Source organism: Natrinema altunense (assembly GCF_000731985.1).
Taxonomy (GTDB): Archaea; Halobacteriota; Halobacteria; order Halobacteriales; family Natrialbaceae; genus Natrinema; species Natrinema altunense.
The window spans coordinates 338,611-395,997 of record NZ_JNCS01000002.1; the positions used below are offsets into that span (position 1 = coordinate 338,611).

The 57,387-nt window shown below is 66.6% G+C and carries 49 protein-coding genes and 1 tRNA gene (1 of these 50 only partly in view); 34 read left to right on the top strand and 16 right to left on the bottom strand.

Annotation, left to right across the window (positions count from 1 at the left end; genetic code table 11):
- The 3 genes from ALTAJ2_RS05880 to ALTAJ2_RS05890 all read right to left on the bottom strand — a co-directional run.
- Positions 1–2,436 carry the 5' portion of a heavy metal translocating P-type ATPase gene (locus tag ALTAJ2_RS05880; RefSeq protein ID WP_007108310.1) on the bottom strand. 21 nt of this gene lie to the left of the window's left edge, so only the first 2,436 of its 2,457 coding nucleotides appear in the window; it begins with the start codon at positions 2,434–2,436; its stop codon lies beyond the left edge, outside the window.
- A gap of 66 nt (positions 2,437–2,502) precedes the next feature.
- Complete coding sequence (locus ALTAJ2_RS05885; protein ID WP_007108311.1) at positions 2,503–3,252, bottom strand: helix-turn-helix domain-containing protein; 750 nt, start codon at positions 3,250–3,252, stop codon at positions 2,503–2,505.
- A gap of 366 nt (positions 3,253–3,618) precedes the next feature.
- Entirely contained in the window at positions 3,619–4,764 is a 1,146-nt protein-coding gene (locus tag ALTAJ2_RS05890) for an acyl-CoA dehydrogenase family protein (protein WP_007108312.1), read from the bottom strand.
- Between the two features lie 115 nt (positions 4,765–4,879).
- Here ALTAJ2_RS05890 and ALTAJ2_RS05895 point away from each other — a divergent pair, with 115 nt between their 5' ends.
- Together ALTAJ2_RS05895 and ALTAJ2_RS05900 are read left to right on the top strand one after the other, a co-directional pair.
- Positions 4,880–6,853: a 3-hydroxyacyl-CoA dehydrogenase/enoyl-CoA hydratase family protein gene (locus tag ALTAJ2_RS05895; protein ID WP_007108313.1), complete on the top strand. Its 1,974-nt coding sequence runs from the start codon at positions 4,880–4,882 to the stop codon at positions 6,851–6,853.
- A gap of 284 nt (positions 6,854–7,137) precedes the next feature.
- Positions 7,138–7,710 carry a HalX domain-containing protein gene (locus tag ALTAJ2_RS05900; protein WP_007108314.1) on the top strand — a complete coding sequence of 191 codons (573 nt, stop codon included), beginning with the start codon at positions 7,138–7,140 and terminating at the stop codon, positions 7,708–7,710.
- On the opposite strand, the gene ALTAJ2_RS05905 is transcribed toward ALTAJ2_RS05900, so the two are convergent.
- The 4 genes from ALTAJ2_RS05905 to ALTAJ2_RS05920 form a co-directional block, all read right to left on the bottom strand.
- A complete protein-coding gene (locus tag ALTAJ2_RS05905; protein WP_007108315.1) occupies positions 7,695–9,668 on the bottom strand; it encodes a PAS domain S-box protein in 1,974 nt (657 codons plus the stop codon). The two genes, ALTAJ2_RS05900 and ALTAJ2_RS05905, sit on opposite strands and share 16 nt — an antisense overlap.
- A 191-nt stretch (positions 9,669–9,859) precedes the next feature.
- On the bottom strand, positions 9,860–11,011 hold the full coding sequence (locus tag ALTAJ2_RS05910; protein WP_007108316.1) for an acyl-CoA dehydrogenase family protein: 1,152 nt from the start codon (positions 11,009–11,011) through the stop codon (positions 9,860–9,862).
- A gap of 162 nt (positions 11,012–11,173) precedes the next feature.
- On the bottom strand, positions 11,174–11,599 hold the full coding sequence (locus tag ALTAJ2_RS05915; RefSeq protein WP_007108317.1) for a hypothetical protein: 426 nt from the start codon (positions 11,597–11,599) through the stop codon (positions 11,174–11,176).
- A gap of 139 nt (positions 11,600–11,738) precedes the next feature.
- A complete protein-coding gene (locus tag ALTAJ2_RS05920) occupies positions 11,739–12,113 on the bottom strand; it encodes a cupin domain-containing protein (protein ID WP_006186601.1) in 375 nt (124 codons plus the stop codon).
- Positions 12,114–12,665: 552 nt separating this feature from the next.
- Here ALTAJ2_RS05920 and ALTAJ2_RS05930 point away from each other — a divergent pair.
- The 6 genes from ALTAJ2_RS05930 (at position 12,666) to ALTAJ2_RS05955 (ending at position 19,365) form a co-directional block, all read left to right on the top strand.
- Complete coding sequence (locus ALTAJ2_RS05930; protein WP_007108320.1) at positions 12,666–13,697, top strand: metal ABC transporter substrate-binding protein; 1,032 nt, start codon at positions 12,666–12,668, stop codon at positions 13,695–13,697.
- On the top strand, positions 13,694–14,431 hold the full coding sequence (locus tag ALTAJ2_RS05935) for a metal ABC transporter ATP-binding protein (protein WP_007108321.1): 738 nt from the start codon (positions 13,694–13,696) through the stop codon (positions 14,429–14,431). Before ALTAJ2_RS05930 ends, ALTAJ2_RS05935 begins: the two co-directional genes overlap by 4 nt.
- The gene (locus ALTAJ2_RS05940; protein ID WP_007108322.1) at positions 14,431–15,450 is read left to right on the top strand and encodes a metal ABC transporter permease; all 1,020 of its coding nucleotides are present in this window, start codon (positions 14,431–14,433) and stop codon (positions 15,448–15,450) included. The genes ALTAJ2_RS05935 and ALTAJ2_RS05940 overlap by 1 nt, the downstream gene beginning before the upstream one ends.
- A gap of 238 nt (positions 15,451–15,688) precedes the next feature.
- On the top strand, positions 15,689–17,800 hold the full coding sequence (locus ALTAJ2_RS05945) for an acetate--CoA ligase family protein (protein WP_007108323.1): 2,112 nt from the start codon (positions 15,689–15,691) through the stop codon (positions 17,798–17,800).
- Positions 17,797–18,942 carry a phosphotransacetylase family protein gene (locus ALTAJ2_RS05950; RefSeq protein ID WP_007108324.1) on the top strand — a complete coding sequence of 382 codons (1,146 nt, stop codon included), beginning with the start codon at positions 17,797–17,799 and terminating at the stop codon, positions 18,940–18,942. The genes ALTAJ2_RS05945 and ALTAJ2_RS05950 overlap by 4 nt, the downstream gene beginning before the upstream one ends.
- 129 nt (positions 18,943–19,071) lie before the next feature.
- A complete protein-coding gene (locus ALTAJ2_RS05955; RefSeq protein ID WP_006186607.1) occupies positions 19,072–19,365 on the top strand; it encodes a PRC-barrel domain-containing protein in 294 nt (97 codons plus the stop codon).
- A 21-nt stretch (positions 19,366–19,386) separates the two neighbouring features.
- Here ALTAJ2_RS05955 and ALTAJ2_RS05960 read toward each other — a convergent pair whose 3' ends face one another.
- Entirely contained in the window at positions 19,387–20,847 is a 1,461-nt protein-coding gene (locus ALTAJ2_RS05960; RefSeq protein ID WP_007108325.1) for a DHH family phosphoesterase, read from the bottom strand.
- A 164-nt stretch (positions 20,848–21,011) separates the two neighbouring features.
- On the opposite strand from ALTAJ2_RS05960, the gene ALTAJ2_RS05965 reads away from it, so the two are divergent.
- Positions 21,012–21,085, top strand: a tRNA-Lys gene (locus ALTAJ2_RS05965).
- A 200-nt stretch (positions 21,086–21,285) separates the two neighbouring features.
- Here the strand turns inward: ALTAJ2_RS05965 and ALTAJ2_RS05970 are convergent.
- Positions 21,286–21,720, bottom strand: coding sequence for a hypothetical protein (locus ALTAJ2_RS05970; RefSeq protein ID WP_007108326.1), 435 nt, complete (start codon positions 21,718–21,720; stop codon positions 21,286–21,288).
- A gap of 251 nt (positions 21,721–21,971) precedes the next feature.
- Here ALTAJ2_RS05970 and ALTAJ2_RS05975 point away from each other — a divergent pair, with 251 nt between their 5' ends.
- From ALTAJ2_RS05975 to ALTAJ2_RS06060, 18 genes are all read left to right on the top strand, one after another.
- Positions 21,972–23,807 carry a cytochrome D1 domain-containing protein gene (locus tag ALTAJ2_RS05975; protein ID WP_007108327.1) on the top strand — a complete coding sequence of 612 codons (1,836 nt, stop codon included), beginning with the start codon at positions 21,972–21,974 and terminating at the stop codon, positions 23,805–23,807.
- 26 nt (positions 23,808–23,833) lie between these two features.
- Positions 23,834–24,976 (top strand): beta-propeller fold lactonase family protein, encoded by a 1,143-nt coding sequence (locus tag ALTAJ2_RS05980; protein ID WP_007108328.1) that lies wholly within the window; start codon positions 23,834–23,836, stop codon positions 24,974–24,976.
- Positions 24,973–26,112, top strand: a complete 1,140-nt coding sequence (locus ALTAJ2_RS05985; RefSeq protein ID WP_007108329.1) for a YncE family protein — start codon at positions 24,973–24,975, stop codon at positions 26,110–26,112. The genes ALTAJ2_RS05980 and ALTAJ2_RS05985 overlap by 4 nt, the downstream gene beginning before the upstream one ends.
- Positions 26,109–27,329, top strand: a complete 1,221-nt coding sequence (locus tag ALTAJ2_RS05990; protein WP_007108330.1) for a radical SAM/SPASM domain-containing protein — start codon at positions 26,109–26,111, stop codon at positions 27,327–27,329. The genes ALTAJ2_RS05985 and ALTAJ2_RS05990 overlap by 4 nt, the downstream gene beginning before the upstream one ends.
- A 4-nt stretch (positions 27,330–27,333) precedes the next feature.
- Positions 27,334–28,635, top strand: coding sequence for a glutamyl-tRNA reductase (hemA, locus tag ALTAJ2_RS05995; protein WP_007108331.1), 1,302 nt, complete (start codon positions 27,334–27,336; stop codon positions 28,633–28,635).
- 294 nt (positions 28,636–28,929) lie between these two features.
- The gene (locus ALTAJ2_RS06000; protein ID WP_007108332.1) at positions 28,930–32,091 is read left to right on the top strand and encodes a molybdopterin-containing oxidoreductase family protein; all 3,162 of its coding nucleotides are present in this window, start codon (positions 28,930–28,932) and stop codon (positions 32,089–32,091) included.
- Positions 32,091–33,272: a 4Fe-4S dicluster domain-containing protein gene (locus ALTAJ2_RS06005; RefSeq protein ID WP_007108333.1), complete on the top strand. Its 1,182-nt coding sequence runs from the start codon at positions 32,091–32,093 to the stop codon at positions 33,270–33,272. Before ALTAJ2_RS06000 ends, ALTAJ2_RS06005 begins: the two co-directional genes overlap by 1 nt.
- Positions 33,273–33,279: 7 nt before the next feature.
- Positions 33,280–33,981, top strand: coding sequence for a TorD/DmsD family molecular chaperone (locus ALTAJ2_RS06010; protein ID WP_007108334.1), 702 nt, complete (start codon positions 33,280–33,282; stop codon positions 33,979–33,981).
- A complete protein-coding gene (locus tag ALTAJ2_RS06015; protein WP_007108335.1) occupies positions 33,978–35,015 on the top strand; it encodes an ethylbenzene dehydrogenase-related protein in 1,038 nt (345 codons plus the stop codon). Before ALTAJ2_RS06010 ends, ALTAJ2_RS06015 begins: the two co-directional genes overlap by 4 nt.
- On the top strand, positions 35,012–35,902 hold the full coding sequence (locus tag ALTAJ2_RS06020; RefSeq protein WP_007108336.1) for a HEAT repeat domain-containing protein: 891 nt from the start codon (positions 35,012–35,014) through the stop codon (positions 35,900–35,902). Before ALTAJ2_RS06015 ends, ALTAJ2_RS06020 begins: the two co-directional genes overlap by 4 nt.
- A complete protein-coding gene (locus ALTAJ2_RS06025; RefSeq protein ID WP_007108337.1) occupies positions 35,899–36,564 on the top strand; it encodes a hypothetical protein in 666 nt (221 codons plus the stop codon). The genes ALTAJ2_RS06020 and ALTAJ2_RS06025 overlap by 4 nt, the downstream gene beginning before the upstream one ends.
- A gap of 1 nt (position 36,565) precedes the next feature.
- The gene (locus tag ALTAJ2_RS06030) at positions 36,566–37,843 is read left to right on the top strand and encodes a P-loop NTPase (RefSeq protein ID WP_007108338.1); all 1,278 of its coding nucleotides are present in this window, start codon (positions 36,566–36,568) and stop codon (positions 37,841–37,843) included.
- Between the two features lie 104 nt (positions 37,844–37,947).
- The gene (gene mobB / locus ALTAJ2_RS06035) at positions 37,948–38,496 is read left to right on the top strand and encodes a molybdopterin-guanine dinucleotide biosynthesis protein B (RefSeq protein ID WP_007108339.1); all 549 of its coding nucleotides are present in this window, start codon (positions 37,948–37,950) and stop codon (positions 38,494–38,496) included.
- A 142-nt stretch (positions 38,497–38,638) separates the two neighbouring features.
- Positions 38,639–39,592 (top strand): extracellular solute-binding protein, encoded by a 954-nt coding sequence (locus ALTAJ2_RS06040; protein WP_007108340.1) that lies wholly within the window; start codon positions 38,639–38,641, stop codon positions 39,590–39,592.
- Positions 39,589–40,461, top strand: coding sequence for an ABC transporter permease (locus tag ALTAJ2_RS06045; protein ID WP_007108341.1), 873 nt, complete (start codon positions 39,589–39,591; stop codon positions 40,459–40,461). The genes ALTAJ2_RS06040 and ALTAJ2_RS06045 overlap by 4 nt, the downstream gene beginning before the upstream one ends.
- A gap of 132 nt (positions 40,462–40,593) precedes the next feature.
- The gene (locus tag ALTAJ2_RS06050; protein ID WP_007108342.1) at positions 40,594–41,262 is read left to right on the top strand and encodes a helix-turn-helix domain-containing protein; all 669 of its coding nucleotides are present in this window, start codon (positions 40,594–40,596) and stop codon (positions 41,260–41,262) included.
- A gap of 191 nt (positions 41,263–41,453) precedes the next feature.
- On the top strand, positions 41,454–42,218 hold the full coding sequence (locus ALTAJ2_RS06055) for an enoyl-CoA hydratase/isomerase family protein (RefSeq protein WP_007108343.1): 765 nt from the start codon (positions 41,454–41,456) through the stop codon (positions 42,216–42,218).
- A gap of 95 nt (positions 42,219–42,313) precedes the next feature.
- On the top strand, positions 42,314–42,754 hold the full coding sequence (locus ALTAJ2_RS06060) for a hypothetical protein (protein WP_007108344.1): 441 nt from the start codon (positions 42,314–42,316) through the stop codon (positions 42,752–42,754).
- A gap of 153 nt (positions 42,755–42,907) precedes the next feature.
- Here ALTAJ2_RS06060 and ALTAJ2_RS06065 read toward each other — a convergent pair whose 3' ends face one another.
- The 4 genes from ALTAJ2_RS06065 to pyrB all read right to left on the bottom strand — a co-directional run bounded on the left by ALTAJ2_RS06065 (position 42,908) and on the right by pyrB (position 46,887).
- Positions 42,908–44,107: a hypothetical protein gene (locus tag ALTAJ2_RS06065; protein WP_007108345.1), complete on the bottom strand. Its 1,200-nt coding sequence runs from the start codon at positions 44,105–44,107 to the stop codon at positions 42,908–42,910.
- Positions 44,108–44,366: 259 nt separating this feature from the next.
- Complete coding sequence (locus tag ALTAJ2_RS06070; protein ID WP_007108346.1) at positions 44,367–45,212, bottom strand: glycoside hydrolase family 10 protein; 846 nt, start codon at positions 45,210–45,212, stop codon at positions 44,367–44,369.
- Positions 45,213–45,461: 249 nt separating this feature from the next.
- Positions 45,462–45,950 carry an aspartate carbamoyltransferase regulatory subunit gene (gene pyrI / locus ALTAJ2_RS06075; protein ID WP_007108347.1) on the bottom strand — a complete coding sequence of 163 codons (489 nt, stop codon included), beginning with the start codon at positions 45,948–45,950 and terminating at the stop codon, positions 45,462–45,464.
- Positions 45,943–46,887 carry an aspartate carbamoyltransferase gene (gene pyrB, locus ALTAJ2_RS06080; RefSeq protein ID WP_007108348.1) on the bottom strand — a complete coding sequence of 315 codons (945 nt, stop codon included), beginning with the start codon at positions 46,885–46,887 and terminating at the stop codon, positions 45,943–45,945. Before pyrB ends, pyrI begins: the two co-directional genes overlap by 8 nt.
- Positions 46,888–47,035: 148 nt before the next feature.
- Between pyrB and ALTAJ2_RS06085 the strand changes: the two genes are divergently transcribed.
- Positions 47,036–47,662, top strand: a complete 627-nt coding sequence (locus ALTAJ2_RS06085) for an RAD55 family ATPase (RefSeq protein WP_007108349.1) — start codon at positions 47,036–47,038, stop codon at positions 47,660–47,662.
- A 263-nt stretch (positions 47,663–47,925) separates the two neighbouring features.
- On the opposite strand, the gene ALTAJ2_RS06090 is transcribed toward ALTAJ2_RS06085, so the two are convergent.
- The gene (locus ALTAJ2_RS06090) at positions 47,926–48,885 is read right to left on the bottom strand and encodes an FKBP-type peptidyl-prolyl cis-trans isomerase (protein ID WP_007108350.1); all 960 of its coding nucleotides are present in this window, start codon (positions 48,883–48,885) and stop codon (positions 47,926–47,928) included.
- An 88-nt stretch (positions 48,886–48,973) separates the two neighbouring features.
- On the opposite strand from ALTAJ2_RS06090, the gene cyaB reads away from it, so the two are divergent.
- The 6 genes from cyaB to ALTAJ2_RS06120 all read left to right on the top strand — a co-directional run bounded on the left by cyaB (position 48,974) and on the right by ALTAJ2_RS06120 (position 55,484).
- Positions 48,974–49,519, top strand: a complete 546-nt coding sequence (gene cyaB / locus ALTAJ2_RS06095) for a class IV adenylate cyclase (protein ID WP_007108351.1) — start codon at positions 48,974–48,976, stop codon at positions 49,517–49,519.
- 92 nt (positions 49,520–49,611) lie between these two features.
- Entirely contained in the window at positions 49,612–50,817 is a 1,206-nt protein-coding gene (locus tag ALTAJ2_RS06100; protein ID WP_007108352.1) for a methionine adenosyltransferase, read from the top strand.
- A gap of 136 nt (positions 50,818–50,953) precedes the next feature.
- Positions 50,954–52,213 carry an MFS transporter gene (locus ALTAJ2_RS06105; protein ID WP_007108353.1) on the top strand — a complete coding sequence of 420 codons (1,260 nt, stop codon included), beginning with the start codon at positions 50,954–50,956 and terminating at the stop codon, positions 52,211–52,213.
- A 71-nt stretch (positions 52,214–52,284) separates the two neighbouring features.
- Positions 52,285–53,463, top strand: coding sequence for a tRNA sulfurtransferase (locus ALTAJ2_RS06110; protein ID WP_007108354.1), 1,179 nt, complete (start codon positions 52,285–52,287; stop codon positions 53,461–53,463).
- 126 nt (positions 53,464–53,589) lie between these two features.
- Positions 53,590–54,612 (top strand): C45 family autoproteolytic acyltransferase/hydolase, encoded by a 1,023-nt coding sequence (locus ALTAJ2_RS06115; RefSeq protein WP_239647703.1) that lies wholly within the window; start codon positions 53,590–53,592, stop codon positions 54,610–54,612.
- A 245-nt stretch (positions 54,613–54,857) separates the two neighbouring features.
- Positions 54,858–55,484: a DUF5804 family protein gene (locus ALTAJ2_RS06120; RefSeq protein ID WP_049899892.1), complete on the top strand. Its 627-nt coding sequence runs from the start codon at positions 54,858–54,860 to the stop codon at positions 55,482–55,484.
- Positions 55,485–55,544: 60 nt separating this feature from the next.
- On the opposite strand, the gene ALTAJ2_RS06125 is transcribed toward ALTAJ2_RS06120, so the two are convergent.
- Positions 55,545–56,222, bottom strand: a complete 678-nt coding sequence (locus ALTAJ2_RS06125) for a hypothetical protein (RefSeq protein WP_007108356.1) — start codon at positions 56,220–56,222, stop codon at positions 55,545–55,547.
- A 125-nt stretch (positions 56,223–56,347) separates the two neighbouring features.
- Positions 56,348–57,331, bottom strand: coding sequence for a PLP-dependent cysteine synthase family protein (locus tag ALTAJ2_RS06130; protein ID WP_007108357.1), 984 nt, complete (start codon positions 57,329–57,331; stop codon positions 56,348–56,350).
- Between the last annotated feature and the right edge of the window lie 56 nt (positions 57,332–57,387).

Consider the following 57,387-nt stretch of genomic DNA (forward strand, 5'->3'; position numbering starts at 1 on the left):
GTCCGCGGGCCGCTCGGGGTCGACGCTCGCGAGGCGCATCGCGTTGCCGGTGACGCCGAGGCTCATCCCCATGTCGCCGACCACGACGGCCAGCGCGACGCTCACCAGTCCCAGCGGCACGCCGATCGCGAGCAGGGCCTTCACGCCGAGGCTCGCCCAGACGTTCTGCCGGATGACGCCGTTGGCCGTGTGAGACAGGTCGTACAGGTACGGCAGCTTCCCGATATCGTCGCCCATCAGCGCGATATCGGCCGTCTCGAGGGCGGTGTCGGTGCCGGCCGCGCCCATCGCGATGCCGACCTCCGCGGTCGCGAGCGCGGGCGCGTCGTTGATGCCGTCGCCGACCATCGCCACCTCGCCGGACGCCGCCTGCAGCTCCTCGACGGCCGTGACCTTCTCGTCGGGCAGGAGTTCGGCGCGGTACTCGTCGACGCCGACCTGTTCGGCGATCGCCCGCGCCGTCCCCTCGTTGTCCCCGGTCAGCATCACGACGCGCTCGACGCCGAGGTCGTGGAGTCGCTCGACCGCCCATCTCGAGGCGGGTCGGACCTCGTCGGCGATCGCGATCGCGCCCAGTAACGACGTCTCCGTCCCGACGAGGACGACCGTTTTGCCCTCTCGCTCGAGCGCGGCGAGCGTCCCCTCGTCGAACGTCGCCTCGCCGGCCTCGACCGCACCCTCGGGGGCGACGCCACCGTCAGTCCGCGGGTCCGACGAGCCGTCGGCGGCTGCGCGAGCCCGCGAGAGATCGAAGCCCAACTCTTCGAACAGCGCGGGCTTGCCCGCGTAGTAGGTCTCGCCACCGTCGGACGAGTCCGACGAGCCGCCGGCTTCGCTGGAGACGTCGATCTCCCCGCGGATGCCCCTGCCGGTCAGGCTCTCGAACCCCGTCGGCTCGGGGAGGTCGCCGACGCCCGCCTCGTCGGCGCGGGCGAGGACCGCGTCGGCGATGGGGTGCTCGCTGCGTCGCTCCAGCCCGGCGGCGTAGCGCAGCAGCGTCGCCTCGTCGGTGTCGCCGACCGGGACGACGTCGGTGACGGCCAGCTCGCCTTTCGTGAGCGTCCCGGTCTTGTCGACGGCGATGACGTCGACCTCGCCCATCGCCTCGAGGTAGTTGCCGCCTTTGATCAGGACGCCGTTCTTCGCGGCGCTCGTGACACCCGAGACCACCGACACGGGCGTCGAGATGACGAACGCACAGGGACAGGCGATCACCAGCAACGTGAGCCCGCGAACGAACCACGTCCCCCAGTCGCCAGCGAACGCGATCTCGTAGCCGGCGACGCCTGCGGTGACCGGCTCGCCGATCACCAGCGGCGGCACGGCGGCGGTCAGGATCGCCAGCACGACCACGACGGGCGTGTAGTACCCCGCGAACCGGTCGACGAACTGCTCGGTCTCGGTCTGCTTCGCTTGTGCGCCCTGTACCATCTCGATGATCCGCGAGAGCGTCGAGTCGCCCGCCGTCGAGGTGACCTCGACCTCGAGATAGCCGTCCGCGGTGATCGAACCGGCGTACACCTCGTCGCCCTCGGACTTGTCCACGGGGACGCTCTCGCCGGTAATCGGCGATTCGTCGACCGCGCTTCCGCCCTCGCGAACCGTGCCGTCGAGCGGGATCTTGTCGCCGGGTCGGACGACCACGGTCTCACCCACGTCCACCTCGTCGGCGGGTACCGTCACTTCCTCGCCGTCGCGCTTGACGGTGGCTTCGTCGGGCGAGAGTTCCATCAGTTCGCGCAGGGAGTCCCGTGCCCGGTCCATCGCGTAGTCCTCGAGCAGTTCGGCGATGCTGAAGAGGACGGCCAGCGTCGCGGCCTCGACGAAGTAGCCGATGCCGGTCGCGGCGATGATCGCCGTTCCCATCAAGAGGTCGATGTCGAGGCTCCGGTTCGTCGCGGAGTAGTAGCCGCCCCGGACGACGGGGACGCCGCTGACGGCGACCGCCCCGAGGAAGCACAGGTCCGCGACGTGAAGCGGGTACTCGAGAACGCTCGCCACCGCGACGTTCCCGCCCGTCAGGAGGAACTCGAAGCCCAGTCCGAGGGCGACGAACACCGCACCGAGCCACGTCTTCTTCGCGCGTGGACTCGTCCAGACCTCCGAGGGCGGCGCGACGTCGACGCCGTCGGCGCTCGACGCCGACTCGATCGCTCCGTCACCGCCGTCCGTTCCCCCGGTGACCTCGTAGCCGGCACCCTCGATCGCGTCGACCACGTCGGCCTCGGCGGTTCGATCGGGGTCGTACGTGACCGTGGCCGTCCCGGTTGTCGGATTGAGGTCGGCGTCGACGACTCCGTCGACGCGCCCGAGGCTCTTGTCGACCTTCCCCGCACAGGACGGACAGTCCATCTCGGGGACCGCAAGCCGGACGGTCAGCTCCCGTCGTTCGCCGTCGCCGACCGGGCCCCTCGTCGCGTCCGATTCATGACTCATTACGTCGAGGTAAGGGCGTCAGTTCGATAAGCCTTGGTTGGAATATTCCAAGACACTACGGAACCGCTAGAGCGGCGTCGGCGCCCCGTCGGCAAATCCGTCGTCCGCGACGTACCGTTTGGCCAACCGTTCCTCGGCCCGGCGGAGCCGGTAGGTGAGCGTCGACCGGGGGACATCCAGATGGGCGGCGAGGTCGCCGACATCGATCTCTCGAGGCGATTCGTAGTACCCGTGTTCGACCGCGGCCCGAAGCGCGGCCTCCTGTTCGGGGGCGAGGCCGGTCGCCCCGTCGTTCGGTTCGCCCGTCGACGCGGCGGCGTCGGCCGTTCGGAGCATCTCCATCCGGGCGCTGTCGCCGATCGCCGCCTCGAGGGCGTCGAAGAACCCCGCCGCGTCGCCCTCGCCGGAGTGGACGACCCGCCACGTGTAGTGTCGGCCCTCGTGCCGCGTCTCGAACAGCACGCCGTCGCCGAGGTGATCGCGGGCGATGTGCGGGACGGACGCACAGGTCGGGGTGCGCTCCCAGTCGGAGTAGAGGACGAGCGTGTCGTCGGTGCGGTCGAGGACCTGCGTGGCCTGGGTCGCGCCGCAGTCGTCGGTCGCCAGGCAGTCGGCGTAGTAGTCGCTGTTGAGAAAGGCCTCCTCGATGGCCGCGAGGGCCGCCGCCGTACCGGTAACGTGGTCGACCCGCCAGAGGCGCTCGTCGGTGGCGTGCAGCGATAGCGACCGGATTCTGGCGTCGGGGTGGTCGGCGAGCGCGTCCGCCACCCTGTTACAGCCGGGTTCGTACTCCAGGGCGAAGACCAACTCTCGCATACCGACGGTAGGGACCGCTGCGACAAAGGGGTTCCCGCTCGCTTCCATCGTCAGACTCCGGGGCCGCGATGATCGGACACGGCTTCGCGCACGTGGTCTTCGTCGCGCTATCGGTGGCGATCGTGATCGCCTGACGAGACGAACGAGTAGCGGCCAGTGGCCGTGAGCGCGGCTCGAGCGACTGCGAGAGCCGCGCGACCCGGGGGAGGGCAGGCGGGTACCCAATGACGACCGCGAGCGAACGAAGTGAGCGAGCGGGCCGACGACTGACTCGGAGCGAGAGAAACGAGCGGAGAGGAAGGAGGAGTGCTTTTGATCGAAATTTCACCGAGGGCCGCCGAAGGCGGCCCGCAGCGTAAAATTTCGTTAGTCGTCGAGGAGTTCCCGCGCGATGACGTTCTTCTGGATCTCGGTGGTGCCCTCGTAGATCTGGGTGATCTTCGAGTCGCGGTAGAAGCGCTCGACGGGGAAGTCGTTGACGTAGCCGGCGCCGCCGTGGATCTGGACGGCCTCGTTGGACACCTCGACGGCGACCCGGGAGGCGTACTCCTTGGCCATCGATGCCAGCTTGGTGATGTCGTTGCCCTGGTCGACGTTCCAGGCGGCCTTGTAGGTCAGGTTCCGCGCGGCTTCCGTCTCGGTGGCCATCTCCGAGAGCTTGTGCTGGATGGCCTGGAACTCGGAGATGGACTGCCCGAACTGTTCGCGGTCCTCGGCGTAGTCGAGGGCGGCCTCGAGCGCCCCCTTGGCGATCCCGAGCCCCTGTGCGGCGACGCCGGTTCGGGTGGCGTCGAAGAAATGCATCTGCTGGAGGAACGCGGCGTCCCGGTCGCCGACGAGGTTCTCTTCGGGCACGCGGACGTTGTCGAAGATGAGTTCGGCGGTGTCGGAGGCGCGGATACCGAGTTTGCCCGTGATCTTGTCCGAACTGACGCCGTCACGGTCGGACTCGACGATGATCTGGCTGAAGCCGTCGTAGCGGCCGTCCGCGTCGGGGTCGGTCTTACAGAAGACGACGAAGAAGTCGCCGACGGTGCCGTTGGTGATCCACATCTTGTTGCCGTTGATCACCCACTCGTCGCCGTCCTTCTCGGCGCGGGTCGAGACCGACGAGACGTCCGAGCCGGTATCGGGCTCCGAGATCGCAGCGCCGGAGATCTTCTCGCCCGTCGCGACCGGCTCGAGGAACCGCTCTTTCTGGTCTTCGGTGCCGAACTCGCGGATGGCTTCGGTCCCGAACGAACAGGCCATGATCGAGAGCGCGATCCCGGGATCGTGAGAGAACAGTTCCTCGGCAATGATGGCCGACTCGAGGGTGGAGTAGCCGGCACCGCCGTACTCGATCGGGATCGATGAGCCGACCAGCCCCATCTCGGCGGCCTTGTCGACGATCTCGTGGGGGAACTTCTCTTCGGTGTCGTACTTCTCGGCGTTCGGAACGATCTCGTTTTCGGCGAACCGGCGGACCTCGTCGCGGATCTGTTCCTGTTCTTCGCTGAGTCCGAATTCCATGGACAATCGTTACGATGCAAACGATAAAGAGCTTTGTAACCGGTAGTAAACAGAACTATCGTTTCTACTCTGTGAGAGGGAAACGTTGAAACGGGTTCGAATAGGATTTCTGACCATGGACATCGACGACATCAACACCATCACAGTTCTGGGTGCGGGCAACATGGGTCACGGTATCGCCGAGGTCGCCGCGATGGCGGGTTACGACGTGAACATGCGGGATATCAAAGAGGAGTTCGTTCAGAACGGCTACGAGCAGATCGAGTGGTCGCTGAACAAGCTCGCCGAGAACGACCAGCTCACCGAGGAGGAGGCCGACGCCGCCAAAGAGCGGGTGACGCCGCTGGTCGACATGGAAGCGGCCGTCGCCGACACCGATTTCGTCATCGAAGCGGTCCCCGAGCAGATGGAGATCAAACGGGACGTGTACACCGAACTCGAGGAGGCCGCGCCGGAGCACGCGATCTTCGCGACGAACACCTCGAGCCTCTCGATCACCGATCTCGCCGAGTTCACCGACCGTCCCGAGCAGTTCTGCGGGATGCACTTCTTCAACCCGCCGGTCCGAATGCCGCTCGTGGAAGTGATTGCGGGTGCCGAGAGCGCCGAAGAAACGCTCGATCTGACGGCGGAGCTCGCCGAGGACCTCGGCAAGACGCCGGTGCGGGTCCACAAGGACTCGCCCGGGTTCATCGTCAACCGCATTCTCGTTCCCCTCATGAACGAGGCTGCGTGGCTCGTCAGCGAGGACGAGGCGACCATCGCCGAGGTCGACTCGACGACGAAGTACGACATGGGCCTGCCGATGGGGAGCTTCGAACTCGGCGACCAGGTCGGCAACGACGTCAGCTATCACGTCCTCGAGTACATGCACGAGGTGCTGGGTGCGGCCTACGAGCCGGCACCGCTGCTCGCGGAGAAGGTCGAAAACGAGGAGTTCGGCAAGAAGACGGGCAAGGGCTTCTACGATTACGAGGACGGCGACGGCGTCGATATCCCGACCGACCAACAGTCGGACTTCGTCACGGAACGGCTCCTCGCGACGATGGCGAACGAGGCCGCGAAGCTGATCGGTGGCGACGTCGCCCCGCCGGAGTCGATCGACGAGGCCGTCAAGCTCGGGGCCGGCTTCCCCGATGGCCCCGTCAAACTGGTCGACGACTACGGCCTCGAGGCGCTCCACGAAACGCTCACGGCGGCCTACGAGGAGACCGGCCACGAGCGATACGCGCCCGCCGAATACCTCGCGGAACGGGCCGAAGCGGGCGGGTTCTACGACGACGAGGCGGACGCGGACGCGATGGACTTCGAGACGATCCGCGTCGAGTACCCCGGTGACATGGTCGGTCACGTCGTCCTCGACCGCCCCCACCGAATGAACACCATCAGCGACGACCTCCTCGAGGAACTGTCGACGGCGATCGAGCACCTCGAGGCCGACGACGACGTTCGAGCGCTCCTTGTCACCGGCGAGGGCGAGAAGGCATTTTCCGCGGGGGCGGACGTCCAGAGCATGGCCGGCGACGGTGCCGATCCGATCGAGGGACAGGAACTCTCGCGGCTGGGGCAGTCGACGTTCGGCGAACTCGAGGCCTGCGACATGCCCGTCGTCGCCGGCATCGACGGTTTCTGTCTCGGCGGCGGGATGGAACTCGCGACGTGTGCCGACCTGCGCGTGGCGAGTGACCGGTCCGAGTTCGGCCAGCCCGAACTCGATCTCGGGCTCATTCCCGGCTGGGGCGGGACCCAGCGGCTCAAGCACATCGTCGGCGAGGGGCGAGCCAAGGAGATTATCTTCACCGCGGAGCGCTACGACGCCGAAACGATGGCCGACTACGGCTTCGTCAACGAACGCGTCGCCAACGACGAACTCGAGGACCGCGCGCTCGAGTTGGCGACCGAACTCGCCGGCGGCCCGCCGATCGCTCAGCGGTTCGCCAAGCGCGCGATGCTCGCCGGCCGCGACGACACGGACGCCGGCCTCGAGTACGAGGCGTCCGCCTTTGGACACCTAATGGCGACCGACGACCTGATGGAGGGTATTACGGCCTTCATGGGCGACGAGGAGCCGGAGTTCGAAGGCAAATAAGCGACGGCGACCGACCGCGGCTGAACGGCGGGATCGGTTCGGGCCATTGCGCCGAGTTCATCGCGTTGGTGGCCCTATCCGGCCGTCGGCAACCGACCGCCGCTCCGACGATCTATCAGATTTCGAAGCGAACGCGACGCCGCTCGACGAACGATCTCGCGTCCGTGTCGGTTATGTGTCAACTATGCCACCCAGATCTGATAGTTGGTCGCGAGATTTATCACCCAGAGGTACCATTGGTGACGCGTGGCTGTAATCGATGAAGAGAACGGAGGGGAAACCCCATGAATGACGGGCCCGAGGTGCTCGTCGTCGACGACGAAGCCCGACTTGCGGACCTGTTCGCCGCGTGGCTGCAGGGCGAGTGGGCCATCGAGACGGCGTACGACGGCGAGGAGGCACTCGAGAAGATGGGCGATTCCGTCGAGGTCGTCCTGCTAGACCGGCGGATGCCGGGGCTCTCCGGTGACGAAGTTCTCGAGCGAATCCGCGGGCAGGGATACGATTCGCGGGTCGTCATGGTGACGGCGGTCGACCCCGACTTCGATATCATCGAGATGGGCTTCGACGACTATCTCGTCAAACCGGTCTCGAAGGACGAACTCGTCGAGATGGTCGCGGACGTCGCCGATCGCTCGGACTACGAAGCCGACATTCAGGAGTACTACGCCCTCGTCTCGAAGAAGGCGTTACTGGAGTCCGAGAAGGCCGACCGCGAACTCGCGGACAACACGGAGTATCAGGAACTCTGTGATCAGGTCGAGGCGCTCGAGCAGCGAGTCGACGAGACGGTCTCGGACATGTCCACCCACGACGACTTCGTCGGCGCGTTTCAGGATCTTCAGTCCGGGAACTGAGCGTCCAGTTCGAACTCGAAGCGTGCCCCTCCGCTCTCGCTCTCCGTCGCGACGACCGACCACCCGTGCCCGGTAGCGACTTCTCTGACGATCCAGAGGCCGATTCCTAACCCTTCCGTCGACGTGGACGCCGACGGATCGAAGAGTTCGTCCCGGAGTTTCGCGGGGAGCCCCTCGCCGTCGTCTTCGATAAAGAACCCGCGCGTCGCGTCCGCCCGCTCGTCGTCCTCGAGGGGCCCGATGCGAACGGTTTCGGTCGTCCCGCCGTGTTCGATACTGTTCCGGAAACAGTTCTCGAGGAGTCGCAGGAGTCGCGACCGGTCGGCCGAAAGCGTCACCGTCTCCGTGACCGCCAGCGTCGCCTCCGCAGTCGAGACGTGAGCCCACGCCTCGCGAGCGGCCGACTCGAGGTCGACGGGTTCGGTGTCGGCGGCCCACTCCCCCTCGCGGGCGATGGCCAGGACGTCATCGATGATCGACTCCATCCGGTCGAGTCCGTTGCGAGTCTTCGCGGCGTATCTGGAGTCGCCGGTCTCCTCGAACAGGTCCAGATAGCCCTGCGCGACGCCGAGCGGGTTCCGGAGGTCGTGGCTGACGATCCGGGCAAAGGCATCGAGTCGCTCGTTGCGTTCGCGGAGTTTCCGTTCTTGCCGTTTCCGCTCGGTGACATCGCGAAGCACGCCGACCGAGCCGCGGAACTCGCCGTCGGGAACCAGCACGGCAATCTGGACCTCACAGGGGATCGTTGCTCCGGCTTTCGTCTCCACGCTCAACTCGAGCGTGTCGGTGTCCTCCCCGTTTGCGAGGAGCGAACGAATGATCGTCTCACCGGCCTCGATGTCCGCCGAATCGAACAGAATCGAGACGTGTTCGCCGAGCAGTCCCTCGCGACTGAATCCGGTCATCTCGACGAGCGCGTCGTTGACGGTCATGAGGTGTCCCTCGTCGTCGAGCACGTACATGCCGTCACCGGCCGTCTCGACGAGTCGCTCGTACCGGTTGAGCGTTCGCTCCCGTTGCTCGAGTCGACCCCGGACGGCGATCGTCTCGAGGACGTGGGATGCGGCCCCGGCGATCGCCCGAATCGCATCCCGTTCGTGTTCGGAGAGCCGTTCCGTCGCGTAGATGACGGCGACGCCGTACAGGTCGCCGTTTGCGGCGAGCGGGACGGCGGTGACCGACCGAACGCCCCGCTCGAACGCGCGATCGTCGAAGGGGACCGTACCGCCGCTGCCCGCGTCGTACTGGTGGGCCCGAAGGGTCCGGGTCCGGATCACGCGCTCGAGCAGCGGGTGGTCGCCGGTGCCGATATCGAACGTTTGCTGGAGCGGCCACTCCGTGACGTCGGGATCGGACAGCCACGGAATGATCGCGCGTTCGCGGCGATCGTACTCCCCGAGCCAGGCGAACGCGAACCGATCGCCGTCCGTCAGTTCCTCGCGGAGCACGCGTTCGACGGTCAGCAGCGAGGTGGCGTCGACCAACCGACTCCGGACGCGACTCACGAGCCGCTCGAGGTCGTCGGGGAGGTCCCGGTCCCCGGCGACGGTCCCGTCGGCCGTGGCGCTCCCGCCGGCGTCGCCCTCGAGTTCGGTCGGCAGTTCGGCATCCGTCCCCGCCGCGATGTGTTCGGTGATCGTGTTCGAGAGGTGCGTCGCCGACTCGCCGTCGGCTGTCGGAGTGGTGACTCGTGCCAGCACGGCACCGGTATCACCATCCGTCTCCTGGTAGACGAACGTCGGCGTCCCCGACTCGACGGTATCGACGAGCGCGGCGGTGTTTGCGATCGTTCCCGCATCGATGACGACCGCGTCGATCGACTCGTGATTGAGCCGGTCGATTGCGTCGACGAATCGCTGTGCGATGATGACATCGACGGGTGCGTCCGTCAGCGACAGCGTAAGCGACGCCCGCGTCGAACGATCGGCACTGACACAGAGTACGCGTGACCGACTCATATCGGTGGAAAGCTGGCGTGAAACATCTCTGGCGCGACGATAGCGTGTTTGACGAGGGACATGACCCCGAACGGGATCGTTCTTTCGGCTGATCGGTCTATCGCCGGACGGCTCGGGGATCAGGTCCGGGGCGGCTCACGGGGCGGGCGTCCGATAGGACGAACGGACGACCGGCCGACGATCACGCTCGTTCAGGGGGCTTGGCCGTAGATCAGGTTGCGCTGGATCTCGTTTGCGCCCTCGTAGATGACGGGGATTCGCGCGTCGCGGTAAACGCGCGCGATCCGGCGTTCGTCGAGCACCGAGCGGCCGCCGTGGAACTGCATCCCCTGCTCCGCGACGTCGACGGCCGTCTCCGTCGCCTTCGTCTTCGCCATCGCAGCCCAGTAGCCCGCGTTGTCCTCGTTGGCGACCTTCTCGCGGGCGCGCCAGACGAGAGTCCGGGCGCTTTCGAACTCGACCAGCATGTCCGCGAGGCCGTGCTGGACGGACTGGAAGTCGCTGATCGTCCGACCGAACTCCTCGCGGTCGTGGGTGAACTCCCAGGCTTCCTCGATGGCGGCCGCCGCGATACCGATGCCGTGGCCGGCGACGGCGACGCGGCCGTGGTTGAAGAAGTCCGCGAGCAGCATGAAGCCGTCACCCTCCGACCCGATCAGGTTCGCCGCGGGAATCCGGCAGTCGTCGAACTCGATGTGTGCCTGTTTCGAGGCACGCATCGCCATCTTCTCGGGGATGTGTTCGGCCTCGTAGCCGTCCGTATCCGTCGGGACGATGAACATCGAGTGGTTGCCGTAGCGGTTGTCCTCGTCGTCGCCGGTGCGCGCGTAGAGCGTTATCCAGTCCGCTTCGACGCCGTTGCCGATCCAGTACTTCTCGCCGTTGATGACGTACTCGTCGCCGTCCCTCTCGGCCGTGGTCTGCATCCCCGCGAGGTCGCTGCCCGTCTCCGGCTCCGAGACCGCCAGTCCGGACCGTTGCTCGCCCTCCGCGACGGGGCGAACGTATCGTTCGCACTGCTCCTCGGAGCCGTGCTCGTAGGTGATCTCGCAGCCGAAACTCGCCAACTGCAGCGTCAGCGCGATCCCCGCGTCGGCCCGGTAGAACTCCTCCGTCATCGCGAGCAGCTGGGCCAGATCGAGCCCCCGACCGCCCCACTCCTCGGGGATGTCCTGTGCGACGAGGTTCGCTTCTCGACCCGCCTCGAGGATCTCCTCGGGATAGTCCCCCGACTGAAAGTACTCCTGTGCGTTGGGTTTGATGTGCTCCTGTGCGAACTCGCGAGCCTCTGCCTTGATGTCGCGTGCGTGTTCCGGGACGATGCTGTCGTCGAGCAGTTCCATACTCGCAAGACGGTCCGGCGGTGGAAATAGTCGGGGGCAACTATAGTAGCCCCTGAACGTCAATGCACACCTGACCGCATGATGGCGTTGCGGTCAGTGTGTGAATCGTTTCAGTGGCTACGATAGTGCAACCCGAACCCGCGCTTTCGCGGCGCGCTCCCATTACCGGAGCATCCGGACGAGGTCGTCCGTCGAAACCGCCGCGTCCGCGTGCGCCTCGAGCAGGTGGATGTCCCAGACGAGATCGGCCAGCAGGTGGGCGTAGAGGACGACGCCGGTTACGATCGCGAGGGGGATGCTGACGGCGGCGGTCGCCGGAACGACGACGCCGCCGATCACCACGTGGCTCAACAGTCGCGAGAGGACGCCCACGTCGCCGGGCTCGAAAATCGCCGACTGATCGGTGACCGCTGCACGCGGGTTCGAGAGACAGAACCGCACGGCATCCCAGTGCCCGGTCTTGAACCGGGCGATGAGGACGTGATCGAAATCGATGCAGACGCCGACGGCGGTGCCGTAGGCGACGACCGCCGCAGACGGGATCGATCGGCCAAGTACGGAAACCGGCGGGAGCAGGACCGTCAGCACGCCGGCGACGACCAGCGAGATCGCTGCGTGGTGTTTCGAGTAAATCGGGACTCACCCACGCTGACGACACCGTGTGGCTACTAAGTCGTCACGCAGCCGTTCGTGCCTGTCGGTCGAAATCGGTCCGACGGCGACTCGACTAGCCGGCGAAGCCGGACAGCGACCACTCCTCGTCGCCGTCCTCGTCCGCGATACTCGGCGCGCTCACGAGCACGAACGCGCTTTCGCGGTCGCCGTTGCGGATCTGGCGCGTCGATTCGGGCGGTATCCACAGCGCGTCGCCGGTCTCCATCGCGACCGGCTCGTCGTCGACGACGACCGTCGCCGTCCCCTCGATGAGAACGTAGACCTCCTCGTGATCGTTGTCCGTGTGGTCGTGGGGCTTGCTGTTCCAGCCGGGGTCACAGCGGGCGACCGTTACCCCCACCTGCTCGGTCTCGAGGGGATCGCTGAGAACGTGCATCGCGCTCGAGACCTGCTCGACCTCCTCGTAGTTGACCTTCCGGTATGTCATATCTCCTCATTCACGAGGGCGACAGTAAAACCATACTATCGACGGCAATCGGATGTCGGGTCGGCAAGCCGGTCGGCGAGTCGGTCACGCGACCGGTAGCAGACGAGAGAGACGCTCTCCGCGGGACGGTGGCGTCTCGTCCTCGCCGACGGGAGTCCCCGTTGCACGTGGTGGCGTCCGTCGGAGGTGGGCCGAACACGCGTCGATCATCGGCGGGATCGACGCCTGTGCCGACGTGATCGAACTCGCGGTCGCCCTCGAGTGACCGAGACGCCGCTCGGCGAACGCGTCGCTGTGCCGTGGACGGCCGTTTCGATGCGGGTACCGACCGAACTGCGAAAACGACCGACCGATCGGCGACGCTCCGCCGTTCCCGTCCGACCCGAAGGTCCAGCGGCCCCGACCGATCGCCCCCGTTCTCTCGAGTGCGGTAATAACTCGGCTCGCTATAGCACTACGTGTTGTTAACAGAGAAGCCATCCAGCGCCCAGTGTTAATAATATCGACTTGTGAAATAATAACCCTTATACTTCGCTGGGACGACTCTCACGTATGAAGCTGACACGGCGTGCGCTGGTGACGGGGGGAACCGGCGCAGTCGCGACCGGAGCACTCGCCGGCTGCCTCGACGACGTCGGCAGCGCGAACGCGGCGTTCGACAGCGGGTACGCCGCCTTCTTCACCCTGTGGGACTGGGCCGACCGAGTGAGCGGCGACGCGGTCGACTTCCGGAATCCGATCGGAACCGGCCAGGCCGGACACGGCTGGTCACCGAGCGGCGATCTCACTCGAGACATCGCGGACGCCGGTGTGTTCGTCTACTTCGATACGCCCGAGTTCTCGTGGGCGCAGGACATCGCGGCGACGCTCGAGGCCGACTACGACACGGTCACCGTGATCGACGGACTCGACGGGCTGGACGACCGCCTCCTCGGCTGGGATCACGAGGTCGATGCCGGCAATCAGCACGACGATACCGACGGGCATCATCACGGAGCCGATGACCACGATGGACACGACCACGATCGGTCGTCGATCGATCCGCACGCCTGGCTCGATCCAGTCCTCGCACAGGACATCGTCGACACCATCGCTGATGGACTCGCAGCGGCGGACTCGGACAACGCCGAGACCTACGAGACCAACGCCGACGAGTACACCTCGGGCCTCGAGTCCCTCGACCGGACGTTGCGCGAACTGTTCGAGACGGCGGAGCGACGGCTCGCCGTCCTCGCCGGCCACGACTCCTTTACGTACCTTCAGGAGCGATACGGGTTCGAGCTTCACACGCCCGTCGGGGTCTCACCTCAGGAGAATCCGTCCGCCGAGGAAATCTCCGAAACGATCGATCTGGTCGATTCGAACGGGATCGAGACGATCCTGTACGATCCCTTCGAGGCACCCACCAGCCAGTATCCGCCGCTCGTCGATACCATCCTCGAGGGGAGCAACGCCACCGACGCGATGCCGCTGACCCACCTCTCGGGTACCCTCGCGAAGTGGCACGAGCAGGGGTGGGGCTACCGGACCCAGATGGAAGAAATAAACGTCCCCGCGTTCAGAGAGGCACTAGGCGCACAGTGACCGTCGTCAGCCTCGAGAACGTGACGTTTGCCTACGCCGAGCAGCCGGCCGTCAAAGACGTCTCGCTGACGGTCGAGGAGGGTGACTTTCTGGGGCTGGTCGGACCCAACGGGTCGGGGAAGACGACCCTCCTGCATCTCATGCTCGGCCTGCACAGTCCCGACAGCGGCTCGATCGAACTCTTCGGCGAGCCGGTCGCCGCGTTCGACGACGGCGAGCGGATCGGCTACGTCTCCCAGCAGGCGACCAGCCGCGGCGGCTCGATGCCGGTCACCGTCCGCGAAGCCGTCACCATGGGCCGGTTCGCGCACGCGGGCCACGGGCGACTGACCGACGCGGACCGCGCGACCGTCGACGACGCGCTCGAGACGGTCGGCATCGCCGACCTGGCCGACCGACAGGTCAACCAGCTCTCCGGCGGCCAACGCCAGCGGGCCTACATCGCACGCGCGCTGGCCTCCGAAGCGGACCTGCTGGCGTTGGACGAGCCGACCGTCGGCGTCGACGCCGAATCCCGCGACGCGTTCTACCAGTTGCTCGAGTCGCTCAACGCGTCGGGGATCACGATCATTCTGATCGAACACGACATCGGCGTCGTCACGGATCGTGCAAACCGGATCGCCTGCATCAACACGGAGCTTTACCATCACGGTGACACCGAATCGTTCGTCGAAAGCGACGCCCTGACCGAGGCCTACGGTGCGACGGGCCAGGTCCTTCATCACCACCACTAATGGGACGGATCGGACCTCTCCGCCGCCGACTCGAGCAGGTCGGGCTCGGACTGACCGCGATCCTCGCGGTCGCGATGATCGGCCTGCTGACCGTCGATGCACTGCGATCGTACCCCTTCGCGGGCGGCCTCTACGACCAGGCCCGGATCGCGGGCCGATTGCTCGACTCCCTCCTCGGGACGAACGTCTTCTCTCATCCGTTCATGTGGCGATCGATCGCGACCGGAATCCTGATCGGGGTCGTCGCGCCGCTGGTCGGCACCTACCTCGTCCACCGCGAGATGGCCCTGATCGGCGAGACGCTGGCTCACACGGCCTTCGCCGGGGTCGCCGTCGGTCTCCTCGTGAGCGCGACGACCGGCTGGGAGGGATCGCTCATGCTCGTCGCGCTCGTCGTGGGAATCCTCGGTGCCCTGGGCGTCCAGTGGCTGGCCGAGCGGACCAACACCTACGGCGACGTCCCGATCGCGATCATGCTGACCGGGAGCTTCGCCGTCGGGACGCTCATCATCAGCTACGGCCGCGGGATGAGCGGGTTCAACGTCGAGGGCTACCTCTTCGGGAACATCTCGGTCGTCACCCCGTCGGGGGCACGGCTGATGGCCGTCATCAGCGTCCTCGTCGTCGGCGTCATCGTCGCGACGTACAAACAGTTGCTTTTCATCACCTTCGACGAGCAGGCCGCCCGCGTCGCGCGGCTCAACGTCACCTGGTACAACACGCTGCTGATCGTGATGACGGCCATCGTCGTCGTCGGCGCGATGCAGATCCTCGGCGTCATCCTCGTCGCCGCGATGCTCGTCGTCCCCGTCGCCGCGGCAACGCAGGTCGCCCACAGCTTCCGGGAGACGCTCTCGCTGTCGATTCTCTTCGGGCAGGTGTCGGTTATCGGTGGCTTCGTGGTCTCGATCTCCCAGGGGCTGCCCACCGGCGGCTCGATCGTCGTCGTCGCCATCGCCTGTTACCTGCTCGCGATCCTCGCCTCGAGTCGATCGACGGCACCGATCTCGACGCACTGAGTCCCGTCACGGTGGAAGGTCGCTTCGTAACCGGCCGACGCAGGCGGTACATCGAACGTCACCGTCCGGTTGCCATCCGTGTCAGTACGCGATGACGGAGACGGCTCGAATCCGAGCGGTGCGCTCCGGCGGCCAATCCCCGGCCGGAACCGTCGGCGGTCACGTGAATCCCGATTCGGTTCCCCGACGGCGGGAACATGCTACACCCTTAACAGCCTACTCCGCCAATCACCGACCGATGGGACGGTTATCCACACTCTTCGATCCCGAGACCGTCGCCGTGGTCGGTGCGACCGACCGCGAGGGCGCAGTCGGACGGGCGATCCTCGAGAACCTCAAGGCGGGGTTCGACGGCGAGGTCGTCCCGATCAATCCCTCGCGCGACGAAGTGCTCGGGCTCGAGTGTTACGAAGATGTGCAGCACGCGCCGCCGATCGATCTGGCGGTGGTCGTCGTACCGCCCGATATCGTACTCGACTCGGTCCGCGAACTCGCCGCGGCGGGCACCGACGACATCGTCGTCATCACCGCCGGCTTTGCCGAGACGGGCGGGGACGGTGCCGAGCGCGAACGGCAACTGCGCGAGATCGCCACCGAGAACGACCTCAACGTCGTCGGCCCGAACAGCCTCGGGATCATGTCGACGCCCACGGGCATGAACGCCACGTTCGGCCCCGAGGACGCCCGTTCGGGTTCGATCTCTTTTATGAGCCAGTCCGGCGCGTTCATCACCGCCGTGCTGGACTGGGCCAACGAACAGGGGATCGGCTTTCAGGACGTGGTCTCGCTCGGCAACAAGACGGTCCTCGACGAGACGGACTTCGTCCGGGAGTGGGGCGACGACCCCGAGACCGATGTCATCATCGGCTATCTCGAGGACATCGACGACGGACAGGGGTTCATCGAGGCCGCTCGCGAGGTGACGGCGGAGACGCCGATCGTCCTCGTCAAGTCCGGCCGCACGGACGCCGGTGCCCAGGCCGCGTCCTCACACACCGGCGCGATCGCCGGCAGCGAACGGGCGTACGAGGCCGGTCTCGAGCAGGCCGGCGTGCTCCGCGCCCGCTCGGTACAGGAACTGTTCGACTACGCGCGGGCGTTGGCCGGCCTGCCGGAGCCCGAATCCGACGGCGTCGCCGTTGTGACCAACGCCGGCGGTCCCGGCGTGCTCACGACCGACGCCGTCGGTGATTCGACCCTCGAGATGGCCAGTTTCACCGACGAGACGATCGACCGACTCGCCGCGGCGATGCCCGACGAGGCCAACGTCTACAACCCGATCGACGCGATCGGCGACGCCGACATCGAGCGCTTCGGCGAGGCCCTCGAGATCGCGCTCGAGGACCCGAACGTCGGCAGCGCGGTCGTCGTCGCCGCGCCGACCGCGGTGTTGCCCTACGACGACCTCGCCGAGAAGGTGATCGAGAAAGTCGAGACGCACGATACGCCGGTCGTCACCTGCCTGATGGGCGGTAAACGCGCTCGCGACGCCGAGACGACGCTCCGGGAGTCCGGCATCCCGAATTACTTCGATCCCTCGCGGGCCGTCTCGGGGCTCGACGCGCTCGCCCGGTATCGGGACAGCAGCGAGCGGACGATCGACGAACCCCGGACGTTCGACGTCGACCGCGAGCGCGCTCGCGAGGTCCTCGAGCGCGCGCGACGACGGAACGACAACCGGCTCGGGGTCGAATCGATGGACCTGCTCGAGGCCTACGGCATCCCGACCCCACAGGGGGAGATCGTCGACGATCCCGACCGCGCACGGGAGGTCGCCGAGAGTATCGACGGCGATGTCGTCATGAAGATCGTCAGTCCCGACATCACCCACAAGTCGGACATCGGCGGCGTCAAAGTCGGCGTGGCCGCGGCCGACGTCTACGACGCCTACGAGGATATCGTCGCTCGAGCGCGCAACTACCAGCCCGACGCGACGATCACCGGCGTCCAGGTACAGGAACTGCTCGACCTCGACGCGTCGACCGAGACCATCGTCGGCATGAATCGCGACCCGCAGTTCGGTCCGCTCTTGCTGTTCGGCCTCGGCGGCATCTTCGTCGAAATACTCGAGGACACCTCGGTTCGCGTGGCCCCGGTCGACGAAGGAACGGCCCGCGAGATGGTCGACGAGATCCAGGCTGCCCCGCTGTTGCGCGGCGCTCGCGGCCGCGAGCCCGCGGACGTCGACGGCGTCGTCGAAACGGTGCAGCGACTCTCACAGCTGGTGACTGACTTCCCGTCGATCCTCGAACTCGATATCAACCCGCTCGTAGCGGGCCCCGATGGCGTACAGGCGATCGACCTGCGACTCACCGTCGATCCGGACGAACTCGATACGGAGGAACCATGACCGACACCGACTCAGAACCCGACTCCACGGACGCCGATCCCAGTACCGACACCGCCGACAGCGATCCCGCCGCCGCCAGCGGTGACTCCCAGACGCTGCTCGTCAGTTCGCTCGAGGCAAGCACCGGCAAGACGGCCATTACGCTGGCGCTCGCCCGCCTCGCGGCCGCCGACGGCGAGAGCGTCGGCTACATGAAACCCAAAGGCACCCGACTGCAGAGCAACGTCGGGAAGACCTTAGACGAGGACCCGCTGCTCGCCCGGGAACTACTCGACCTCGACGCCGAGATGCACGACCTCGAGCCGGTGGTCTACTCGCCGACGTTCGTCGAGCAGGCGATCCGCGGCCGCGAGGACCCGGCCGAACTCCGCGACCGGGTCCGCGAGGCGTTCGAGACGCTCGCGGCGGATCACGACCGGCTGTTCGTCGAGGGCGGCGGCCGGTACGACGTTGGGGGGATCGTCGACCTCGCCGACGCCGATATCGCGAATCTGTTGGACGCGCGCGTCCTGCTGGTCGCGCCCTACGAGATGCCGTCGGACGTCGACGACATCATCGCCGCCGCCGAGACGTTCGGCGACCGCCTCGCCGGTGTCGTCTTCAACGACGTTCCCGACGCGGTCTACGACAGCCTCGAGACGGACGTCGTCCCGTTCCTCGAGGGGCGAGGCATCCCCGTCTACGGCGTGCTCCCGAGCGAGCGGAAGCTGTCCGGCGTGACGGTCGCCGAACTCGCCGACGAACTCGGTGCCTCGACGCTCGTCGACGATGGACAGGACAACTACGTCGAACGGTTTACCGTCGGCGCGATGGGACCCGACAGCGCCCTCCGGCACTTCCGGCGGACGAAAGACGCCGCCGTCATCACCGGCGGCGACCGCGCCGAGATCCACACTGCCGCGCTCGAGGCCCCTGGCATTCGCTGTCTCATCCTCACCGGTGGCCACCGCCCGTCGGGAGCGATCGTCGGCCAGGCCAGCGAGAAAGGCGTCCCGATCCTGTCGGTCCAGACGGATACGCTCACGACCGTCGAGCGCGCCGAGGATATCGTTCGCAGCGGGCGCACGCGGGATGCGGAGACCGTCGACCGGATGGAACGGCTGTTGTCCGATCACGCGGCCGTCGACTCGATTCTCGGGTAGGGCGTGCGTCCTGGATCGGGACGTAATCCGGCCCGGGCCGTCCCTCGGATGAGTCGGCCGCGTCGTCTTCGCGTCGCTGACTGTCGTGTCTGACCAAAAGTTAAGAGTCCGCCACGCATGAGGCCAGTTATGGACGACATTCCCCAAGAAATCACGTCTCTCGTCGGCCGCGAGGTGTACTCGAACAACGGCGTCTTCGTCGGCGAAGTCGAGGACCTTCGACTGAACGTCGACGGCGAAGCCGTCACCGGTCTGGCGCTGGCGAAATTAAACGGCGAACTGTTCGCGGAGGAAGCCCGCAGCGGACAGGGTATCATCGTTCCCTACCGCTGGGTCCGCGCCGTCGGCGACGTCATCCTCATCAACGACGTGGTCGAGCGCGTCCGCGATCCCGACGAGGAAGAGGACGAACTGCTGGCCTGATTGCGGCCCCGCGTTCGCGATTTAGCTTCCGTTCGAGCTTTCGCTGCTGCTTCCCTCGACGCCCATCGCGTCGAACAACGTCCGCTTGACCGCTTCCTCGGTCAGTTCGAGCAACGTGTCCCGCGTATCCTCCGAAATCTCGATCCCGGTGAAAATCCCCAGCGGGATCTCCGCGCTGGCCTGGGTCGAGTGGCCGGCCGTCTCGCCGATCTCGCCGTAGGCGTCGGCCAGCACCTTCCCGATGTTGATGCGGATGTCCTTCGACCGGCCGGCGAGGAAGATCGTCTCGTCGGCGATTCCGAACACCGCGGTCGTGGTGACGCCCTCGAGGTTCAGGAGGTGGCTGGCGGCCTGGGTCAGCGCCTCGCGGTCGCGGACGAAGCCGGCGTTGGAGACGAGATGGCTCCCCTGGACGTCCCGGTTCGTAATCGCCTCCGCGAGCACGTCGAGGGTTTCGGGGGACATCGACGGGGATTCGACCTGCTCGAGGGTATCGTGGTTGGCGAAGGGGTAGAGATAGGCGGCGGCGGTCAGGTCGGCGGGGGTCGTGTCGCGTTTGAAATCCAGGGTCTCCGCGCGGATGCCGTAGAGCAAGGCGGTCGCGACCTCCTCGGAGACGTTCATGTCGAACTCCTGGATGTACTTCGTCATGATCGTCGACGTCGAGGACATGTTCGGCCGGATGTCGACGAACTCGGGTTCGACCCCCTCCTCGGTCTCCGTTTCGTGATGATCGATCACGATGTCGACCGGCAGTTCCATCTCGCCCGAGGTCGCGTGATCGACCAGAGCGACGGTGTCGTAGACGGAGTGGTCCTCGATCTCGTCCCACTGAACGAGATCGATGCCGAGCAGGTTGACGAACGCCCGGTTCTCCTGGTGGCCGACATCGCCGAGATAGATGATGTCTGATTCGATGCCGAGGTGTGTCGCGATCGCCTGCAGCGCCGCGGCGCTGGCGATCGAGTCCGGATCGGGGCTGTCCTGGGTGATGATCGCCAGCCGCGTCGCCGTCTCCTCGACCAGATCGGCGAGTTTGCCGGCGTTGTACTCGAGTTCGCCCGACTCGAGAGCTCGCAGTGCGGATTCGGCGATGACGGAGGACGGGTTGATGACGATGTCGGCCCCGAGCTCCGAGAGTTCGTCGCCGGAGACGGGATCGCTCGCGCGGGCGACGATGAACTGATCGGCACCGCTCTCGCGGATGTGCTCGACGGCGCGTTTGTTCGATTCGACGTTCGAGGCGAGAATGAGGACGACGTCGCGGTCGGCCACCAGATCGGCGATCTCGGCGTCGCGAATGTCGGCCGTCTTGGCGTCCAGGTCCTGATCTCGCAGCGATTCGACGCGGCTGTCGTCGCGGTCGATGATGGAAACGTCTTTGCCCTGTTCGACGAGTTCCTCCGCGACCGCGTATCCCACGCTTCCACAGCCCAAGATAGCGTAGTCAGAAATTGACGAAATCGTAACCCCCGTGCTCATTGCCCGAGTGGTCGGACCGGCAGCACTTAACGCTCCCGAAGGCTCCGATGGGATGAGAGTGTCCGCCCGACGACTCGAGTTCGAGGGTCGTCCCGCGTGGATCACTGCCACGGCGGCTGCCAAGGGAAACGTATTTGAACGACCGAGGGAAAGTCGGAGGTACAGGGCCGGTAGCTCAGTCCGGCAGAGCGTCTGACTCTTAATCAGACGGTCGCGTGTTCAAATCGCGCCCGGCCCGCTTTTGCGACGACGACTCTCGCGAGGAGCGAAGCGGCGACAGCGATTTGAACGAGACCAGAAAGGCACAGCGACGCGAGCATTTACAGGCGGAGTGCACAATCGCAGCCGGCCCGCTACGCTGCTGCGAACGAAATCGTGAGCGGCGGGTAACGGAACCGCGAGGTTCGAGTGGAGGTCGCGACAGCCTCGAGTCCGGGCTCACTCCGTCGCGGTCGTCTCCGCGGGTGGGTCCGCACCCGCCTCGTCGGCCATCGCGTGAAGGTGCTCGAGCAGGAGGCCGACCCCTTCCGGCTTGATCCAGGTCGTGACCGCCCCCTCGTCTTCGACCTCCGTAATGACCCGCTCGGCGTCGCGGACGGGGATCGAGAACTCGACCGGTTGGTCGAAGCGGTCCTCGTTTCCGTCGACCAGGGATTTGACCTCCGCGAGTTCGCGGCGGACGTACTCGTAGGGGACCATCGACTCGGTCTCGTCGCCGATGACGAACCGGCGGGTGCGTCCGTCATCGAGGCGGAGTCTGACGACGCCCGCGTCGATGCGGTCGTCCTCGAGATACTCCGCCAGTACGTCCTCGAAGAAGTCGGTCGTCATCCGATCGCCTCGCAGTTTCGAGTCCGAGTGATCCGGCGTCATGGGTCCAACTATCGGTCGAGTTATAGATGGCTGTACCGACGACTCCTATGCTCTGGGAACCGCGGCTGATCGTGTCCGATCACATCTCCGTCTTTGAGGCCTGTTGTGGCGGAATTTTGCCACCGGAGTGCGTACCCGCGGAACGGAAAAATCCCGCGACGAACATCTTCCCGTGATCTCTCACGAACTCGAAACGTTGTGCCCCGGTTATAGGTGCGTGCTCCAGAGGGTCGATTGGAGAGGTGCCCACAATGTCACGATCCGAGTCACCGGCCGAGTCGATTGCGGAGCAGGAGGAACGAATCAAGCGCCACTTGAGCGCTTCGAGGGAGATCGCGGAGCGCCTGGAGTTCGACGACCAACTCAGCTTCGAGATGGGATTGCCCAGTCCGGGCCGTCGGACGTTCATCAAGACCAGCGGCGTCGTGGCGGCGTCGGCGGCACTGGCGGGCTGTGCCGGCGACGATGACGACGATGACGGGCCGGAGTCGACGGACGACGAGGAGTCGCCCGACGAGGAACCGCCGGCGGCCGAACGGAGCGAAACAGTGCAGTTGGCCGCCAAGCAGTACGAGTTCCAGCCACAGGAGATCCGGGTCCCGCCGAACACGGAGCTCACGATCGAGTTCACGCAGTCGACTTTCGAGGAGAACGAGGAGTTCACGATGCATACGTTCTACCTCGAGGACCCGTACGACATCGGTCCTATCGAACTCCCCGAGAACACGAACGACGAACTCATCGATTCGGTCACGTTCGTCACCGACGAGGAGGGGACGTTCGATTTCGAGTGTAGCGCCTACTGCGGGGACGGCCACGCCCAGATGAACGGCCAACTGTACGTCGTCCCGGAGGGCGAGTCCGTCGACGAGGTCGACTTCACCGACATGGGGACGCTGAAGGAGCGCCACGAGATCCTCAAGGAGGAACGCGAACTGGCCCAAGAGCCCCAACACGACCTCGATCTGCGGGACATCATGGTCGTCACCGAGCGCAACAACGCCTCGGTGGCGATGATCGATACGGTCAACGACCGACTCATGGAGCGCGTCGAGAACGTGGGGAAGGCGATCCACGTCCACGACTTCCATCCGGAACTGCCCGAGCAGACCCGGGAGGGCGCGTACGTGTACACACAATCCCGGCAGGGCGAGATGTACAAAATCGACCTGTTCGACTTCGAACGGGTCGCCGTCGCCGACGCCGGGACGGACGCCCGGGACATCGCCGTCTCCCGGGACGGCAACTACGTGATCGGCGGGTTCTACAACCCGAACCATCTGGTCATCTGCGACGCCGAGACGATGGAGCCGATCAAGCGGATTCCGACCCACACCGTCAACCCGGACGGCGAGAGCCTGGGGAGTCGCGTCTGCTCGCTGTACGACGTCCCCGAGGAGGGGCTGTTCCTCGCGGGCCTGAAAGAGGGGGGCGAGGTGTGGCTCATCGATTACACCCAAGAGGACTTCCCGGTCGTGGCGACCATCGAGTGCGGTCGGACCCTCCACGACGGGTTCTTCACGGCGGACGGCCGCTACTTCATGATCGCCTCCCAGACGGACAACCAGATGGACATCATCGACACCCACGAGCGGCGCCACGTCGCCGCGATCCCGATGGACGGGGTCCCCCACCCCGGTCCGGGCGCGCTGTACCCCGACGAGGATCTCGCCTTTACCACCCACGCCGGCTCGCCGAGCGTCGGCGTCTGGAACACGGAGACCTGGGAAGCGGAGAAAACGATCGACGTCAGAGGGTCCGGGCTGTTCATCCGGAAACACGAGCACAGCGACTACGTCTGGGCCGACGTCATCCTCACCGACAGCGAGGACGACGCCTACGTCTACACCATCGATCCCGACACCCTCGAGGTGGACCAGGAGATCGACTGTAGCCAGTGGGGAGCCGCGGCGGCGATCCATCCGGAGTTCAGCCGCGACGGCGAGAAGGTCTACATCAGCGTCTGGAAAGGCGAGAACGAATCGATCCTCGTGTTCGATCCGAACACGGGCGAGTTGCTCACCCAGATCGAAGACCTGCTGGCACCGACCGGCAAGTTCCTCGGCGTCCGCGCGGAGGGGCACTGATCGCGGTCGATCGCTCCCACAGGCCCATGCCCGAGAGACATTCCGACGCGATGACGACGACACCCGCGCGACGAGGAGCGGGACCGCTCGCGCTCGTCAAGCACCTCCGCGGTGAGGGGCTGACGGTGATCGACGCGGTTGCCCACGAACCGCTCGGTCGGATCGGCGACGGTCGCCAGCCCCACGCACTCGCCGTCCGTCCCGGCGGCCGCTGGGCGTACGTCCCGTACATGGCGTCGAACGAACTCGAGATCGTCGACCTCTGGACGCTGTCCGTCGCGGATCGCGTCGATGAGGTCGGGACCGCGCCCGTGGGAGCGGTGCTGAGCCGGACGGGGCGGTACCTGTTCGTCAGTACCTACGGCGGTCTCCCGGGCAACGACCGCCCGGGACTGGTCGTCTTTCGGACGGCCGGCGAGCGGGTCGAACCGATCGCGCAACGCCCCGTCGGGAAGGCCGCCGGCCTCGCCGTCGACGCTGCCAACGACGTGTGGGTCGCGCTGCGAGACGGCGACGAGTTGCTCCGGCTCGGCGGGACGCCCCCGTTCGACGTCCTGGATCGGTTCGCGGTCGGTGCCGGTCCGCAGGACCTGGCCTCCGAACCGAGCCGAGGACTGCTTGGCGTGAACAACGCCGACGGGGACAGCGTGACCGTCGTCGATACGCGCGCGGCGACGGTCCTCGGGACGGTCCCCGCCCCGAACCCGCGGGGCGGGACCGCCGTGCCCGGCAGCGACCGCTGGGTCGTCGGCGACACGGCGGGTGACGGCCTCACGGTCATCGACCTCGAGGCGGTCCGACGCGGGGACGGCGAGGGGGCGGTCGCCGACCGCGTCGCGCTGGGAACGCCGACGGCTTTTCCCGACGTCACCCCGGACGGTGCCGTCCTCGCCGTCGGCGCGTACGACGACGACCGGGTCACGTTCCTCGATCCCTCGAGTCTGGATGTCGTCGCGCGCGTCGAGACCGGGCCAACACCGCGCCACCCGCGGTTCAGCGCGGACGGCGGGGTCTGTTACGTCCCCAGCGTCGACGCCGACGCGGTGACCGTCATCGACGTCGACGACGTTCGGTCCGGCGACCCCGACCCGATCGTAACGACGATCGATGTGCCCGAGGGGGCCGCCCCTGCGGGCTGTTTTCGTACCGATAGAGGGAGAGACACATGACACCGGATACTGATACTGACACCGTTGCGAGCGACCGCTCGTCCGGCGCGCCGACGATCGTGAAAAACGCCGCGAGCAGCCACTTCAGCGCGGTCGATCTCGTCGCGGGCGAGGTCGTCGCGGAGTTCGGCGAGGGCCGGTACCCGCACACGGCGTTGTTCCACCCGGACGAACCGGTCGCGTACCTGTTGTACATCGCCAGCGCCCATCTCGAGGTGGTCGATCTCGACCGACTCGAGACCGTCCAACGCGTCGACCGACTCGGAACGATGCCCGTCGGGAGTGCGCTCGGTCCGGACGGCGACGTGCTGTTCGTCGGGACCGCAGTCGACCTACCCGAGGCGTCGGAGCCGGGCGTCCTCGCGTTCGCGATCGGCGAGGACGGCCGGCTCGAGCCCGCGGGCATGCGGCCGCTCTCGCGGAGTTCCGGCATGCGAATCGGTCCGGACGACCGGCTCTACGTGGGCCAGAAGACCGAAAACGAGATCGCCGTCCTCGGTGCCGACCCCGGCCTCGATCTCGAGGCGTCGATCCCCGTCGGCGCGGAGCCACACGACCTGTACGTCCTCGCGGAGGGGCTGGTGGTCGCCAACCACGCCGGCGGGTCGTCGGCCGCGTTCGTCGACACAGCTGCTGAGCGGGTGCGCTGTACCGCCGAGACGGGGACGAACCCCCACGGGTTCGCCGTCGCCGACGGGCCGGACTACCGGTACGGGCTGTTCCCGGCCCGCGAGGACGACCGCGTCGCCGTCGTCGACCTCGAGGCGGTCGCGGCCGGCGACGATTCGCCGACCGAACGGCTGCTCGACGTCGGGACGACGACCGGCTTCGCCGCGACGACGCCGGACGGCCGCTACGCGATCGTCGACTCCTACGAGGAGCCGTTCGTGACGATCCTGGACCTGACCGCCCTCGCGGTCGCCGGCCGCGTCGATGTCGGCGGGGAACCGCTCCACGTCGTCTTCGGTCCCGACGGACAGGAGTGTTACGTCGGGAACATGACACGGAGCGACATCGCGGTACTGGACGCGCGACCGCTCGCCGACGGTCGCCCGGCGGACGTCGCCGTCGACCGCCGAATCGACGGACTCGGCGAGAAACCGAGCGGTATCTTCCGCCCGGAGGTGGACCAATGATCGATCTCACGCGACTCATCAGAGGCCTCGACAACCGCCCGGAACAGATCCAATACGAGAACCGCCGCGCGAGCGATGCGCTCGTCCCGTTGGTCGTCTGGAACACGACCCCCGCCTGCAACCTGCGGTGTAAACACTGCTACTTCGGGGCCTGCGACGAGCGCGACAGCGAGGAGCTGTCGACGGCCGAGGCCAAGGCGTTCATCGACTCGTTGGCCGCGGTGAACGTCCCGGTGCTCGTGTTCAGCGGGGGCGAGCCGTTCTTCCGCGACGACATCGCCGAACTCACCCGGCACGCGTCCGAGCGGGGAATCCGACCGATCGCCTCGAGCAACGGCACGTTCCTCACCGAGGAGCGCGCCGAAGCGGTCGCCGACGCGGGGATGCAGTACGTCGGCGTCTCGCTGGACGGCGTCGGGGCGACCAACGACGAGTTCCGCGGCGTCGACGGGGCCTTCGAACGGGCCCGCAACGGGCTTCGCAACGCCCGCGACGCCGGGATGGGAACCGGCATCCGGTGTACGATGACCGAGGGGACCGTCGACGACGTCCCTGACGTGATCGACCTCGCCGTCGAGGAGGGGATCGACCGGGTGAACGTCTTCCACCTGATCTACTCCGGACGTGGCGGTGACATCACCGACGCCGACCTCTCCGTCGAGCGCACGCGGGCGGTCGTCGACTCCCTCTACGAGCGCACCAAAACGCTCGCCGAAACCCATCCCGACATGCAGCTCCTGACCGCCGGCAACTACGCGGACGCGGTCTACCTCTACCACCGCATTCGGGAGGACATGCCGGCCCACGCGGACCGGGCGCGAAAACTCCTGTTCGACGACGGTCCCGGTCGCGTCGTCAAGAACGGCGACGCCGGTCCCAAGGTCGTCAACGTCGACCACCGCGGCGACGTCCACCCGAGCATGTTCCTCTCGCAGTACACGCTCGGGAACGTCCGCGAGCGCCGCCTCGACGAGATCCTCGCCGACAGCGACCTCTGGGACGAACTGGCCGAGCCGACCGACCACCTGAAGGGGAAATGCGGCCGCTGTCCCTGGAAGGAGGTCTGTGGCGGGAACTCCCGGGCCCGCGCCGCGGCGGTCCACGACGACCTCTGGGCTGAAGACCCCCGGTGTTACCTCACCGAGGCCGAATACAGCACCGACGAACTGCCGACCGACCACGCGCCACCGGTCGACGCGACCGCAGCACTCGAGTAGGCCCATGCACGTCCCCGACTCAGCACCACCGGACGCGAGACCCGAGCCCGAGCCGTCGCCGGTCGCGGCGGTGCCGAAGAGCGTCCGCCGGCTCGCGTGTTACCGGGTCGATCATGAGAGCTGCTCGACCGAGGAACTGGGTGCGATCGGCCCGGACGACCCCGTCGCCGCCGCCCGGCGGATCGCGGCCCACGACCGCGTGACCGAGGCGGTCGTCCTCTCGACGTGCAACCGCGTCGAGGCGTATCTCAGCATGCGCACGCCGGCGGACCGGGACGCGGGGCTCGAGGCCGCGCGCGAGGCGCTGGGCGATCCCGACCGCGCGCGGACCGAGACCGGACTCGCAGTCGTCGACCACCTGTTTCGCGTCGCCTGCGGCCTCGAGAGCGCCGTCATCGGCGAGGCACACGTCCTCGGGCAGGTCCGTCGAACGTTCGAGACGGCGCTCGAGGCGGACCTCGCGGGCGGGGTGGTGACCCGGGCCGCGGACGCGGCCGTCTCGGTGGGACGGCGCTGTCGCGACGAAACCGGGATCGCCGAGGGAACGGTCGGCTACGGGAGCGCGACCTGCGAGGCCATCGTCGACGAGGGCGGCGCGCCCGACCGCCTCGTCGTCGTCGGTGCCGGCGAACTGGCGACCGAGGTGGCGAACGCCGCCGGCCACCGCTGGGACTGCCGCGTCGACGCCGTCAACCGCTCGGCCGCCCCGGCGCTTCCGACCGACGACGGTCGTGACTGGCCGCTCGAGGCCCTCGAACGGGCGCTCGCCGACGCCGACGCGATCGTGACGGCGACGGGCGCGCCGGACCCGGTGGTGACCCCCGAGGCGATGCGGCGAGTCGGGCCGGGGACGCCCGTCGTGGACCTGGCGAGCCCGCCAGACGTCGCCGAGCCCGTGCGGCGATCGGCCGTGCCGGTCGTGGCTCTCGCGGACATTCAGACTCGTATCGGGGCGGCCGTGACGGATCGGCGGGCGGCGGTCCCGGCGGTCGAGGATGCGGTCACCGACGCGGTCGCGGCCTTCGTCGACCGGGAACGCGAGAACCGCGCCGAGGACACGCTCCGCGAACTCCACCGGGCGGCGGCTGCGATCCGCGAGAGCGAACTCGAGCAGGCCCAAGCTCGCCTCGAGAACGGGACCGATCCCGAGACCGTCCTGGCGGACTTCGCCAGCGCGCTGACCGGGTCGCTCCTCGGCACGCCGACCGAACGCCTCCGGACGGCCGCGCGCGACGGCGACGATGCGGTCATCGACGCCACCCACCGGCTGTTCGATCTCGACGGCGATCGCGAGCGGTCGGAGTGACCGCGTTCGGCGGCACCCGATCACGCGTCGGTATCCGATCGCGTGCCATACGCCCCGGCGGCCGTTGGTTTCGCCGTCCGTCGCTCCCGGTTCGCTCCGTCCTCGAGCGGCGGGCGGGGTCTGCGCGCGTCCCGTCGATCCGCATATTCTGCCCCCATTTGAAAACCCGCCATTAGCCGGATTTTGGCCGTAGCGTCCTCACACCGTGGGAACAGACGGGGATCGGTTAAAGATGAGAGGGACAAGGGCATCGTGTATGCTACTGAAACGCTCCGCCACACGAGGTGGTCGACGATGAGTCTCTCGCGTCGCGATTTCCTGGCGGCCGCCGGGACGGGGACGGTCGGTGCCCTGCTCGGGTCCGCGTGGGGAGCGACCCAATCGGTCGACACCATCATGCAGGTCGACAACCCCCTCAAGTCCTATCCGAACCGGGACTGGGAGGAGGTCTATCACGACATCTACTCGTACGACAGGGTCGACTGGACGGTCTGCCACCCCAACTGTACGCAGTCGTGTGCGCTAAACTTCTACATGAAAAACGGCGTGCCGATCCGCGCCGAGCAGATCTACCACGAAGAGGAAGGAAGCCCCGGTCCGGGGAGCCCCGGCGGCTACGAGGAAGCGGGCGTCAGCCGCCACTGGAACCCCCGCGGTTGCATGAAGGGGTTGACACTCCACCGCCGGACGTTCGAGCCCAGCCGGATCAAGTACCCGATGGTCCGCAAAGGGTGGAGCCCCGACGACCCCAACCCCGAGGGCCGCGGCGAAGACGAGTTCGAGCGCGTCTCCTGGGACGAGGCGATCGACCTGATCGCCGAGAAGATGGCGAGTCTGGAGGACGAGAAGCGGTTCCACATCTTCAACGCCATCAAGGCCGACGGGCTGATCACCCGTCACGGAGCCGGGCGGCGGCTCGCTTCGGTTTTCGGCGGCTGCGAGTGGACGGAATACGACTGGTACGCCGACCTGCCGCCGGGCCACGTCATCACGACCGGCTACCAGACCAGCGACGCCGACGCGTCGGCCTGGCGGGCCGCCGACTACACGATCATGCAGGGGAAGAACCTGATCCACAACAAGCTCGCGGACAACCACTTCCTCCAGGAGACCCGCGAGCGCGGCGGCAAGATGGTCGGCGTCTACCCCGACTACTCGCCGACGGTCCAGAAGTGCGACCGCTGGCTGCCCGTCCGCCCGGGCAGCGACCCCGCGTTCGCACTGGGCGTGGCTCACGTCATCATCGACGAGGAGCTGTACGACGAGGCGTTCATGCGGAAGTTCACGACCCTGCCGCTGTTGATCCGGCAGGACGACGGGAAGTACCTCCGCGCCCACGAGGTCTTCGAGGACCACGAGCCGCCCGCCGAGGACAGCGAACAGCGCCACGAGGAGAACGACTGGGGCGACTTCGTCGCCCTCGACGAGAACGGCGATCCCGTCCCCGTCACCCGCGAGGAGGTCGGCGAGGAGACGCCCGCGACCCCCCAACTCGAGGTCGACACCGAACTCGAGTTGGCAAGCGGCGAGTCGGTCGGCGTCCACACCGACTTCGTCCGGCAGAAGTCGAACATCCTCGAGAACTACGATCCGGAGACGGTCGAAGACATCACGACGATTCCGGCCGACGCGCTCCGGAAGACTGCCCGTGAGTTCGCCGACGCCGAGAAGGCCCAGTGGTTCACCGGCGAAGGGATCAACCACTGGTTCCACTCGAACGACTCGCTTCAGCGGACGATCTTCTTCGTCCAGTCGATGCTGGGCAACATCGGCGAGCGGGGGGCCGGCTACTACAACTACTCCGGTCAGTACAAGATCGAACTCCTGGACGGCTACCCCTCCTACGTCAACCCCGACGGCAACGCGGCCCATGGGATGTACCCCGGCTACGCGTTCGCGTTCTTCGGCGGCGAGCAACTGGACGCCCACGAGATTCGCGGCGACTTCGACCGCGAACTCGACCTCGTGCCACAGGGCGACGCCGAGGAGCCGGTGATGCCGACCAACGCCGAGTCGTACACGATGTCGAAGCCCACGATCCTGTGGACGATGAACTGCAACCTCCTGAACCAGACCAAACATCAGGAGCACGTCATCGAGAATTTCGTCAAACACCCCGACACGAGCAACGAGCTTTCGATCGTCTCGGACATGCACATGACCTACTCCGCGCGCCACGCGGACATCGTGCTCCCGGTCCCCTCCTGGCTCGAGTGTGAGTACCCCGACATCACAGTCGGGCCGGAGAACCCGTTCATCCACATGGACCACGGGGTCATGGACCCGCTCTACGATACGAAACAGGACGGCGAGGCCATCGCGCTCGTCGCCGAAAAGTTAGACGAGAAGATCCCGCCCGAGGAGCGCAACGTCGACTCCTACCGAGCGTACTTCGACAAGTTCCTCGACGACGACGAGGACGTCCGCGACTACATCCAGCAGACGCTGGACGCGGGGATGACGACCCGCGACATCGACGTCGAGGATATCGAGGACGGCCCCGAACGGCTCCAACTGAAGACGTACCCACGGATTCCCTTCTACTCTCAGATCAACGAGGACCGGCCGTTCTACACCAAGACCGGCCGCATGGAGTTCCACAAGGAGGAAGATCGGTTCCTCGAGCTGGGCCGGGCCGATCTGGACCACATCGAGAGCCCCGAGGGGACGCCCTACGGGGTGAACAAGAAGTGGGACGAGGCGAAAGACGAGGAGAACCCGCTGTATCACGACGAGGAGTACCAGTTCTACTACAACACGCCGCATCCCAAGTATCGGACCCACTCGTCGTGGGGGATGACCGACTGGAACCTGATCTGGTCGTCGCGGGACTTCGGGTCGACCAACGCCGATCCCGAGGGGACCGAGCGGCTGGTCGAGGACTTCTCGTTCCCGCAAGGCGAGGGCGAGACGGAGGAGGTGCCGCCGCTCGGCGAGGCGTTCGTCGAGATGCATCCCGAAGACGCCGCGGACATCGACGTCGAAAACGGCGACTACGTCCGGATCACCGGCAAGCGTGGCGACCTCGTCGTGCGCGTGATGGTCAGTGAACGCCAGCGGCCGCGCTCGGCCGGCGACATGGGCCAACTGACCCTCTGGCACGGCTGGTGGCCCCAGCAGTTCCCCGACGACGAGGAGCAAGGGGACGGCGTCAAGGGGTACAACGTCACGACGAACATCTGGCTCGACCCGGCCCAGGAGACCGACGACCTCGTCCACAAGTCCGTCTTCGGCGATCCGAACATCTCCGAGCACGTCGAGGACGACATCGTCTGGCAGGGGGCCGAACTCGAGCACGGCTACGAAGAGACCGTCTGGGCACCGACCGGCACGAACCGGGACGACCTCGTGGAAGTCGAGAAGTACGAGGAGGCCGACTGGTGGCCGGGCGACGCACGGAAGGACGAGTTAGTGCAGGACTACATCGGCGGTTCGTTGCAGGGAGGTGACAGCTGATGCCGGAAACGTACAACCCACAACTCGGACGCGAGCACAGCTACCCCTACGAGCACCAGGCGGAGGAACGCGACTGGCACTGGGGGATGATCATCAATATCAACCGGTGTATCAACTGCAACACCTGTTCGTTCGCCTGCAAGTCCACCTGGACGAGCGGGGAAGGAGAGGAGTACATGTGGTGGATGAACGTCGAGACCGAGCCCTACGGCGGCTATCCGATGGGCTGGGACATGCGGTTGCTCGACGACCTGGGGAAAGACGAGACGATCTTCGAGGCCGCCGAGGAGGGCGAGCGAGTCAAAGGCTACGTCGCCCAGAAGGAAGAGTGGGAGTACCCCGCGCTGGGCGACGACCAGGTCCACGGCGAGTACCCCACCGGGGACGTCGTCGAGAGCGACCTCGAGAACGACGAGTACCACGACATGTGGCAGTTCTACCTGCCGCGGCTCTGTAACCACTGCAAGAATCCCGCCTGTCTAGCCGCGTGTCCGCGGAAGGCGATCTACAAGCGCGAGGAGGACGGGATCGTCTTGCTCGACCAGGAGCGGTGTCGCGGCTACCGCAAGTGCGTGAAGTCGTGTCCGTACCACAAGCCGATGTACAACCCCGAGACGGGCGTCTCGGAGAAGCCGGTCGGCTGCTTCCCGCGCATCGAGGAGGGCAACGTTCCGCGGTGTGTTTCCTCCTGTATCGGGAAGACGCGTCTGCACGGCAACATCAATCGCGGCCCCGACGCCGGCCACCCCGGCGGGAACGCGTCCGCGGCGGCCGGTCGGAGCCCGGTCAACTACCTCGCGAAGAGCGACGAGAAGATCGCGCTCCCGCTGTACCCGCAGTTCGGCACCCGGCCGCAGGTGTTCTACATGCCGCCGTACCACGTGCCGCCGGAGTTCCTCACCCAGATGTTCACGCCGAACACCGACGAGAAGCGCAACGACTGGCCCGGCGACACGTTCGAGGAATCGATCAAGATCGTCCAGGACCGCGTCCGGAACCCGAGCCACCACACGCTCGGTATCCTCCAACTGTTCGGCGCGACCACCCGCCTCATCGAGACCTACACCGTCAAAGAACACCGCGTGAAGGGGTGGGACCGCAAGGGGAACAAGGTCGTCGACATGCCTTTCGAGGAAGAGATGGAGGTCCGCGAGGGCGAGATGTGGACCAATCAGCCCTAACAGACCAATGACACCGAACGCCACACCAGAGTCCGAATACCACGCCGCGCGGGCCACGCTGTACTGTGCCGCCGCTGCGGTGTTTACCTACCCGACCGACGAGACCGTCCGCGAACTGCTCGACCCCGAGGCCCGCGAGGGAATCGAGCGCGCCGCCGAGCGACTCACTGTCGCCGAGGAGGCAACGGCACTGCTCGAGGCGCTCGCTGAGACCCCCGTCGAGGACCTCGAGTCGGCCTACAACCGCCTGTTCGGCCTCCCGAGCGACGACGGCACGTACGCCGTGATCCCCTACGAGGCCCACTACACGACCCGCGACGAGATCAGCAGCGAGCAACGCCGGATCGCGACCGTCGTCGGGCTGATGGAGGAGTTCGGCCTCGAGCCCAGCGACGAGTTCGCCGAGCGTCAGGATCACGTCGCCGCCGAACTCGAGTTGGCGCAGGTGCTCGCCGGCCAGCGGGCCGTCGCGCTCGAATCCGGCGAGTCGGCCGCCGCCGAGCGCGTCGGCCAGGCCGAGGCGACGGTGCTCGCGGAACACCTCGTCGAGTTCGTGCCGGCGTTCGCCCACGACCTGCGCCGGGCGACGGACGAGGACGCGTACGTCGCCGCGGCGAACCTCGTCGAGGCGCTGGTGAGCTACGACAACGGGAAACATCCAGATCCGACCGTCTCGGCGGACACCGCGAACGGAGGTGAAGCCCCGTGAGCTCGCAGTCCATCGAGATCGGGTCAGTTTCGATCGACCGCAACGCGGCGCGTCGCGCGACGAAGTTGGCCGTGATCGTACTGTGCCTGATGATGGTGCTCCAGGTCGCGGTGGTCGCCGTCCTTACGGTCGGCCCGCAGCCGCTGCGCTCCGTCAACGAGGTGCCCGCAGAGCCGGACGCCGCGGCGTGGGACGACGCGCCGACCGAGACGGTGTCGCTGGATCCACAACAGATGGCGCTGCCGTACGGTGGCGGGAGCGTCGACGAGGTGACGGTTCAGGCGGTGACCAACGACACGCACGTCGCCTTCCGCATGGAGTGGGAGGACCCGACCGCGGACACGGAGATCAACGAGCCAAACGCCTACAGCGACGCCGCAGCGATCATGCTCCGTAGCGGGAGCCAGCCGCCGGTCGCCATGGGTGCCAGCGGCGACCCGGTCAACATCTGGTACTGGCGCTCGAGCTGGCAGCACTCGGAGTCCGATCCCGGCGGCGACATGTACTCGTACCCGCACCCGGACAACGAGACGAAGCCGGGGCAGGCGGCCGGCAACCCGCTCTCGAAGTCGAGCTACAACCGGTACGCACAGAACTACTACGCGACCGGCTACGGCTCGCTGACCAACGCGGAGACCCAGCCCGTCGCGGCAAACGGCGAGCGGACCGACGACGGCTGGGCGGTCGTGTTCCAGCGCGAGCACGATGCCAGTGGCCAGTACGACGCCGCGTTCGAGGACGGCGAACAGATGTACCTCACGTACGCCATCTGGGACGGCGACGCGGACGAAGTCAACGGCGAGAAGTCGCTGTCGTACCAGTTCCTCACCCTTGATACCGACGACGGGACGCTCAGCGCGGCCGATTCCGACGACGGAGGCGGCAACGAAACGGACGGTACCGACGGCGGTGCCGTGGCCGGTGTCACCGACTCGGCGCTCTGGCTGGTCGGGGCCGCGACGAACTGGCCCGCGCTCCTCGCTCTCGCGACGGTCACGGCGTGGCTCGTCAGCTACTGGAGGCTCCGAGAATGACCGACTACGCGAACCGAAGTGCCCGCGGCCGGGCACCCGACGACGACGAGGCATCGCTCCGATCGCGACTCGAGTCCGATCGCGAACGCGACCGACGACGCGGGGCGCTCGGGCTGGTCGACCTGGCCGACGAGGGTGGACTGGCACCGGCGACGGTCGCGGGACTCGCCGAGGTGACGCTCGAGGACGAGGTGGCGGACGTGAGACAGTTCGCCGTCGAAGCGCTCGGGCTCGCCGCGAGCGCCGCCGACTCGGACGCGGCCGCCGAGGCGATCCGGGCGGCGCTGGCCGACGACCACGAGTGGGTCCGCGCGGAGGCCGTCGTCGCGCAATCGCGGGCCGAACCCGGGAACGAGGAGCCGCTTCGCGGGGCTCTCGAGGACGACAGCGGCTGGGTGCGGCGCAACGCCGTCATCGCCCTCTCGAAGACCGGAGCGGCCTCACAGGAGCTGTTGATCGAACGGATCAAGAACGACCCCCACTCCGGCGTCCGGGAGTACGCGGCCGACTACCTCCGCGAGTACGCCGACGAGGTCGAAGCGGCGGTCCGAATCCTCGCGGCCGTCCTGGCCCGGGATCCGGAGGCGTTCGTCCGGGCGAAGGCCGCGACCAGCCTCGGCGATCTCGGCACCGACCGCGCCGAGGCGGTCCTCGAGCGCCACGGCCTGAACGACCGCAGCGACGACGTGCGCCGGTCGGCCAAACGGGCGCTCGCGACGGCCCGCGGCGTCGACCCCGAGCAGATCGACGCCGGACTGGACGGCGACGCTGCGCCCGGCGGCGGACCGGGGTCGCAACGGGAACGGCGACGGCAGGACCCCGGGCCGAGTCAGGGGCCGGCCGGCTCGATCGACGGACTCACACAGGGACAGCGTGATCGACGATGACATACGAACTCGACAGCACACCGACGGCCGACGGATCACAGGCGCGAGACGAATCGCACGCGGATCACGACCACGACGAGTCGGACGCGGGCTGTACGACCGAACACAGCGCTGCAGGCTCGAGTCTGGAGGAGTCGCTGGGCGTGACAATCCCCGACGACCACGTGGGTGCGTTCGTCGCGCAAGCGTTCGAGGACGTCGAGCGCTCGACGGAGTGGCCCGAGGCCGTCGACGCCGTCGTCGCCGACGATGCCCGCGACGCCTGGCGGTCGCTCTCGACGCGTAAGCAGGTCGTCGAACTGCTGACGATCGCCGACGAGTTCGACGAGCAAGCGACCGCGTTGCTCGAGGAGATCCCCCTCGATCGGGGCGGACTCGACGACGACCGACGCGAACGGTTCGAGGAGGCAAAGCGGCTGCGCCGCAACGCGGATATCCTCCGTGACGGGATCGCGGCGGGCTACGCCGAGGGCCGAGTAAGCGACGACGAATTAGTCGCCGCCGTCGAGGCCTTCGAGTTCGATACCGCGGCGATCGCCGAGCGCGAAGACGCGTTGGACGCCGTCGCTAACGCGTACGACCTCGAGTTCCGACCCTACGGCGGGACCCTGATGACCGAGCGCGAACCCGACGACGACGCCGAAGAATTCGAGGCCTGGTAACATGGCGAAACACGACATCGTTCCGGACGACGTACCGACCGACGGCCTCGCGGAGCGCGTTCGGGACGGCCTGCGCGCCGTCGAGGACCCCGATCTGGGGAGCGACGTGCTCGAGTCCGGGCTGGTGACCGACGTCTCGGTCGACGAGCGGGTCGTGCGGATCGGCGCGGATCTCACCGGGCTCGACGACCCGACCGCGGAGGACGTCACCGAGGCGCTCCGCCGACGGGCGCTTTCGACGCCCGGCGTCGAGCGGGCGACGATCGAGGGCGAGACGCCCGACGCGGGTGCGGACGACGCGATCGACGGGCCGGCCGGCGTCGACACCGTGATCGCCGTCGCCAGCGCCAAAGGCGGCGTCGGCAAGACGACGGTCTCGACCCAACTCGCCCGCGCGCTGGCCGCCGATCCCGACCGCGACGTCGGCATCTTCGACGCCGACCTCTACGGGCCGAACGTGCCGGAGTTGCTGGATCTCGAGGGGCCGGTCTCGGCCAACGCCGCGGGGGACGCCGAGCCGATCGATGCCGGCGACCTTACCGCGATGAGCGTCGGCCTGATCGCGAACGACGAGCCGCTGGCCTGGCGGGGCGCGATGGCCCACGAAGCCGTCAGCGAACTGTTCGAGGACACCGCCTGGGGCGATCTGGACACGCTGGTCGTCGACCTGCCGCCGGGGACCGGCGACATCGTCCTGACGGCGCTGCAGTCGCTTCCGATCGACGGTGCGGTACTGGTCAGTACGCCCCATCCCACGAGCGTCGGGGACACGTCCCGCAGCGCCACGCTGTTCGAGGAAAACGGCGTCCCGCTGCTGGGCACGGTCGTCAACATGCGCGGATTCACCTGCGACTGTGGCCGCGAACACGACCTCTTCCCGGACACCGACGTCGAGGCCGCACTCGACCAGCCGGTGCTGTGTGACCTTCCGTTCGACGAACGGGTCCGTGACTTCGGCGACGACGTGCCGCCGGAGGCGCTCGAGTTGGCCGACGCCGTCCGCGAGCGACTCGCGGCAGTCGGCGACCTCTCGGTGCCCGACCACGCCCTCGACCTGCGCGGGCTGCCGAAACCGATCCGCCACGAGCAGGCCACCGCGGAGTTCCGTGCGACCGAGCCCGGCGAGACGTTCTACCTGCTCAACGACCACGATCCCTCGCCGCTCGCCGCGGAACTCGTCGGGGCGGTCGGTCGCGAGGGACCGCCCGGTGACGCCTTCGAGGAGTACGCAGTCCGCAGACGGGCACCCGACGAGTGGGTCCTGGCCGTCACACGATAGCCGGGCCGTGAGTCGACCGGGGGCGGCGACGCGGGATGCCGCGATCAGCACGCCGCGACGCGCCATCCGAACGGGTCTTCCCCGCGAACCGACGATGGACACGTATGAGTCAGGACGCGAGGCTGCGAGCCGTCTGTCTGGCGGGACCGAGCGACGCCGGCAAAACGTCGCTCGTCGAGGAACTGGTGGAGCGACTGGCCACCGATGGCCGCGTCGCGACCGTCAAGTCGATCCATCACGACATCGAGATCGATACGCCGGGCAGCGACACCCACCGTCACCGGACCGCGGGTGCCGAAACCGTCGTCGGTATCACGCCGACGTTGACCTTCGATATCACGACGCGGGGCAAGCGGGACCCGCCCGAACCCGACGGCGACGCGCTCTTCGAGTCCGACGATCCGGAGGGACGGGCGCTCGCGAGCACGCTCGAGCGCCTCGCCCGACGCGGGTACGACACCGTCCTGGTCGAAGGATTCGCCGAGTCGCCGCTGCCGACGATCCTCGTCGGGACTCGAGCGCCGGCCGCCGTCGGCGGCCCGATCGTCGGACGCGGCGAAGACCCGGTCGAGGACCTCGTCGAAACGATCCGCTCGCTCGACGGACTCGAGGGAGTGACCGATGACCGGTCGAGCGACGATCCGGACGACTGAACCGATCGACCGGCGGGAGACGACACTGGCGAAGCGACGGCCGGGGACGTCGATGTCCGTCGGGAGCAACCATTCCCGGTTGTATTCCCACAATATAGGAACCGAAACCAGTTGTATTTGTGCGCTTACTCCAACGGGACGTATGCACAGTCGCGACGGCCGCGTCGGGTCCGGCCCGCGGAGCCGACGGCGCGTCCTCGCCGCGACCGGCGGACTCGCGGCGGGACTGGTTGGGGTTGCGGGCTGTCTCGGCAGTACTGACGGCGTTCGGGTGCTCGCCGCCGGCAGTCTGGCCGCCGCCTTCGAGAACGGCGTCGGCCCGGCGTTCGAGTCCGCGTCCGGACTGCGGTACGAGGGCGAGTACTACGGGACCAACGCCGTGATGCGGCTGGTCGAAGACGGGACGAAGTATCCGGACGTGGTGATCGGTGCCGACGCCGAACTCCTGCGGGAGCGCCTCTATCCCGACCACGCCGACTGGGACGCCGAGTTCGCGGCCAACGAAGTCGTGATCGCCTACGCGCCCGAGACGGGCCTCGGTTCGCGGCTCGCGGCCGGCGAGCCGTGGTACGAGGTCTTCGCGGCCGCCGCCGAGGACGCGATCGCGATCAGCGACCCGGACCTCGATCCGCTGGGCTACCGGGCGCTCCTCCTGTTCGAACTCGCCGAACGCGAACACGGGCTCGCGGGCTTTCGCGACGCGATGGCCGGAAAAGTCGCCCGCGTCGCCGACGAGCCCCAACTGCTCGCCGGCCTCGAGAACGGCGACCGGGCGTGTGCGGTCGCCTACAGCAACATGGCGGCCGAGCGCGATGTCGCCGTCCGGCGGTTGGACGATGCCTACAACTTCGGCGATGCCGCGTTCGCTGACCGATACGCGCGGGCGAGCTACACCACCGACGGCGGCCACACGGTCGAGGGGACGCCGGTCGTCTACAACGCGACGGTGCGCTCCGACGCCGACGCCCCGGCTGCGGGCCGCGAGTTCGTCTCCTTTCTGCTCGAGAACGGTGCGCTACTGGCCGAGCACGGTCTGCGGGTCGACGATTCGCTGCCCCGGTTTCACGGGGACCCCCCGGAGGCGATCGAGCCGTGAGTCACACGGACCGTGACCGGACCGACGTACCGGAGCGAGACGGGGACGCGGCAGGAGCCGATGCGGACCCCCGGTATCGCGCGGGCCGCGAGTGGCTTCCGAGCGGGCTCGCCGTCCCGGCGCTGCTCGGTGCGCTGTTGCTCGCCTACTTCGTCGTTCCGTTCGCGGTCTTTCTGCTCCGCATGCGGGACGTGGCCGTCGTTGCCGGGCTCGCGGACCCGGCGGTTCGGGACGCGATCGGGACCTCGCTGCTGACGGCACCGATCTCGACGGCCATCGCGACCGTCCTCGGCGTACCGCTGGCGTACGTCCTCTCGCGGGCGTCCTTTCGCGGCAAGCGGCTGGTCGAAGCACTCGTTTTGCTCCCGCTGGTCGTCCCCCCGATCGTCGGCGGCGTGATGCTCCTGACCGTCGTCGGTCGATACACGCCGATCGGTGCGGCCGCCGCGGCCGTCGGACTGCCGTTGACCGGGAGCCGCGCCGGCGTCGTCCTCGCCCAGACGTTCGTCGCCGCCCCGTTTCTCGTCGTCACCGCCCGCGCGGGCTTCGACGGCGTCGATCCTCGGCTCGAGGAGGCCGCGCGGACGATGGGGTACGGCCGCCTCCGGACGGTGCGACTGGTCTCGCTACCGCTGGCGCGCAACGCCATCGCCGCCGGGATCGTGCTGACGTTCGTCCGGGCGCTCGGCGAGTTCGGCGCGACGATGATGGTCGCGTACACCCCCCGAACCATGCCGACCCAGATCCGCGTCTCGTTTATCGCCCGCGGGATCGACGCGATCGTGCCGATCGCGCTCGCCCTGCTCGCCGTCGCCGTGATCGTCGTCGTCGCCGTCCAGTTGCTGGTCGGAACCCCACGCCGCCGCTGAACCGCCGCGTTCACGACGGTGTCACACGACCGGACTCGAACCGATCAGAACGCGTGTAATTCGCGCTAACCGGCTCTAAGTGGTTTGGAAGTGAGATTATGGACATCGTCGTTCAATCAGCGGGTGAGACTCATGACATCCATCGCAGACATCGAAATTCCGGCCGACGGAACCGGGACCGGCGAACTGTTCGAGGCCGTCCCCTCGCTCACGTGTGAAATGGAACGGGTGATCGCCTCGAGCGGCCACGGACTCTGGCTGTCGGGCCCCTCACAGCCGGAGATCGAATCGGCCCTCGACGAGGCCTCGGCGATCGGCACCTACGCCCAGATCAGCAGCGACGAGGACCGCTGGCTCTACGACATCGAGTTCGAACCCGACACCGTCGACCCGTTCGAGTTCACCCTCGAGGAGAACGGCACGGTGCTGAGCGCCTCGGCGTCGAACGGCACGTGGCTGCTCAGCGTCCGCGTGGTCGACCGCGAGAGCGTCAGTTCGCTGTACGATCGGCTCGACGACAACGACGTCACGCCGACGATCATCCGCCTGTTCGACCTCGCCGAGGAGAGCCACTCCCAGTGTGGCCTGACGGCCCGCCAGTACGAGACGCTGGTCGCAGCGATCGATCACGGCTACTTCGAGATCCCCCGCGAAGTCTCGATGCAGGAACTCTCCGAGGAACTGGATATCTCCCATCAGGCGCTCTCCGAGCGGCTGCGCCGCGCCTACCGCGCGCTGGTTACCGCCGAACTCAACGTGACCGAGGAGGACACCGCCGCCCCGCCGATCCCCTCGAACTGACTCCGTTCCGACCCCGTCGTCCCGCCCGACGGCCGACTCGGTGCTTGTGTACACCGCTCGAGCGAGCGCGAACGGTCCCGCGCGGGTCGTCGCTCGAGCGTCGTGACCGTCCGCACCCCGCGAGCGATGCTGCACGGCGGCCTGCCGGCGAACCGCCCACAGTTACTATCCGGGGGGCCGATGTGTGTGGCATGCGAATCACTGACGACGACGGCGTGTTGCGACTCACGTTCGACCGACCGGACGCACTCAACGCGCTCACCGGGGAGACGGCCGCCGAACTGGCCGACACGATCGAGGACGCGACTCCCGAGGCGTACGACGCGATCGTCCTCACGGGTACGGGCGATGCCTTCAGCGCCGGCGGTGACCTCGAGATGCTGGCGGAGACTCCCGACAGCTCGCAGGACGCCTACGAGAACGTCACCGAGACCTTCGGCCGCGTCGTCGAGGCGATGCTCGAGTGTCGGGTGCCGATCGTCGCGAAGGTAAACGGCGACGCCATCGGTGCGGGGCTCTCGCTCGTCGCGCTCGCCGACATCGCCTACGCCGCCGCTGACGCGACGTTTTCCTGCGCGTTCGTTAGAGTCGGCCTGGTGCCCGACACCGGCGGGACCGTCATGCTCCCTCACATCGTCGGACTGCGAGCCGCGAAGCGACTCGCGTTCACCGGCGAGTTCTTCGACGCCGAGCGCGCGGCCGACCTCGAACTGGTCAACGAGGCGGTCCCTGCCGCGGAACTCGACGACCGCGTCGCCGAGACCGTCGAGCGACTCGCCGACGGTCCCACGGCGACGATCGGGATGATGAAACAGGCCATGCACGAGAACCTGGGCCGCGCCTGGGACGAGGCACTGGATTACGAGAACTTGCTTCAGGCACAGGCCCGGACGTCCGACGCCCACGAGGAGGGCGTTGCCGCCTTCCTTGAGGAACGGGACCCGGCGTTCGAGTAACGCTGCCGTCGGTCGCGGTCACTCACACGCGTGGACGGCCGCAAGCACCCGCAAGCACCACGATCTTGCGCGAATGGACCGTCAATCGGCGTGCAATGTCCGCACAGTTTACCGACGACGACATCGGCAAACGCGTCGTCAACGCCAACGGTGACGAAGTCGGGATGGTCGTCGACGTCGAACACGGGACGGCCCACGTCGAACCGGACCCCGGGATCACGGACTCGATCAAGGCGACACTCGGCTGGAGCGATAGCGGCGAAAGTACCTATCCGCTCCAGGCAGAGGCAGTCAGCCGCGTGACGGACGACGAAGTCCATCTCGAGACCGACCTCTCCGGCCGCAATACGAGAGCCACCGGTGGCGGTGAGATGGGGCGCGAGACCGGGACCGACACCGGAACCGAGGACCGCGGCATCGACCGGGACGAAGACGATATCAGCGGTCGGGACGACGAGGGCGTGATCCGCGACGACGACGATCAACTCATCGGCGACGACGATGACGACGGCTCGATTGGCGACGACACCCGGTAACCTCGTTTCTTCCGCTCCCTCGAGTCGGGGGTCGCGACCGCGATCCGATTCCGTTTTCGGGTCGATACCATCGATCCGAGTGGCTCCGCTGTCCTCGTCGGTGTCACGCCCCTCGAGTAGCGATTAGGGACCGGGAAGCGCCGCGCCCGTGGTTCACTGCTGATTCGAGCCTCGCTTTTCGTTACCGCTGTTCTCTTCGGTCCGCCGCTGGGGTTGCTCCGACGGTACGTCCGGCTCCTCACCGGCCCGCCGCTCGTGAGGGCGGGTCCTTTCATCGCGGTTCCGGTCATGGCCGGTTTCCGCTCCCGACTCCTGCCTGGGTCGATCGCGCGCGGCCGATCGGCCGCCGCGTCGGTGTCGGCCTTGCTCCCCTCTCTCGCGTTGGTCGGTGTCGATTCGCTGTGAGTACTGGTCTCGCAAACGTCCCTGGTCGGTCCGTCCCGGGGGCGACTGCTGACCCTGATCCGGCTGCTCGTGCTCCCTCCGGCGCTGTGTCCGGGCACCGCTGTGGGGCTGTCCGGTACCCTGCTGTGCTTCCGGTTGCGGCTGTGATCCGTGCGGTTGGGGCTGTCGTTCCCCCTCGAACTGGTCCCGTCCGGAGCCCCGCCCCGCTTCGGCTCCCCGATGGGGCCGGTCGGGTTCGCCACCCTGTGACTGGCCGCCGAACTGTCCGGTCCCGACATCGCTCGAGCGTGTGGGTGCAGCCGCCATCGGCCGTTGCTGGGGGCCGGCCGCGCCGGTCGACTCGCCGCCGTATTCCTGTGGCGTAACCCACTCACCCGTCTGTGGGAACTGCCCCGACTGTTGTGGCTGTGGTCGCTGCTGTGGCTGTTGGGGCTGCGGACGGCCGCTCGGCCCTTGTTCCGTTTGCGGCCGCGGGCGCTGCTGCCCGCTCGCTTGCGGCTGTGGTTGCAGTCGAGTCTGCGGCTGTGATTGTGGTCCCTGTTGGTGACCCGCCTGCTCTGCTATCCCGCTCGGTGACCCCATCCCCTGCATCTGAGACCCCATCTGCTCCATCTGTTCCATCTGGGGCTGGGCGGCGGCCTGCATCCCCTGTTCCATCACCTGCTCCATCTCCGGCATGACGGCCTCCATGCCCTGCAGATAGCTCTCCATCATCGACTCGGTAAACTGCGGCCCCGGCACGCTCTCGAGCATCGACTTCGTCATCTCGAGGCCCTGTTGCTGGGCGGTCTCCTGCCACTGGAGCGCGCTCAGCGTCATCCGAGCCGCGTTCCGCTGGAGGTCCAAGAGCTGTTCCATGGCCTGTTGGCTCTGGTTCATCGTCGACTCCGCCATCCGCTCGGCGTTCGTGTCCGTCGGCTGCTGGCTCTGTTGCTCTCTCATAGTCATCACCTGAGGATCCACGATGAGCGCCGATCCTCGGTCACGACTGCAGGCGACCGAGACGCAAATAAAGGGCGTCGTCGGTTGCAGTCGATCGGCTGGCCCAATCGCTCGTAACCGACCGACGCCGGATCGAAAAGTCGGGCTGGCGATCCCTCGCATCGGGCCCGAGTAATCCGTTACAAGACCGGCCACGGGTGCGTAATAGCCGCTTACGATCGCCTCGAGCGGACGTCGGACCGATCCCCGGCGTGGCACGTCCCCGTCAGGGGTCCGATTCCGTCCCCGGGTCGCCGTGTGTCACGCCGTCGCGCTGGTCGGCCTGCATTCGGCGCAGTGCCGCGCGCCCGTTGCTCGCCTCGTAGCCGAAGAAGACGCCCTCGGCGTACTCCTCGGCGACCTCGAGCGCGTGGATCAGGTTATCGACGTCGACGTTTACAGCGTACAATTCGATATTAAACGGCGTCTCGAGCGCGCTCTCGAACCCCTTCGCGATCGTCTCGAGCCAGTAGGTCGTGCCGTACGCCGTATCGTACAGCGGGACGACGAACTCGTCGACGTACTCCTCGATGACCTCGAGATCGATACCGGCCCGTTCGTAGAGATGACCCGGGTAGGGATCGGGATAGAGGGTCATGTAGACGGTGCCAGGGATGCGGTCGGCGGCTTCGGCGACGAAGTCGGTGATGACGCTTGCCCGCCACGCCATGCGGTCGTCGTACTCGCTGGCGTCGAAGGCCTGCTCGCAGACGCCACACCGGCAGTACTCCGCGCGGGGAAAGCCGATGTCGTCGAGGCGGACGTCCTCGTTTTCCGCGACGCAGTCGTCGATGACGTCGAACAGGCCCTGCCGGTAGTCCTCGCGGGAGGGACAGATATACGCCCAGTCGAAATAGGACCGTTCGCGGTCGGCCGGCCGACCCATGTCGTCGACGGGCACCAGCGACGGGTCGGCGTCGGCGGCGGCGTTGTCGCCGAAACACGAGACCATGTTTACCCCGTCGGCGATCGGTTCGGCGGACCGGCCGGTCACGTCTTTGACTTCGTAGAAGCCGCGGTCGAACTCCGGCCACCGTACTTCTTCGGCGTTCCGGGTGACGACGCCGTACATAGCTCAGTGTACGCCGCCGTCCCCGTAAGCCGTTCGGAATCGGCGTTATTCTTCGGTCGGTTCGTAGTCGACTTCGACGTCCGACGAGCCGCTAAACGCGACCTTGTAGAGGACGGCGATGACGAACAGGGCGAGCGCAATCTTGGCGGTACGTGACATGTACGTCGGGAAAAACGGCCGGCAAATACTTATGTATTCTGGATACTCGTCTCGGAGAGAGAATCCGACCCGTCGGCCGCGATGCCCGGGTCAGGTATCGATCAGCGACGCGATCTCGTCGCGAACGATCGTCTCGCAGTACGAACACCGGACGCCGTCCTCGAGCACCGAGAACCGCGAGGTGACGGGCTCGTCGCCGGTCGTGATACAGCCGGCGTTGGGACACGAGAGGACGCCCTCGACGACGTCGGGGCGTTCGACGCGGTGTTTCTCGATGACATCGTAGTCGCGGACGATGTTGATCGTCGCATCGGGCGCGATCAACGAGAGGACGTCGACCTCGTCCTGGCTCAATTCGCGGCCTTCGACCTTGACGATGTCCTTGCGCGCGAGCCGATCCGAGGGGACGTTCATCCCGACGGAGACCTCCTCGCCCTCGGTACCGTCGATACCCAAGATTGCGAGGACGTTCAGGGCCTGCCCGCCGTGGACGTGATCGATGACGGTGCCGTCGCGGATCTTGCTCACCCGCAGTTCGTGGTCGTCGTTCCCGTCGTGGTGATCGTGATCGTCACTCATCGCTATCACCGCCGATACGCTTGTCGTCGCTCAACAGGAGGTCGAGCAGCGCCATCCGGACCGGGACGCCGTTGTGTGCCTGTTCGAAGTACGCCGCGTGGTGAGTCTCGTCGATCTCGGGCGCGATTTCGTCGACGCGGGGCAGCGGATGCAGTACGGTCAACTCGTCGTTCGCGGCCGCGAGCGTGTCGGCGTCGATCTGGTACTCCCCGGCGACCTTCTGGTACTCGTTTTCGTCGGGGAACCGCTCGCGCTGGATCCGCGTGACGTAGAGCACGTCCAGCGACGGCAGCACCTCCTCGAGCGAGTCGTGTTCCTTGATCCCCGTGCCGTCCTGTTGCTGGTGGAGGTCGTAGACGACCTCGCGGGGCAACTGGAGACTCTCCGGGCTGATGAAGTGCTGTTGGGCGTCGAAATTCGTCAGCGCGTAGGCCAGCGAGTGGACGGTCCGACCGTACTTCAGGTCACCCATGATCCCGATGGTCAGGTCGTCGAGGCCGGCGTTCTCCCGGATCGTGTAGAGATCGAGCATCGTCTGTGTGGGGTGGTGGCCCGCGCCGTCCCCCGCGTTCACCAGCGGAACGTCGACGAACTCGCTGGCCATCGTCGCCGCGCCCTGTTTGGGGTGGCGCAAGACGAGTCCGTCCGCGTACCCCTCGATGACCCGGACGGTATCGGCGAGCGTTTCCCCTTTCTTCACGCTCGAGGAGTCGACCGAGCCCATGTCGACGACGTCGCCGCCGAGTCGTTTCATCGCGGTCTCGAAGCTCATCTTCGTCCGCGTACTCGGTTCGAAGAAGAGCAGGCCGAGCAGGGTGTCGGCGTGGCGGTCGGCGACGGCCGACGGATCGGCGTCGATCTCGGCCGCGTAGTCGAGGACGGTCTCGATGGCCCCCCGAGAGAGTTGTTTGCTCGTGATGAGGTGATCGTGACGCATTCGTTCGTGTAGGCTGTGGCGTGCCCCTTGAATCTCTCCATTCGATACGATGAATCGTCGACCCCGGGCGCGCCGTCAGCCCCGATGTCAGGGAGCAAAACTTAAGGCAAAGAGTTATAGAGGCACTACAGCAATTGGAGACAACTGTATGGTCGGCCGGCTCGACACTGGAATCGACGTCCTCGATCGAAAGCTCGACGGCGGACTCCCGCCGGGGTGTATCGTCGCCTACACCGCCGACCCGGCCAGCCAATCCGAGCTCCTGCTCTACGAACTCACCGCCGCCCGCGGGACGCTCTACCTCTCGACGGAACGCTCCGACGACGCCGTCCGCCACGCCATCGAGGCCTCGCCGTCCTCGGTCGGGAGCCCGACGGTCAGACACGTCACCAGCGATACGCCGCTCGAGGAGGCGACCCGGCTCATCGGAGCCCTCCCCGACGGGGCAAACCTCATCATCGACACGATGGACGTCTTAGAGCGGTGTGAGACCGACGCGTACGTTACCTTTCTCAACGAACTCAAAACCAAGATGCTCGAGACGGGGAGCATCGCCGTCCTCCACTGCCTGAAAGGCCGAGACGAGCCCGAAAACCGGGTGCGGACCTACCACGCCGCTGACGCCGTCTTCGATCTCCGAACCGAGATCGCCGGCACCGAACTCGAGAACCACCTGACGATCCCCAAGTTCCGCGGCGGGAGCCAACCGACCGACGCGATCAAACTCGAGTTGACCGAGGAGGTCGCGATCGACACGAGCCGCGACATCGCGTGATCGACGCCGCCGGACGGACCCAGTCGCGTCCGTCGGACCGCCTGTTCGGGCGTGAGAAACGGCGTGGTCGCGGCGGTCCGTTCGGTGACCGTCGAGGCGGAGTTACTGTTTGAACGCGGCGATCTCAGTGGTTGACCCCGGCCCCGAGGCGTCGCCCATCGAATCACTCGTGGTCGGCTGGCCTTACGAGTGGACACGAAAAAGTCGAAAACGCACGTTCGTGGTCGTCACCGAGCCGAAACCGGCCGGCGACTGCGGCGTTCTTATTCCTCTGCGCCTTCGAGTTCGTCGACGATCTCGTCGGCATCGACGTCGGCGTCCTCGAGGGCCTCCTCGATATCGCCGCCGCCCATACCGCCCATGCCGCCCATCATACCGCCCATTCCCATGCCGCCCATGCCGTCGATGACTTCCTGGACGATGACGCGGTCGACGCCGATCTTCTCGATGATGTCCTGGCCGATCTGCTGTTTGCCCATCATCCACTGCTGGTTCATCGTCATCTGGGGCGTGGCCTCCAGATAGAGCGTCTCCTTCTCGACGGTTTCGGTCTCGAACTCGGGCTCGGCGTCTTCGTCCTCGTCGTCGTCGGGCTCGACGGGGACCTCCTCCTCGACTTCGTCCGTCTCGATCCAGAGTTCGGGCTCCATCCCGAGGTACATCTCGAAGAGGCCGGCGGCCTGCTGCTCGCGGTCGTCGACCTCGTCGGCGATCGTGTACTCGTACTCGACGTCGTCACCCGCAAGCGGGTGGTTGAAGTCGACGCGGGCGCGCCCGCCGATGATGGTGCTGATGTAGCCCTGCTGGCCGTCGATCTGGACGTTCGCACCGGGGTAGCGGTCGTCCTCGTCGATCTTCTCGGCGCTGACGGTCTGGACGTCGTCCGGGTCGTACTCGCCGAAGGCGTCCTCGGCGGGGACGATCACGGTCCCGGAGTCGCCGGGCTCGGAGCCGACGATGTCGTTCTCGACGGCCTCGAAGATGTGACCCTCGCCGACGACGATCGTTCGCGGCTTGAACTCCTGACCCTGCTCGTCGACGCCTTCCTCCTCGGCGACCTCGGGGTCGGTCGTATCGACCAGCTGTTCGTCCTCGGTCGTGTACGCGGTGTACTCGAGTTCGACGAAGTCGCCTTCCTGCAGTCCGTCGGCGTCTTCCTCGGCTACTTCTTCGTCGACGTCATCGGCCTGCTCCTCGAGCTCGGCCTCTTGATCCTCAGTCATACGTTGTACGTCCCGCCGTCGACATTTAAGTACGACGTTTTCGAACGAGAGCGACCGATACTTACGACCGCCGGCCGTCCCCCCGGGCATGTACGAGGTCGAAGTGAAGGTCCCCGCCGATCTCGCGGCCGTCCGTGACCGCCTCGAGGCCGTCGGGGCACAGTCTCGCGGGAGCGTCGTACAGGTCGACACCTATTACGACGCCCCTCACCGCGAGTTCACCGAGACCGACGAGGCGTTGCGGATTCGATCGGAACGGCCGGATCGCGGGTCCGCGGACACCCGCATCACCTACAAGGGCCCGCTCGTCGACGACGAGTCCAAGACCCGCGAGGAAGTCGAGACCGCCGTCGGCGATCACGAGCAGACCGACGCGATCCTGACGAACCTCGGCTTCAAGGCCGCCGCGACGGTCCGCAAGGAGCGCGAACGGTTCGCGCTCGAGGGGTACACCGTCACCCTCGATTCGGTCGACGACGTCGGCGAGTACGTCGAAGTCGAAACCGACGTCGAGGACGAGTCCGATCTCGAGGGGGCTCGCGACGGAGCCTACGACGTACTCGAGCGGCTCGAACTGGAACCGGACGACCAGCTTCGGACGTCCTATCTCGGCTTGCTGCTGGGCTCCGAATAGGCCGTTCGCCGACAGGGACATAACGCATAAGCATTTTCCCTCTCGTGTCTGTTTTCGCAAGTTATACCACCTCGCTCCGTTTAGGGCCGCCAATGAGCGAGCGGAACATCCGAATCGAGTCTATCGACCGGCAAGCGGTCGAGGACCAGGAGGTCGAAATCGTCGAACGAAAGGGGATCGGACATCCCGACTCTATCTGTGACGGCATCGCCGAGAGCGTCGCGGGAGCGCTCGCACGCGAGTACTTGGATCGCGTCGGCGAAGTACTGCACTTCAACACCGACGAGACGCAACTCGTCGCCGGCGAGGCAGCGCCCGCCTTCGGCGGCGGCGAGGTCGTCGACCCGATCTATCTGCTGATCGTCGGCCGCGCGACCAAACACTACGAGGGCCAGACGATCCCCGCCGAAACCATCGCCCTGCGGGCGGCACGGGAGTACCTCGAGGAGAACATCCCTCAACTGACCGTCGGCGAGGACGTCGTAGTCGACGTCAAACTCGGCGAGGGAAGCGGCGACCTGCAGGAAGTCTTCGGGGAGGACGAAGTGAGCGTTCCGATGGCCAACGACACGAGTTTCGGCGTCGGCCACGCGCCGCTGACCGAGACCGAGCGGATCGTTCTCGAGGCCGAACGGCGACTGAACGGGGCGTACGCTGACGAAAACCCCGAACTCGGGCCGGACGTGAAGATCATGGGCAAGCGCGAGGGCGACGAGATCGACGTCACCGTTGCGGCGGCGATGGTCGACGAGTACGTCGCCGATCTCGACGACTACGCCGAGGCCGTCGAGTCCGTCCGGGAGTTCGTCGACGACGTGGCGCGCGAGCACACCGACCGCGACGTCGACGTGCACGTCAATACGGCCGACGACTACGACGAGGGGTCGATCTATCTCACGGTCACCGGAACGTCCGCCGAGCAGGGCGACGACGGCTCCGTCGGCCGCGGGAACCGCGCAAACGGGCTCATCACGCCCAACCGTTCGATGTCGATGGAAGCGACCAGCGGCAAGAATCCGGTCAATCACATCGGGAAGATCTACAACCTGCTCTCGACGGAGATCGCCGAAGAGGTCGTCAGCGAGGTCGACGGCATCCGCGACCTGCGCGTGCGTCTCCTGTCGCAGATCGGCCGGCCGATCGACCAGCCCCACGTCGCCGACGTACAGGTCGTTACCGACGAGGGCATCACGGTATCCGACGTGGAGGACGACGCCGCCGCGATCGTCGATCGGGAACTCGCGAACGTGACCGAAATCACGCGTAGCGTGATCGACGGCGAACTCTCGACGTTCTAAGCCCTTAGTTGTCCGCACGCCGGCCGGTCGTGCCACCCGTGGTACCGACCCGAAACCGGCACGATACGTCCGTTGTCGGAATCATCAAGCGTCCGGCCAGTGAACGGTGTTACGAATCGAAGCGCAGCGATTTCGTATGGCTGACTCGAGCGAGCACCCGAGATCACGTTCCGTCGTCTACGCCGTCGTCGCGAGTACCTTCTTCGTCGGCTTCGGCGGCGGCGTCGTCTTCCCGATCCTGCCGAACCTCGGGGAGGTACTGGGGATTTCGGCGTTCGTGGTCGGCGTCATCCTCTCGGCGAATCGCTGGACACGATTGGTAGCCAACGGGCCGGCGGGCGTTCTCGTCGACCGGATCGGCACCCGGAAACCGTTCGTCATCGGGCTGGCGATCGAAGGCCTCGCGACGTTCGGCTACGTGATCGCGATCCGCTCTGCGGTTCCGGAGGGCTGGTTCGTCCTCGCACGGGTCACGTGGGGGATCGGCAGCGCGCTCGTGTTCGCCACGGCGTATACGATCACCGCCGACGTCAGCGAGGCCAGCTCGCGCGGGACGAGCATGGGCATCGTCCGTGCCGGAATCACGTTCGGCTTCCCCGCCGGCATGGTTCTCGGCGGGCTCGTCAGCGAGGCCTACAGCAACGCGACGGCGTTCGTTCTCGCGGCCTCCTTCGCCGCCCTCGCGAGCGTCATCGCCTTCTTCATCGTTCCGGAGACCCATGTCGAGACCGCCGGCTCGTCGATCAGCCCCTGGGACCTCGAGACGACGCTCCCCGCACTCACCGTCGGCCTGGTCAACTTCGGGCTCTACTTCGCGTACATCGGCGTCCTCTTCTCGACGCTCGTCCTCTACCTCGAGGTCGAATCGGTGACCCTGTCGCTCGAAATCGCGGGCTACGGTATCGACTACGGCGAACAGGGGACCTCGGGGCTACTGATGGCGGTTTCCGCTCTCTCGGGGGCAGTCTTTACCATCGCCGGCGGCAAGCTCAGCGATGCCGTCGGTGCCCGCGTGCCCGTCCTGATCGGATTTCTGGCGATCAGTTGTGCCGGCTTCGCCGTGCTCACGGTCGCCCCCTCCTTCGGAGCCGTCGTCCTCGCGTGTGCCCTCATCGGCGCGGGACAGGGCGGCGTCGGCGGCCCGCTGACAGCCCTCCTCGCCGATCTCACGCCCGAGGATCGGATGGGCAGGGCGATGGGGACGAACAACATCTTCGGCGATGTCGGTGGCGGTCTCGGGCCGCTGGTATCGCTCCCCGTCGCTAACGCGGTCGGGTACGACGTGCTGTACGCGCTCAGCGCGCTCATCCCGCTGTTGGCCGGGGCCGTTCTCGTCGCCGGAATCTACTCCTACACCGGCCACCTGAGCCCGACGGTCGACGAGTCCATCGTCTGAAGCGCTGGCGCTTCCGCGGCCGAATCCCGTCCTCGTAATGCCCTTATAGCCCCAACCATCTATCACAGTCCATGCACCCACCGGGAGCCGACACCGTCCTCGTCCGCCACGGGGACCTCAACACAAAGAGCAATACGGTCAAGCGGTACATGGAGGACCTCCTCGCGGAGAACATAGAGGCCTTGTTGGCGGATCGGTCGGTTCCGGGCGAGGTCGAGCGCCGGTGGAACCGGCCGCTGATCCACACGAGCGAGGACGCCGTCGAAGCGGCGACCGACGCCGCGACGGACGCCTTCGGCGTCGTCTCCGCCAGCCCCGCCCTGACGGTCAGCACGGAGCAAGCGCGCATTCTCGAGGCGGTCGCGGAAACGGCCCGCGAACACTACGACGGCGGGACGTTCGCGGTCGACGCCCGCCGGGCGGACAAGAGTCTGCCCTACGACAGCGAGGACCTGGCTCGCGACGCCGGGAACGCGATCTGGGAGGCCGTCGACGACGAGTTCGAACCCGCGGTCGACCTCGACGACCCCGATCTCACGTTCGGCATCGAGGTACGCGCGGACATCGCGTTCGTCTACCTCGAGCAGGTCGACGGGCCGGGCGGGCTCCCGCTTGGTTCCCAAGAGCCGGTCATCGCGCTGGTCAGTGGCGGGATCGACTCGCCGGTCGCGGCCTACGAAATGATGAAACGCGGGAGTCCGGTCGTCCCGGCGTACGTCGCCCTCGGGGATTACGGCGGGATCGACCACGAGGCCCGCGCGATGGAAACGGTGCGCCTCCTCTCGGCGTACGCACCGAACTTCGACATGCAGGCCTATCGGGTTCCGGGTGGCGAAACGGTGGCCCTGCTGGTCGAGGAGATGGAACAGGGCCGTATGCTCTCCCTGCGGCGGTTCTTCTACCGCGCCGCCGAGACGCTGGCCGAACGCATCGACGCGGACGGCATCGTCACCGGCGAGGCCGCCGGTCAGAAGTCGAGCCAGACGATCCGGAACCTCGGCGTCACCAGCCGCGCGACCCGACTCCCGATCCACCGCCCGCTATTGACCCGTGACAAACAATACATCGTCGCCCAGGCCCGCGAGATCGGCACCTTCACCGACTCGACGATCGACGCCGGCTGCAACCGCGTCACCCCCGACCAGGTCGAGACCAACGCCCGACTGAAACCGTTGCTGGACGCCGAGCCCGACGACCTGCTCGAGCGCGCCGAAGACGCGGCAGCGGACGCGGAACTGGTCGACCCCTGAGTCCCTCACTTTTTTCCGTCCTTGCCTTGATTCATGCCAACACATTCTATAATCCGGATGTGAATAAGATTATGAATTCTCAAATATGAGAATTATTTTGTATAGTTGGGATCAATTACATTCGTTATGAATGAATATAATATCGGCGGAGATTACTACGGAATGGGCCGACAGTTCGGTACTCAATTAGAACGGGAGGGAGTGACACTCGATTCGGTCTCGGCAGAGCCAGTAGACCGACACGAGGAGATGCTTCAGTTCGCTCGTGACTGCGAGCCATTCGTTGAGATGCACGCTCCCGAACTACTTCAGGAACTCCGAGGGATCGCCGACTGTACGGATGTCGATCCGCAGGCCGTCAAAAGCATTCCGCTAGCCTTGAACGCCGATCCGGGGTGCTCCCTCGTTGCGATTTCGCCCGACCACACTGAGAGTGACGTACCGCTGTTCGGTCGCAATCACGACTTTTACCCCTCGTTCCGTGACTACTCGAAGTTATTCTACACTTCCCCAAAAGACGGTCTCGCTAGTGTCGGTTGCGCACACAACTTCGTCGGTCGTCTTGACGGTATCAACGAGGCTGGACTCGCCATCGGTTTCTCGGGGGTTCCCACGGATGAGTACGCACCGGGCTTTATGTGGCCGCTAGCAGTCCGGACCGTCCTCGACACCTGTCACACGGTATCGGAAGCGGCCTCATGGTTAGAGCAACTCCCTCACGCACAAAACGTGAATTTTCTCGTCACGGATGCGACGGGCAATATCGCGTTAGTTGAGGCGAGTCCTACTGCAGTAAATACGATACGGCCGGACGATGGGTTTGTAAGGGCGACGAATCAGTTCACCTCGGAATCGATGCAGCGACACCAGCCTGCCGCCAGAGTTCCAGCGGATTGCCCCCGATTCCAGAGACTCGGAGAATGGTTTCGCGCTCGCCACACTCCGCTTGGATTAGATGACCTCCAGACTGTCATGGGAGAATCCGAGACGGGAGTTTGTTGGCGAACCGATGATCACGAAGGAAACGACCCACGCTGCACAATTTGGTCGTGGACGATGGAAGTGGGCAGCGGGACCGCCCTTCTTGCACGCGATTCTCCAGCCGAGACGGATTATGTGCCGATCACCGTGCCGGACTCATCGCGGTAAGTCCGTCTATTATTACAATGGCGAACGGTCTGTTCGAACTACAGACGCATTTAGCGAAGGAGTGAGGTTCATTATCCGACAAGGCCGTTCCATGGAGTGGCAGACCCTCTCATTATCGGTTAGATCTCCCCTTTCTCTAGATACAGTTGTATAGCGGAAACCCGTAATTCGATCGAACTGCTGTTCGCAAACGCCACACACGGAAGGCGAAACCGACATTACGCCGTCGCTCCCACCACATGATAGTGACCCGCGTCTGTCTCATCGGCGAGGCCGGGACCAATCTCCAGTACGAACTCCTCTCGCGGGAAACGGCTCGCGAGGCGCTGTCGACCTACGACCTGGAGCGGCCCGTCGAGAACTCGCTGGCCGTCCGGACGGTCAGCATCGGTGCTGCCGTCTCGCTGCTGAACGACCTGAACTGGTATCTCACCAGGTTCGTCGACGAGGCGCTCGTTCAGGACCCCAGCATCAGCGACGACGACTGGCTCTCGCGGTCGCTGGCCACGCAACTTCGGAACGGCGATATCGAACCCGAGGCTACCGCCGAATTCTGCAAGGTTTACGGCCTCGAGCGAGTGGATGCGGGGTCGGAGCCGGCTGCCGACGATGCTACCGGGACCGGCGACCACCGGGCGGACGCCGACGGCGGCGCGAAGGCGTCCGATGGCCCCGAAACGGGGACCGGAAGCGACCCGGGTGCCGGGATGAGCGACTCGAGCAGGGCCGATCGGGCGGGCGTCGCCGAGCCGACACACAGACTCGTCGAACCGCTGTACGTACGCCGGGTCGACGGCGAGATTCCCGAGTATGATCTGCGGGACGTCGAGGACACCCTCGTCGTCCGGCTAACCGAAGCCGAGTACTCGTAACTCGGTTTTCGAGGCCGGTCTCGACGGACATCCCGACGACTGTCCCGCGGACGTGCGACCCTACTCGTCGGCGGCTGTCTCGTCCGAGCTATTCGACGACTCGGCACCCGTGCTCTCGGACGCGGTATCGTGCGACACTGACAACTGGCGCGACTCGCCGTTCCGATCCTCGATGGTCGCCGAGACGGTCGTCAGGCGCTGCCCATCGAACGTCGCCCGAACGAGGCGTCCGACGGTCGTCTCTTGCGTGATACAGGCCTCGTCGTCGTCGCTCGTCTCGCGGACTGCCCCATCGAGGACGACCTGCTCGTCCTCGGCAGCGATCGACTCGAGCGCCAGTTCGTGGCAGGGGGTGGGAGCGCCGGCCTCGAGTGACACGAGGATCGACGTCTCGAAATCGGTCTCGTCGACGAACGTCTCGAGGGAGTCGGCGGTTCGATCCCGCTCGGCGAGCCAGTCCGTGGCTGAGTCATCGTCCCCGAGCAGGTTCAGTTGGGGCGATGTCGACCGCTTCGAGTACCGGTACGTCCGGGAGTCGGAGCCGGCCAACTCGGTGGCTTGTCCGTCGCCGTCGCCACCGTCTTCGGGGTCGTCATCGCTCGACGGCGCTCCGGAATCGCCGTCGGTTTCGGTCTCGTTCGACGGCGAGTCCTCGGCATCGTCGCCGAGACAACCGGCGGAGAGTGCGATCACGGACGCGGTTCCACAGAGCAGGGCACGTCTCGAGGGGGCTGTCATAGTACTACCTAATACGCACTCGTAAGTAAAAGGCATTCGGCTAGCTGAAAGAAAGGTTTTCGTTACGGCGGGTGCGTTTTCGCCTGGCGTTCACGTGGTCACTGACGGCCGCGACGGCCGAGGCGTCAGTCGAAGAGGCCGGTCGAGAGATAGCGTTCGCCGCTGTCCCAGAAGACGGTGACGACGAGCGGGCAGTCGTCGGCCATCCGTCCGCCGTCGGTCTCCGGCGAAGCCGGCTGCTGGCCTTCGTCGAACGCGGTCGGGACCTCCGGACACTCGCGGTCCGGCTCGGCGATCTCGCGTGCGACGCGCTGGGAGACGAGACTCGTCGCGCCGCTCGACTGACCGACGAGGACTCCCTCCTCGCGGGCGAGTCGACGACACTCGTCTTCGGCGTCCTCGAGCGCCACGGTCTCGACGCGATCGAGGAGATCGAGGTCGAGGTTGTCGCTGACGAAACCGGGCCCCATCCCCTGGAACTCGTCGCTGCCGGATTCGCCGGTCGAGAGGACGGCGTTGCGCTCGGGTTCGACGGCGACGATCTCGACGTCGGGGAACTCCTCGCGGAGCCGGCGGCCGATGCCCGAGATCGTTCCGCCGGTGCCGACGCCGGCGACGAAGGCATCGACCTCGCGGTCGCCGACCTGCTCGATGATCTCCTCGCCGGTCGTCTGATAGTGTGCTTCGGGGTTTGCGGGGTTCTCGAACTGCCCGAGTTGGATCGCACCCTGGGCCTCGAGTTCCGCCGCTCGAGCGCGGGCGTCGGCCATCTCCCCCTCGACGAGTTCGAGGTCGGCCCCGTAAGCGGACAGCAGCCGCTGGCGTTCCGTGGACTTGTCCGCCGGCATGACGATCGTCAGGTCGTAGTCGCGGGCGGCCGCGACGAGCGCGAGTCCGATGCCGGTGTTCCCGCTCGTCGGCTCGACGAGCCAGTCGCCGGGTTCGATCAGCCCGTCGCGCTCGGCGGCCCGAATCATCTCGCGGGCCGGCCGGTCCTTGGCCGAGCCGCCGGGGTTGAACGATTCGATCTTCGCGGCGACCGTCGCACCCGCCGGCGAGTCGACCTGGACCAGCGGCGAGCCGATCGTGTCCAGGATGCTCCCTTTCATTGACCCGCAGTACGGTGTCCAGACGTAAACCCGTGCTGGACAGAGGCAGGACGTGC

Excerpts from the sequence above, each read along its gene's own strand:
- ALTAJ2_RS06030 (WP_007108338.1), top strand. The coding sequence starts at position 36,566 with ATGGCGAAACACGACATCGTTCCGGACGACGTACCGACCGACGGCCTC.
- ALTAJ2_RS05895 (WP_007108313.1), top strand. The coding sequence starts at position 4,880 with ATGGACATCGACGACATCAACACCATCACAGTTCTGGGTGCGGGCAAC.
- ALTAJ2_RS05905 (WP_007108315.1), bottom strand. The coding sequence starts at position 9,668 with ATGAGTCGGTCACGCGTACTCTGTGTCAGTGCCGATCGTTCGACGCGG.
- ALTAJ2_RS05945 (WP_007108323.1), top strand. The coding sequence starts at position 15,689 with ATGGGACGGTTATCCACACTCTTCGATCCCGAGACCGTCGCCGTGGTC.
- ALTAJ2_RS06020 (WP_007108336.1), top strand. The coding sequence starts at position 35,012 with ATGACCGACTACGCGAACCGAAGTGCCCGCGGCCGGGCACCCGACGAC.
- ALTAJ2_RS06085 (WP_007108349.1), top strand. The coding sequence starts at position 47,036 with ATGGTCGGCCGGCTCGACACTGGAATCGACGTCCTCGATCGAAAGCTC.
- ALTAJ2_RS05940 (WP_007108322.1), top strand. The coding sequence starts at position 14,431 with ATGGGACGGATCGGACCTCTCCGCCGCCGACTCGAGCAGGTCGGGCTC.
- ALTAJ2_RS06070 (WP_007108346.1), bottom strand. The coding sequence starts at position 45,212 with ATGTACGGCGTCGTCACCCGGAACGCCGAAGAAGTACGGTGGCCGGAG.
- ALTAJ2_RS05885 (WP_007108311.1), bottom strand. The coding sequence starts at position 3,252 with ATGCGAGAGTTGGTCTTCGCCCTGGAGTACGAACCCGGCTGTAACAGG.
- pyrI (WP_007108347.1), bottom strand. The coding sequence starts at position 45,950 with ATGAGTGACGATCACGATCACCACGACGGGAACGACGACCACGAACTG.
- ALTAJ2_RS05980 (WP_007108328.1), top strand. The coding sequence starts at position 23,834 with ATGCCCGAGAGACATTCCGACGCGATGACGACGACACCCGCGCGACGA.
- ALTAJ2_RS06090 (WP_007108350.1), bottom strand. The coding sequence starts at position 48,885 with ATGACTGAGGATCAAGAGGCCGAGCTCGAGGAGCAGGCCGATGACGTC.
- ALTAJ2_RS06055 (WP_007108343.1), top strand. The coding sequence starts at position 41,454 with ATGCGAATCACTGACGACGACGGCGTGTTGCGACTCACGTTCGACCGA.
- ALTAJ2_RS05970 (WP_007108326.1), bottom strand. The coding sequence starts at position 21,720 with ATGACGCCGGATCACTCGGACTCGAAACTGCGAGGCGATCGGATGACG.
- ALTAJ2_RS06115 (WP_239647703.1), top strand. The coding sequence starts at position 53,590 with ATGAATGAATATAATATCGGCGGAGATTACTACGGAATGGGCCGACAG.
- ALTAJ2_RS06125 (WP_007108356.1), bottom strand. The coding sequence starts at position 56,222 with ATGACAGCCCCCTCGAGACGTGCCCTGCTCTGTGGAACCGCGTCCGTG.
- ALTAJ2_RS06040 (WP_007108340.1), top strand. The coding sequence starts at position 38,639 with ATGCACAGTCGCGACGGCCGCGTCGGGTCCGGCCCGCGGAGCCGACGG.
- ALTAJ2_RS06000 (WP_007108332.1), top strand. The coding sequence starts at position 28,930 with ATGAGTCTCTCGCGTCGCGATTTCCTGGCGGCCGCCGGGACGGGGACG.
- ALTAJ2_RS06060 (WP_007108344.1), top strand. The coding sequence starts at position 42,314 with ATGTCCGCACAGTTTACCGACGACGACATCGGCAAACGCGTCGTCAAC.
- ALTAJ2_RS06130 (WP_007108357.1), bottom strand. The coding sequence starts at position 57,331 with ATGAAAGGGAGCATCCTGGACACGATCGGCTCGCCGCTGGTCCAGGTC.
- ALTAJ2_RS05990 (WP_007108330.1), top strand. The coding sequence starts at position 26,109 with ATGATCGATCTCACGCGACTCATCAGAGGCCTCGACAACCGCCCGGAA.
- ALTAJ2_RS05920 (WP_006186601.1), bottom strand. The coding sequence starts at position 12,113 with ATGACATACCGGAAGGTCAACTACGAGGAGGTCGAGCAGGTCTCGAGC.
- cyaB (WP_007108351.1), top strand. The coding sequence starts at position 48,974 with ATGTACGAGGTCGAAGTGAAGGTCCCCGCCGATCTCGCGGCCGTCCGT.
- ALTAJ2_RS06010 (WP_007108334.1), top strand. The coding sequence starts at position 33,280 with ATGACACCGAACGCCACACCAGAGTCCGAATACCACGCCGCGCGGGCC.
- ALTAJ2_RS05910 (WP_007108316.1), bottom strand. The coding sequence starts at position 11,011 with ATGGAACTGCTCGACGACAGCATCGTCCCGGAACACGCACGCGACATC.
- ALTAJ2_RS05950 (WP_007108324.1), top strand. The coding sequence starts at position 17,797 with ATGACCGACACCGACTCAGAACCCGACTCCACGGACGCCGATCCCAGT.
- ALTAJ2_RS05955 (WP_006186607.1), top strand. The coding sequence starts at position 19,072 with ATGGACGACATTCCCCAAGAAATCACGTCTCTCGTCGGCCGCGAGGTG.
- mobB (WP_007108339.1), top strand. The coding sequence starts at position 37,948 with ATGAGTCAGGACGCGAGGCTGCGAGCCGTCTGTCTGGCGGGACCGAGC.
- ALTAJ2_RS06105 (WP_007108353.1), top strand. The coding sequence starts at position 50,954 with ATGGCTGACTCGAGCGAGCACCCGAGATCACGTTCCGTCGTCTACGCC.
- ALTAJ2_RS05930 (WP_007108320.1), top strand. The coding sequence starts at position 12,666 with ATGAAGCTGACACGGCGTGCGCTGGTGACGGGGGGAACCGGCGCAGTC.
- ALTAJ2_RS06050 (WP_007108342.1), top strand. The coding sequence starts at position 40,594 with ATGACATCCATCGCAGACATCGAAATTCCGGCCGACGGAACCGGGACC.
- ALTAJ2_RS06100 (WP_007108352.1), top strand. The coding sequence starts at position 49,612 with ATGAGCGAGCGGAACATCCGAATCGAGTCTATCGACCGGCAAGCGGTC.
- ALTAJ2_RS05985 (WP_007108329.1), top strand. The coding sequence starts at position 24,973 with ATGACACCGGATACTGATACTGACACCGTTGCGAGCGACCGCTCGTCC.
- ALTAJ2_RS06025 (WP_007108337.1), top strand. The coding sequence starts at position 35,899 with ATGACATACGAACTCGACAGCACACCGACGGCCGACGGATCACAGGCG.
- pyrB (WP_007108348.1), bottom strand. The coding sequence starts at position 46,887 with ATGCGTCACGATCACCTCATCACGAGCAAACAACTCTCTCGGGGGGCC.
- ALTAJ2_RS05960 (WP_007108325.1), bottom strand. The coding sequence starts at position 20,847 with ATGAGCACGGGGGTTACGATTTCGTCAATTTCTGACTACGCTATCTTG.
- hemA (WP_007108331.1), top strand. The coding sequence starts at position 27,334 with ATGCACGTCCCCGACTCAGCACCACCGGACGCGAGACCCGAGCCCGAG.
- ALTAJ2_RS06110 (WP_007108354.1), top strand. The coding sequence starts at position 52,285 with ATGCACCCACCGGGAGCCGACACCGTCCTCGTCCGCCACGGGGACCTC.
- ALTAJ2_RS05900 (WP_007108314.1), top strand. The coding sequence starts at position 7,138 with ATGAATGACGGGCCCGAGGTGCTCGTCGTCGACGACGAAGCCCGACTT.
- ALTAJ2_RS05975 (WP_007108327.1), top strand. The coding sequence starts at position 21,972 with ATGTCACGATCCGAGTCACCGGCCGAGTCGATTGCGGAGCAGGAGGAA.
- ALTAJ2_RS06005 (WP_007108333.1), top strand. The coding sequence starts at position 32,091 with ATGCCGGAAACGTACAACCCACAACTCGGACGCGAGCACAGCTACCCC.
- ALTAJ2_RS05890 (WP_007108312.1), bottom strand. The coding sequence starts at position 4,764 with ATGGAATTCGGACTCAGCGAAGAACAGGAACAGATCCGCGACGAGGTC.
- ALTAJ2_RS06065 (WP_007108345.1), bottom strand. The coding sequence starts at position 44,107 with ATGACTATGAGAGAGCAACAGAGCCAGCAGCCGACGGACACGAACGCC.